At 49.4% G+C, this 45933-nt stretch carries 39 protein-coding genes; 28 read left to right on the forward strand and 11 right to left on the reverse strand.

Annotation, left to right across the window (positions count from 1 at the left end):
* Positions 1-212: 212 nt before the first annotated feature.
* Both LQZ19_RS10395 and LQZ19_RS10400 read right to left on the reverse strand, forming a co-directional pair.
* Positions 213-3128: an ATP-binding protein gene (locus LQZ19_RS10395; protein WP_411047604.1), complete on the reverse strand. Its 2916-nt coding sequence runs from the start codon at positions 3126-3128 to the stop codon at positions 213-215.
* 42 nt (positions 3129-3170) lie between these two features.
* Complete coding sequence (locus LQZ19_RS10400) at positions 3171-3587, reverse strand: clan AA aspartic protease (RefSeq protein WP_411047605.1); 417 nt, start codon at positions 3585-3587, stop codon at positions 3171-3173.
* Between the two features lie 447 nt (positions 3588-4034).
* Between LQZ19_RS10400 and pyrB the strand changes: the two genes are divergently transcribed.
* Both pyrB and LQZ19_RS10410 read left to right on the forward strand, forming a co-directional pair.
* Positions 4035-4958, forward strand: a complete 924-nt coding sequence (pyrB, locus tag LQZ19_RS10405; protein WP_411047606.1) for an aspartate carbamoyltransferase — start codon at positions 4035-4037, stop codon at positions 4956-4958.
* Between the two features lies 1 nt (position 4959).
* Positions 4960-5394, forward strand: coding sequence for an aspartate carbamoyltransferase regulatory subunit (locus LQZ19_RS10410; RefSeq protein WP_411047607.1), 435 nt, complete (start codon positions 4960-4962; stop codon positions 5392-5394).
* Between the two features lie 113 nt (positions 5395-5507).
* On the opposite strand, the gene LQZ19_RS10415 is transcribed toward LQZ19_RS10410, so the two are convergent.
* The 3 genes from LQZ19_RS10415 to LQZ19_RS10425 all read right to left on the reverse strand — a co-directional run bounded on the left by LQZ19_RS10415 (position 5508) and on the right by LQZ19_RS10425 (position 7851).
* Positions 5508-6362 carry a DUF4421 family protein gene (locus LQZ19_RS10415; RefSeq protein ID WP_411047608.1) on the reverse strand — a complete coding sequence of 285 codons (855 nt, stop codon included), beginning with the start codon at positions 6360-6362 and terminating at the stop codon, positions 5508-5510.
* Between the two features lie 27 nt (positions 6363-6389).
* Positions 6390-7505 (reverse strand): BamA/TamA family outer membrane protein, encoded by a 1116-nt coding sequence (locus LQZ19_RS10420; RefSeq protein ID WP_411047609.1) that lies wholly within the window; start codon positions 7503-7505, stop codon positions 6390-6392.
* Positions 7506-7662: 157 nt separating this feature from the next.
* Entirely contained in the window at positions 7663-7851 is a 189-nt protein-coding gene (locus LQZ19_RS10425) for a hypothetical protein (protein ID WP_411047610.1), read from the reverse strand.
* Positions 7852-8088: 237 nt separating this feature from the next.
* Here LQZ19_RS10425 and LQZ19_RS10430 point away from each other — a divergent pair, with 237 nt between their 5' ends.
* Positions 8089-8697: a TetR/AcrR family transcriptional regulator gene (locus LQZ19_RS10430; protein WP_411047611.1), complete on the forward strand. Its 609-nt coding sequence runs from the start codon at positions 8089-8091 to the stop codon at positions 8695-8697.
* Between the two features lie 142 nt (positions 8698-8839).
* Positions 8840-9016 carry a hypothetical protein gene (locus LQZ19_RS10435; protein WP_411047612.1) on the forward strand — a complete coding sequence of 59 codons (177 nt, stop codon included), beginning with the start codon at positions 8840-8842 and terminating at the stop codon, positions 9014-9016.
* 65 nt (positions 9017-9081) lie between these two features.
* On the opposite strand, the gene LQZ19_RS10440 is transcribed toward LQZ19_RS10435, so the two are convergent.
* On the reverse strand, positions 9082-9636 hold the full coding sequence (locus LQZ19_RS10440) for a TetR/AcrR family transcriptional regulator (RefSeq protein ID WP_411047613.1): 555 nt from the start codon (positions 9634-9636) through the stop codon (positions 9082-9084).
* A 176-nt stretch (positions 9637-9812) separates the two neighbouring features.
* Between LQZ19_RS10440 and LQZ19_RS10445 the strand changes: the two genes are divergently transcribed.
* The 7 genes from LQZ19_RS10445 to LQZ19_RS10475 all read left to right on the forward strand — a co-directional run bounded on the left by LQZ19_RS10445 (position 9813) and on the right by LQZ19_RS10475 (position 19153).
* Positions 9813-12500 (forward strand): efflux RND transporter permease subunit, encoded by a 2688-nt coding sequence (locus LQZ19_RS10445; protein WP_411047614.1) that lies wholly within the window; start codon positions 9813-9815, stop codon positions 12498-12500.
* A complete protein-coding gene (locus LQZ19_RS10450) occupies positions 12497-13273 on the forward strand; it encodes an outer membrane lipoprotein-sorting protein (protein WP_411047615.1) in 777 nt (258 codons plus the stop codon). Before LQZ19_RS10445 ends, LQZ19_RS10450 begins: the two co-directional genes overlap by 4 nt.
* Positions 13270-14595 (forward strand): hypothetical protein, encoded by a 1326-nt coding sequence (locus tag LQZ19_RS10455; RefSeq protein ID WP_411047616.1) that lies wholly within the window; start codon positions 13270-13272, stop codon positions 14593-14595. The genes LQZ19_RS10450 and LQZ19_RS10455 overlap by 4 nt, the downstream gene beginning before the upstream one ends.
* Before the next feature lie 83 nt (positions 14596-14678).
* Positions 14679-15287: a 6-carboxytetrahydropterin synthase gene (locus LQZ19_RS10460; RefSeq protein WP_411047617.1), complete on the forward strand. Its 609-nt coding sequence runs from the start codon at positions 14679-14681 to the stop codon at positions 15285-15287.
* A gap of 232 nt (positions 15288-15519) precedes the next feature.
* On the forward strand, positions 15520-17367 hold the full coding sequence (rpoD, locus tag LQZ19_RS10465) for an RNA polymerase sigma factor RpoD (protein WP_411047641.1): 1848 nt from the start codon (positions 15520-15522) through the stop codon (positions 17365-17367).
* 44 nt (positions 17368-17411) lie between these two features.
* Complete coding sequence (locus LQZ19_RS10470; RefSeq protein WP_411047618.1) at positions 17412-17909, forward strand: 3'-5' exonuclease; 498 nt, start codon at positions 17412-17414, stop codon at positions 17907-17909.
* Positions 17910-17986: 77 nt separating this feature from the next.
* Positions 17987-19153: a pyridoxal phosphate-dependent aminotransferase gene (locus tag LQZ19_RS10475; RefSeq protein ID WP_411047619.1), complete on the forward strand. Its 1167-nt coding sequence runs from the start codon at positions 17987-17989 to the stop codon at positions 19151-19153.
* Positions 19154-19197: 44 nt separating this feature from the next.
* Here the strand turns inward: LQZ19_RS10475 and LQZ19_RS10480 are convergent, their stop codons facing one another.
* Both LQZ19_RS10480 and LQZ19_RS10485 read right to left on the reverse strand, forming a co-directional pair.
* On the reverse strand, positions 19198-19785 hold the full coding sequence (locus LQZ19_RS10480) for a hypothetical protein (protein WP_411047620.1): 588 nt from the start codon (positions 19783-19785) through the stop codon (positions 19198-19200).
* Between the two features lie 31 nt (positions 19786-19816).
* A complete protein-coding gene (locus LQZ19_RS10485) occupies positions 19817-20389 on the reverse strand; it encodes a hypothetical protein (protein WP_411047621.1) in 573 nt (190 codons plus the stop codon).
* 205 nt (positions 20390-20594) lie between these two features.
* Here LQZ19_RS10485 and LQZ19_RS10490 point away from each other — a divergent pair, with 205 nt between their 5' ends.
* Positions 20595-20912 carry a helix-turn-helix domain-containing protein gene (locus tag LQZ19_RS10490; RefSeq protein WP_411047622.1) on the forward strand — a complete coding sequence of 106 codons (318 nt, stop codon included), beginning with the start codon at positions 20595-20597 and terminating at the stop codon, positions 20910-20912.
* An 84-nt stretch (positions 20913-20996) separates the two neighbouring features.
* Here LQZ19_RS10490 and LQZ19_RS10495 read toward each other — a convergent pair whose 3' ends face one another.
* Positions 20997-22325 (reverse strand): LVIVD repeat-containing protein, encoded by a 1329-nt coding sequence (locus LQZ19_RS10495; RefSeq protein WP_411047623.1) that lies wholly within the window; start codon positions 22323-22325, stop codon positions 20997-20999.
* A gap of 275 nt (positions 22326-22600) precedes the next feature.
* On the opposite strand from LQZ19_RS10495, the gene LQZ19_RS10500 reads away from it, so the two are divergent.
* The 11 genes from LQZ19_RS10500 (at position 22601) to LQZ19_RS10550 (ending at position 36342) form a co-directional block, all read left to right on the forward strand.
* Positions 22601-25258 carry a hypothetical protein gene (locus tag LQZ19_RS10500; protein ID WP_411047624.1) on the forward strand — a complete coding sequence of 886 codons (2658 nt, stop codon included), beginning with the start codon at positions 22601-22603 and terminating at the stop codon, positions 25256-25258.
* Positions 25259-25335: 77 nt separating this feature from the next.
* Positions 25336-26361: a hypothetical protein gene (locus LQZ19_RS10505; protein ID WP_411047625.1), complete on the forward strand. Its 1026-nt coding sequence runs from the start codon at positions 25336-25338 to the stop codon at positions 26359-26361.
* 51 nt (positions 26362-26412) lie between these two features.
* On the forward strand, positions 26413-27693 hold the full coding sequence (locus tag LQZ19_RS10510) for a dihydroorotase (protein ID WP_411047626.1): 1281 nt from the start codon (positions 26413-26415) through the stop codon (positions 27691-27693).
* Between the two features lie 2 nt (positions 27694-27695).
* Positions 27696-28478, forward strand: a complete 783-nt coding sequence (locus LQZ19_RS10515; RefSeq protein WP_411047627.1) for a dihydroorotate dehydrogenase electron transfer subunit — start codon at positions 27696-27698, stop codon at positions 28476-28478.
* A complete protein-coding gene (locus LQZ19_RS10520; RefSeq protein WP_411047628.1) occupies positions 28475-29395 on the forward strand; it encodes a dihydroorotate dehydrogenase in 921 nt (306 codons plus the stop codon). Before LQZ19_RS10515 ends, LQZ19_RS10520 begins: the two co-directional genes overlap by 4 nt.
* Entirely contained in the window at positions 29392-30297 is a 906-nt protein-coding gene (gene pyrF / locus LQZ19_RS10525) for an orotidine-5'-phosphate decarboxylase (RefSeq protein WP_411047629.1), read from the forward strand. The genes LQZ19_RS10520 and pyrF overlap by 4 nt, the downstream gene beginning before the upstream one ends.
* A 73-nt stretch (positions 30298-30370) precedes the next feature.
* Positions 30371-31375 carry a diguanylate cyclase domain-containing protein gene (locus LQZ19_RS10530; RefSeq protein ID WP_411047630.1) on the forward strand — a complete coding sequence of 335 codons (1005 nt, stop codon included), beginning with the start codon at positions 30371-30373 and terminating at the stop codon, positions 31373-31375.
* Positions 31372-32400, forward strand: coding sequence for a GGDEF domain-containing protein (locus LQZ19_RS10535; protein WP_411047631.1), 1029 nt, complete (start codon positions 31372-31374; stop codon positions 32398-32400). Before LQZ19_RS10530 ends, LQZ19_RS10535 begins: the two co-directional genes overlap by 4 nt.
* A gap of 63 nt (positions 32401-32463) precedes the next feature.
* Positions 32464-33207: a nicotinamidase gene (locus LQZ19_RS10540; RefSeq protein ID WP_411047632.1), complete on the forward strand. Its 744-nt coding sequence runs from the start codon at positions 32464-32466 to the stop codon at positions 33205-33207.
* Positions 33207-34667 carry a nicotinate phosphoribosyltransferase gene (locus LQZ19_RS10545; protein ID WP_411047642.1) on the forward strand — a complete coding sequence of 487 codons (1461 nt, stop codon included), beginning with the start codon at positions 33207-33209 and terminating at the stop codon, positions 34665-34667. Before LQZ19_RS10540 ends, LQZ19_RS10545 begins: the two co-directional genes overlap by 1 nt.
* Positions 34660-36342, forward strand: coding sequence for a nucleoside kinase (locus tag LQZ19_RS10550; RefSeq protein WP_411047633.1), 1683 nt, complete (start codon positions 34660-34662; stop codon positions 36340-36342). Before LQZ19_RS10545 ends, LQZ19_RS10550 begins: the two co-directional genes overlap by 8 nt.
* A gap of 15 nt (positions 36343-36357) precedes the next feature.
* Here LQZ19_RS10550 and LQZ19_RS10555 read toward each other — a convergent pair whose 3' ends face one another.
* Entirely contained in the window at positions 36358-38103 is a 1746-nt protein-coding gene (locus LQZ19_RS10555) for an SUMF1/EgtB/PvdO family nonheme iron enzyme (protein ID WP_411047634.1), read from the reverse strand.
* Positions 38104-38272: 169 nt separating this feature from the next.
* Between LQZ19_RS10555 and LQZ19_RS10560 the strand changes: the two genes are divergently transcribed.
* From LQZ19_RS10560 to dinB, 3 genes are all read left to right on the forward strand, one after another.
* On the forward strand, positions 38273-39415 hold the full coding sequence (locus LQZ19_RS10560) for a DNA adenine methylase (RefSeq protein WP_411047635.1): 1143 nt from the start codon (positions 38273-38275) through the stop codon (positions 39413-39415).
* Positions 39416-39499: 84 nt separating this feature from the next.
* A complete protein-coding gene (locus LQZ19_RS10565) occupies positions 39500-41323 on the forward strand; it encodes a methyl-accepting chemotaxis protein (RefSeq protein ID WP_411047636.1) in 1824 nt (607 codons plus the stop codon).
* Between the two features lie 18 nt (positions 41324-41341).
* Positions 41342-42523: a DNA polymerase IV gene (gene dinB / locus LQZ19_RS10570; protein WP_411047637.1), complete on the forward strand. Its 1182-nt coding sequence runs from the start codon at positions 41342-41344 to the stop codon at positions 42521-42523.
* A gap of 10 nt (positions 42524-42533) precedes the next feature.
* Here dinB and LQZ19_RS10575 read toward each other — a convergent pair whose 3' ends face one another.
* Positions 42534-43931 (reverse strand): bifunctional folylpolyglutamate synthase/dihydrofolate synthase, encoded by a 1398-nt coding sequence (locus tag LQZ19_RS10575; protein WP_411047638.1) that lies wholly within the window; start codon positions 43929-43931, stop codon positions 42534-42536.
* 114 nt (positions 43932-44045) lie between these two features.
* Between LQZ19_RS10575 and LQZ19_RS10580 the strand changes: the two genes are divergently transcribed.
* Together LQZ19_RS10580 and LQZ19_RS10585 are read left to right on the forward strand one after the other, a co-directional pair.
* A complete protein-coding gene (locus tag LQZ19_RS10580) occupies positions 44046-44816 on the forward strand; it encodes a carbon monoxide dehydrogenase accessory protein CooC (RefSeq protein ID WP_411047639.1) in 771 nt (256 codons plus the stop codon).
* Between the two features lie 59 nt (positions 44817-44875).
* A complete protein-coding gene (locus LQZ19_RS10585) occupies positions 44876-45820 on the forward strand; it encodes a methylenetetrahydrofolate reductase (protein WP_411047640.1) in 945 nt (314 codons plus the stop codon).
* Positions 45821-45933 lie beyond the last annotated feature (113 nt).

Here is a 45933-nt window from a genome sequence, read left to right on the forward strand (position 1 = left end):
ATGTATAATGCACACCAGAGGGGCCTGGAAGAAGGAGCGGAGAAAGCCCGGCTGGCGATCGAGGAAAACGTCCGAGTGATTGAGGAAAAAGACCGGGTGATAGCGGAGCTCAATCGCAAGCTGCGGGAAGCCGGTAAAGATACGTAGTAACAAGCTGTTTGCGTAAGCGGTCTCCTTTGTGGGTCAAGTTTAGATAGGGGACGGTCTGAATACTAAGTTTCCAGGCGTTTACAGATACGATCAAACTCCGATAAATCTATCTGCTCCCGAATCCAGGCGACAAGGTCCTGCTGAGATTCATAGGTATAGCGTTCCAGCTCCTCCATGGCGATGTCCAGATCGGCGATGTTATAGTTTTCCGCGGCAACCCGTATCCGTGACAGGAGTTCCTTGTCCGGCGCGGGTTTTTTGGGTTTTGAATTTTCCCCATCCAGGGTTTTAAGCAGGGCATTGATACCTTCGAGGAGTTTTTGTGTTTCCGCAATAAAGCGGGGGGTATTGGATTCCACAAATGTTTGGTCTCCCGACTTAGCGGCCAGTTCCAGCTGTTCCGCCAGTTTCCCTACCGCGTCAGCGCAGATCCCGTAACTGGAACCCTTAATACCGTGGACCGTAATGGCGTAGTCTGCCAAGGTCCCCTCGCCTTGGAGTTTTTCCAGCAGTGGCGGGGTATGGTTTACGTAGGAGCGGAGGGTTTCCAGGTATGCCTCGTCTCCGCCGAACCGTTCCAGGGCTTTGACAAAATCGAGACCGCTTATTTTTTTGTCCGCCAGGATCCCACTCTTCGAAGCCTGCTCCGGCAGTTCCTGTTCCTTAGGCAGATCTTTTTCAAGCTCCTTGTTCCGGACCCAACGGTTTATAACCTCATTCATCCGCATAATATCAATGGGCTTGGAGAGGAATGCCTGGAACCCGTTGTTCAGAAAGAATTCCTCATTACCCAGGATGGCATTTGCGGTAAGGGCGATAATGGGCACGGTTTTGGCGTATTCGGTACCTATTTCGCTGCGGATCTTTTTAACCGCTTCAACCCCGTCCATCCCGGGCATCATGTGATCCATGAAGATGGCGTTGTACCTTACCGTAGCGGCACGGACCAGATCGATGGCCTTCTGACCGCTGGTAACACAGTCCACGGTCATGCCGTAGGGCTTGAGCATACCCCGGGCTACATCCAGGTTGGTAACCACATCGTCCACCACCAGGACTTTTGCGTAGGGGATGTAAGCCCGCACAATATTTCTGTTCCGGTCCCGGCGGCCCATGGAATACTTAAATTGCCGCAGGTTTTCTGCCATCGCTGGGCCTATGGTAGTATCGTTTACAAAGCCCTGGAGTATGTCAAAGGAAAAAACACTCCCCTTACCGTATTCACTTTCCGCGGAGATCTTTCCGCCCATCATCTCCACCATCCGTTTGGTGATGGAAAGCCCCAGGCCGGTTCCTTCTATTTTGCGGTTAGCTCCGGTGTCTACCTGCTGATAGTCATGGAAGAGCAGCTCCCTATCCTCAGGCTTTATGCCGATCCCGGTGTCGCTGATCCGGATCCTGAGCCGGACCGCATTCCCTTCCTTATTACCGGAGATGCCCAGGCGTACCGAACCTTCCCGGGTATACTTAAAGGCGTTGCTCAGGAGGTTGTTGAGGATCTGTTTTACCCGCAGTTCATCGCCGATGAGCCTTGCGGGCAGATCGTCCTCAATATCCAGGGTAAAGACAATAGGTTTACTGCCTATGCGTACGATATTCAGGGTAATAGTATCGTTAATCAAACTGGGGATATCGTATTCCGCCGGGATAAGTTCGAAGCGGCCCGATTCGATCTTGGAAATATCCAGAATATCGTTGATGATCCCCAGGAGGGTCATTCCGGAGCTGTAGACCTTTTCGATATTTTCCCGGGTTTCCGGATTTATCTCCTCATCTTCCCTTCCCAATTCCAGTTCCGAAAGGCCGATGACGGCGTTCAGGGGGGTGCGCATCTCGTGGCTCATATTGGCAAGGAAGCTGCTCTTGGCGGCGTTGGCGGATTCGGCGGTTTCCTTGAGGATCTCAAGCTGTTCCTTCTGCTGGTTTATCTCCCGGATCATGCCGCGGTAGGCGCTGACATCCGTAAAGATCATGGTGTAGCCGGTAAAGCGCTTCCCAACGTACAGTTCCTGCCGGGTGGTGGTAAAAGTCCGGTCCCCATGGGGGGTGCGGATACTTATTTCTCCGCCCGGAAAGGGTTTGGAAAAATCCGCCAGTTCCTCAAAGAAATTGGCCGGCTCCGTATGGGCCGTTAGGGGGTATATCTGGGAGATCATGCCGAACACCGTGAGCTTTCCCGGAACCATGTTTAAGCTTATGTCCAGCCGGTCTGCGGTCATGTTGGTATCGATAATAATATTGTTGGTGTCCACCACAAGATAAAAGTCCGTAAAGGCCGTAAGGATACTGCTGTAGGCAATGGTCTGGAGATTGAACTGTTCCGCCGGATTTAAGAGTATGGCGAAGGTGATAAACATGATGAAGCAGCCGAAGGGAACGATATCGTGTTCCAGGTTGAAGAGGAAAATTCCCCGGGTGAACAACATATTGAGGACCATGGGAAGTATGGATGCCAGGGTCAGGAGGAGCGTGTGGACCCGGTTTGGCGTCTTTTTAACCACATGGTGGAGCAGGAGGATGACACCCAGACCCCAGATTACTATGAGAAACACGTAGTGGACCGGGAATGCCTGGGCATATTCCGGCCGGGGATAGGTATAGGCCCGGTAGTACAGGTGATGCAGGGGGTTAGTCAGGATGATAAGGATATCCAGAACCAGTAAAATCCAACTTATTGCATTGATCGTTTTGGATTTAAAGAACTTGATATCCGTAAGAGACCGGGCAAAGGCAAAGACGCCGTAGGGGAATGCCGACAGGGTGATGGATCGCAGGGTAAAGACGAAGGGGAACAGTTCCGTCCTGATAACCATGTCGATGGCGTTTAAAAAGATCCCAAAGGCAATGGCGGAGCCTAAGGCAAAGAAGCCCGTCAGCCGGCGGTTGCGCGTATCGGTAAACCAGAGCAGGGCTAACATATAGAAAACAATAACAAAGATAATGATGGAGAGGAAAAACAGAATTATCGAGCTGTACATTCCATTACCCCCGCATTTTCAGTATAACAAATTATGGGAAGATTAGTAGATCATCCCCACCGGTTGGTCCCCGTGGACGCCAACCAGTTTTCGTTCCATGGGGTCCACCATGAGGTCCATGTTTTCCAGGGGGATTGCGCCCAGGAGCACCTCCGGCGCCTCGGGAAGCACCCAAGGCTCACAGGTCATGGAACGGTCCTTCCATTGAATTTCTACCGTTTCGGCTATCTTGCAGGCCGTCTTTTCCCCATTTGCCAGGGTAGACTCACGCACACGCTTCGTCCGCAGGCCCAGCTCGTTCTGCACCGCTTCGCTGATTACCAGAGTCCCCGCGCCGGTATCAACCACGCACCGGAGCGTCATCTGCCGAATTCCTGATTCCTTGATAAGCCCTTCTTCAACTCTCGTTAAATCAGCCACGTTTTTCAGGGTGATCTCTTCATACACGGTTCCCATCATTTTGCCTCTCTCCATTAAGATTTAGTATACCATGCCGGGGGCTTTGAGGCAAACTGCCTCAGACCAACGGTCCTGCCCCTGCACCCTTCTATAGGGGCGCAGCCCTGCAAAATGCTTTAGTCCTTGGGGAAAAATGTTTCAGAAATAACCACGGAAGAAGAAGAATAACCGCTTCTTCCTCTTCGTCCGTGAGGTCCGTGTGGTCCGTGGTTAAATTCTTCCCTTCTGGTCCGTCGCCGTCCGCCCGTCTTGTCCTTTTCCATCCCGCTTGCTATAATATGATTGTTATGCGCGTTGAGGAAACACCTGGTATAGAAAAACAAATTTCAGTGGTTCGTTATGGCGGCCGGCGTTTAGTTCCGTGCAGCCTGGTTTCTATTTTTGTATGAATATCCGCCTTTTGGGGCGGTTTTTTTTTGCACAATGCGATAATCGTGAGGAGGGGACATGCTTAAAGGACGTCATCTGGTGGAACCCGGCAATTTCAGCATAGAGGAAATGGCCGGACTCTTTACTTTGGCGGAAAAAATCGAGGCGGATCCGCTGTATCTGCGGGAAAGCTGCCGGGGAAAGCTGCTGGCAACCCTGTTTTTTGAACCCAGTACCCGTACCCGGCTGAGTTTCGAGGCGGCCATGCTGCGTTTGGGAGGGGCCTGTCTGGGCTTTGCCGAGCCCGGTTCCAGTTCCGCCTCTAAGGGGGAGAGCCTGGCGGATACCATCCGTACCGTATCCTGCTATGCCGACGCCATTGTCATGCGGAACCCCAAGGAAGGGGCTGCCATGGTGGCTTCCCGCTATGCCGAGGTGCCGGTGGTGAACGGCGGTGACGGAGGGCATCATCACCCCACCCAGACCCTGACGGACCTGCTCACCATCCGCCGCTTGCGGGGGCATTTTGACGGGCTTACCGTTGGATTCTGCGGGGACCTCAAGTTTGGCCGTACCGTCCATTCCCTGGCCAAGGCCCTGTCCCGGTACACGGGGATACGGCTAATCTTCATTTCCCCACCGGAGCTCAAAGTTCCGGACTATATAACCCAGGGGATTTTGAAAAAGGCCGGGACCGAGTACCTTGAGACCGACCATCTGGAAAAGGTGATGGGGGACCTGGACGTGCTCTACATGACCCGGGTTCAGCGGGAACGGTTCTTTAACGAGGAAGACTATATCCGTCTCAAGGACAGTTATATTCTCACCACGGAAAAGATGAAGGCCGCCAGGGATGATATGATCATCCTCCACCCCCTGCCAAGGGTTAACGAGATTGCACTGGAGGTTGACGGGGACCCCCGGGCGGCCTATTTTAAACAGACAAAGTACGGCATGTACGTGCGTATGGCCCTGTTATCCTCACTTTTAGGGGTGGTGTAAAATGCTTAACATAGCGAAGATAAAGAACGGCATTGTTATTGATCATATTAAGGCCGGCCAGGGTATACGGATCTTCAACTGGCTCGGTCTCGGCAAGGCGCCCTATACGGTGGCCTTTGTGGTTAACGCCAGCTCCCGGCACATGGGCAAAAAGGATATCATCAAGATTGATAACACTATTTCTATCAACTATGAACTTCTTGGGCTCATCGATCCGGATATCACCGTTAATATCATTGAGAACGAGGTGATCACCGAAAAAATAAAGCTCCAGCTCCCCGATCGGGTAGAGGATATCCTGATCTGCAAGAACCCACGGTGCGTTACTTCTACTGAAGCCTATGTACCGCATATCTTCCATCTGGAGGATCCTGTGCTGGGGACCTATCGCTGCGAGTACTGCGATGAGATACGGTCTACGGCGGACTTCCGGTGAATAAAACGGCTGTCCGGGGAACGTATCCGCCGTACCATTTTCAGGCCCGGTGAAACCGAAAGGTAAAAGCCCAAATGTTTTATACATTTTTCTAAAAACTCCATTCCATAGTATTAAAAACGATTTGAAAATGTTACGCCCATGGTAGCCGGGATTAATATATCAAGATTGTCTTTGCTCCATAACAGTACTGATGTATTACAACCCATTACCGCATTGATTGACCATGAATTATTGTGATGCCCAAAGGTAATTTTAGGGTTTATTTGGGGGATAAACAACATTTTCGTATCATTTATATTTATTCCAAAATTTGCCCCCATATTGATACCTACATTCAAAAACATACTGTGCGGAAGTGTCCATGTGTGCGAATACCCCGCCGTTGGTCCAAAATATGCAATATGCTGCCGCCCGTTATAACGTGACATGGTCTCGTTTTGTGAATATACCGACGTGTAAAACACCCCAAAACCGTAAAGGAAACTCCCGCTTGGGGTTGTTTGTTTTTCAGACATGGTAAATACTGAACGTAGGGAATGATTTTTGTAATTATGTATCCGGCCTGCCATTATTCCGCCGCTCATCATATCTAGTCCGGCGTTTTCATATCCCATAGATTCGTCATCTTCCTTTAAATAGAAATTTCTATATCGTTTAATGTATGTTTCATAATACATTTTTTCAAAATAGAAATTTACCGCCGCATCAAATGAGTTATCATTCAAGGATGTAGGAATAAATAGTTGCGCGGCAAGATTTTTATATCGAATACCCAGCCCAACATCCCACGGTTTGTTTGTTCTATAACTTGTTGATTGCTGTTGAAAAATTCCCATATTATATTTCCCCGAAATATTCAGGGCTATTTTTTCGTCAAATGGAACAATGGCATCTTCAGCAAAGGATAAACTTGAATTAAGAACACAGAATAATAAAACAATGGATTTATAGGATATTTTGTTCATCACAAATAGTTTAAATTTCATTTTTCGCTAAAACGCCATACCAACATTAAAAGCATATTGCCATGTATTTTTATCTACGTTATATGCGCCGCCTAAGCCCATACCGGGGAAAGCAACTTTACTGAAATACATTTGCATCATTGCTGCCGGTCCGTGATCGAATTGATGGTGCAGCAATTCCCCGTGTGAATAAACCGCCTGATATACGGCGGATACTGAAACAGTGCCAAATGAAAATTTAAATAGAAACCGTTCCAGTCCCAAAGAAATACCCGCAAAATCAACTGCGGAATATTTTTGCGGAAGAATATTTACCCCGGAGTTTATTGACGACGACTCAAAAAACGGCGAAGAGGAAGCGGTGGCAAATACTATTCCGGTTTTCGCCGTAAACCTTAACCTGGGAATTATCGACCGGTTTAATGCTGCGTTTAAAGATATCGAATGAACATCATCATTGTCTATAATAAGCTGGTAGTTATACTTGAGCGAGGCGTCTATCCCATTAAGAAAATAACCGTCCCAGGTATCGTTATGAATGCCGATACCCGGTGAAATGCTAATCGCCTGCACACCCTCTCCGGGTGCATTAATCGGTTTTTCAGTGTCGCGTAACATGACGCCCTTGTATCCGATACTGACACTAGGCACTATCAAATCGGTAAGCTTGTAGGATAATCCAATAGACGGATTTAGAGTCATTGAATTAAAACGCCTGATCACCCGTTCATCTTTTTGGTCTATGTTCTCTTTGTCCTGTGACAAAAACATGCCCATAAGATTCCATCCAAAGCCGCCTATAGCGTTAGGTGAATGGATATACATAACATTTGCCATCCAGCTGCTGGTACCGCCGCTTCCCACCAACATCATGGTGTCCTTTACGCCGAAGGCGTTTGTGTCCATAAAAGCGCCGCCTGCGGCCCAACCGTTTGAATTAATACTAAAAAACGGAACAGGGAAAATCGACCATTTTTCGCGTACCGTTATAGCAAGCAAGCGTCCCGGAAGGACGTTACCGTTTCCGCCCTGATTGTCCTTAATCTCAACGGTCAGCGGTTCGATAACATTGGTACTTTTTAGAATCGCAATCACTTCATTGAGATCTATGCTTTCAGCGTTACGCCCTATAAATTTTTGCAATGGCTGTTCTATTACATACAGTTTTGTTCTTTTTAATCCGGAAACGGAAATAGCGGCAATAAGATTTTCGTCCCGGCCGCTATCCGGTGTTTCTTGAGAAAATGATCCTGATATAATTACTAAAAATAATACAAAAACCGAACATATTCGTCTCATCTCAATACCTCATATTTTTTGTTTCTTTAGATGACATACCATTTTCTTTATCAATAGACTGCGGCTGGGAATTTTTCTGTGTTTTTCCAAACAATCCACAAAAATCTATTGTGGCTAAAGACAACCAAAAATACGGATCGTCAAAAGGATTGTCGCTGCCTTGTCTTATAGAATCCTTTGCCTTACCCATCCGTCGTTTCCGATGGACAGATTTCCCTTTGCCCTTTTTATACATTCATTAATTCCCAAACACCGCAAAAACGTAAATATTCATTTCATTTTGAAACTCTTTACATGAAACACGGATGATGATACACTTGTATTGTTATCCATGCAATTATATAAGGTCTTTTCAATATGAATTGTTAACGGTTTTCTGTAAAAAATGACATTTTTTGATTTTTGTAACAGGCACGGTGGGGTTATCATGGCAGGCAAAACAAAGGTACACGATAAGCAAGTGGAAAATTCACGCGCTTGTATTGTTGAGGCCCTTCTGCGTCTTATGGAAAGTATTCCGTATACAAAAATATCCGTTTCTGATATTATCGAAAAGGCAGGAGTTTCCCGGCAGACATTTTATCGGCATTATGAAGGCAAAGACGATGTTATCAGAAAAATTTTGGAAAACTGTTTTGCTCCCTTCGATTTGAGAATAAGAATTCCAATAGCATCAGCCGAAGATGCACACAAGGATCATGTCTATGCGATGTCGCAGCTTTTGGAAAAATTGGCCCGCCACGGAAAAACTCTGAAAATAATGCTTAACAGCGAAGCGGAACCTTTGGTTTACCAGTATGGAAAGAAATGGGAAACCAATCTGATAAATTTATCCAAGGGCAAAATGACCCCGCAGGAGAAGATTTTTTTTAGATATATGATACTCTTTTCAAGTTCAGGAGTTACACAGGTAATTTGTGACTGGATAAAAAATGATATGCCCATACCCGTGGAAAAACTCATAGAATGGCTTATTGAAACACACCGAGCTTTATTCATTGATCCCGGAAAAGACATTCCAAAAGATAAGACATGAAATTAAGGAGATTTTTCATTACGGAAAGGCCTGATTGATGGTTTTCAGGCGGCTTTCCTGTGGCGCTCATATCTATAAAAAAATCATCATTCTGTAGAATATTTTCCCCCTTCACTTGTCTGCATAAGTAAGGAGGAATAAAATGAATAAACTCTTTCTTAAAATCGGTGATTTCTTATTATGTTTTATGGGTACGGTCCTTATATTGGCCGGAATCGTTGCCTTTGGCCGTCCTTCCGATAAACACTCACCGCAGCCGATCTCTCATTACACACAGCCGTATTCCGTGATGGAAAGAATTCAGGGGAAAAATAAATGATTAAAATGGACTTGTGAATCATCGGATATTTGTCGTTGCAAGTTATACCGGACAATTCCTGCATTTCAATCCTGCCGGTTCAGCTTGAGGAGCATACGGGCAAGTTTCTCCTTGGGGATGTTCATGCCGTTTTTTATCCAATGCTGAATCAGGGCGACACTGCCGTTTAGCCCAAAAGTGAGATAGTATTCCTTGGTAATATCGTCAATTTGTTCATCGTTTTTGAACCTCGTCATTTCGTTTTTCAGGATAAGGCTGAACAGTTTCCGCTGAAAATGAATATCCCCCTGCTCGCTTAATAAAACCCTCGTCCAATTAACGTTGCCGGCGGTGAGGTCAAGCGACTCTTTGATAATTTGTAACAAAGCGATTTTGGAGGGCTGTAGCGTATATTTGCCAATTATCTGTTCAGTAGTTTCAATGGCCACATCCTCTAATTCCTGCAGAATGCCGTATTGGTCTTTGTAGTGTGCATAGAAGGTTGACCTGTTTACGTCGGCTGCGGCGCATAGTTCCTTGATCGATATGTCCGCAACAGACCGCTCCTGCATCAAGTTTACAAGCGCTTCCGTCAACACCCTTTTGGTATACTGCACCTTCCGGTTTTGTTTGGTTTCCATATTTTCTCCTTTTTTTCCCAACAAAACAACAAATTGTATCGCGAAACCAACACAACAACGTATCGTGTGGACGTCTCGACATTTTCAAAACAACTATATGTTGCTTATTAAGCATTATGTCCATTATATTCACCTATGTCAACAATGGCAAGCGAACATAAAGGAGATATGGAACAATGGAAAAATTTTTTAAGTATCCAAAAGTGATTGTGGGAGTGATTGCACTTATCACCGTGTTTTTTGTGCTGCAACTGCCGCGTACGGAATTAGACAACAACAATTACCGGTTTTTGCCCCAGAACCACCAGTCGCGGATCATTGCGGATCATTTTGAAGAAACCTTCGGCAATTCCACGGCGATTATGGTCGGGCTTGAACGTCCGGTGGGATCGGTTTTTGATCCGGTTTTTTTAACCCGTATTCGGGATTATATCTCCACAATACAGGGCTTTGAATTTGTCGATGATGTATCTTCAATTATGACCACCGATTATATTACCGCTGAGGGCGACACCATAGTTGTTACCGATTTAGTTGGAGAAGATTTTTCCGGAACAGCCGAAGAGATCGCCCTCTTACAACAACGGATTGCCTCGTGGGATTTGTATCAGGGGTCGCTTGTCTCTGACGATCTTAGTTCAACGCAAATCTTGATACCCATTGATGTGCCCCAGGCGGATGCCGGTGAGCCTGAAGTTATCGCAACCCTCTTTAAAGTCCGCGATACGGCGCTGGAAATGTTTGAAGGCCTTGCCACCGTGTATGTCACCGGTGATCCGGTGATAAGCGCCACCATTTCCGAAGCAACGGTGGACGATATTGTGTTACTCATCCCCCTGGTGGTTATTGTATTGCTGGCGGTGTTGTTTTTTGCGTTCCGTCGCGCGTCCGGTATTATTCTTCCAACCTTAACGGTACTGATTGCAACCATTTGGTCTGTTGGCAGTATGCCCTTATTGGGAATTAAACTTTCTATCCTTTCAATGGTAGTTCCGGTACTTCTCGTAGCTGTGGGGAGCGCTTACGGGATTCACATTGTAACCCATTATTATGAGGAAACGGGTAAAAAGCAATTAACCAATGAAGAACACCGGCGGATAGTATTCTGTTTGGTTCGGCGTTTGTTTAAACCGGTTTTTCTTGCCGCCCTGACCACCCTGGCGGGTTTTATTTCCTTCTGCTTTACACCGATTGTTCCGATGTTTGAATTCGGCGTCGTTACCTCTTTGGGGGTATTAGCCGCGTTTATTGTTGCAGTAACCCTCATCCCCGCATGTTTTTTAATCCGGGGGCCAAAAGAAATACAAGCGAAACGTAAAAATAAAAAGCCGGGAAGGGATTGGGACGCAGTAATCGGTCAGGGTTTTTTCTACCTGGTAATGCGGCGTCGTCTCGTACTGGTATGCACGGCAATACTAACCGTAATCGCCATTTACGGAAGCTCAAAACTCATCATCGATAATGTGCTGGTTGAATTTTTTGATAAAAATACGGACATAGTAAAGTCAGACCGGTTCATTCGTGAAAAATTCGGCGGTTCAAAAAGCATAAGTATGGCGCTTGAGGCGGACAGTACGGAAGCCCTGCTGGACCCCAGGGTACTCGGCGCAATGGATGACCTTTCGGCAATACTTATGGAGCGGGAACCCCTTGTCGGAAAAGCGGCCGGTTTCAGCGATATGGTTAAACGAATCAACCAGGTGTTTAATGCCGATGAAAGCCCGGACAGAATTTCGGTTAATGCTTCGGCCGTAACCCAGGGTGAAGAAGGGGGCGCTTTTGGTTTTGGCAGTTTTGGTTTTGACGAAAATGAAGTAGTGAGCAGCCCAGCGGAATTTAGCGCTAATATAGCTGACAGCGTTTCCTCCGAAGGAAACGCCGATCTTCTTGCAGCCCAAATTTCCGCCGCGGATTTAATCGCCCTGCTTGATTCGGCGGCGGGAACAAAGGCGGGCATGAACGCAAATGATCTGGTACGGGAGCTTAAAAGGCGGACAAATTACGAAGGCATGGCGTATTACGAAATTCCCCGGGAGCCGGAAAAATACGGTAAAACAACGGACGCGGAACTGGAAGGGCTTATTGCCAATTATTTGGTATTACTTTCAGGAGACAATACCGATTATTCCAACGACCCTATCGAGCCGACGGCAATAAGATCCAGTATCCAGATGCGCACCACCGGTTGTAATGACACCGTGCAGGTGATTGATACTATTAAAGGATATGCCGAAAAATTATTCCCCGATACGGTTCGCTTCACCGTAGGGGGCGGATCGGCCCTGGAAGTAGCGGTTACTGAACTGGTAGTTGATTCCCAAATGATTACGATTGCCGTTTCCATTTTGATGGTATTTATTATCATCGCCCTTTCAAACAAGTCCTTGGCAGCGGGCCTGATCGGCAGCATATCAATTATAATAGCTGTTCTGTGTAATTTTGCGATTATGGGTTTCCTGGGCATTAAGCTTAATATCGGGACCGCAATTATTGCCAGCCTCATCGTAGGCATCGGCATTGATTACACGATTCATTTTATGGACAGTTTTAAGCGGGAATACCTTGCCGGAAACGGGGACGCCGATGAAAACGCCTTTTTACATCGCACCTTTAAAAGTTCCGGCAAGGCTATTATTGTCAACGCTCTTTCCGTTGGCGGCGGTTTTGCCGTGCTTGCCTTTTCAAAATTTCAAATCATCGCCGATTTAGGTCTATTAGTCGCCCTTGCGATGATTATTACCGCCTTTTTAAGCCTTACCGTAATACCGGCGTTTTTGGTGACACTAAAACCCAAGTTTATTTATGGAACCAAATCATTACCCCGTATGGGGGATGAAATTAATATACAAGGAGTAAAGATATGAAACGAATCACATTGATTGTTGTATCGCTGATTATGGGCGCGGGAATTCTGTTTGCCCAGGATGCAGAAGCAATCGTCCGGGCGGCGCGGAATCGCATAAGCGCCGACACTCAATCGTCCCGTTCCCGTATGGTTATTACCGCAAAAAATGGCGCAACCACCGAGCGTAACATTGACCAGTATTCCAAGGACGATGCAGAGGGAAACGAGCGTACGGTGGTTGTCTTTCAAAGCCCCGCATCGGTACGGGGCACACGTTTTCTTACCATCGATAAATCCGCAGGGGGCAGCGACCGGTGGATTTTCCTTCCCAACCTTGGGAAGGTACGCCGCATCGCCGCATCGGAAAGCGGGGGCAGTTTTATGGGAACGGATTTTTCCTATGATGATATGTCTTTGATGAACCGGGACGCCGAAAAAGATACCAGCACAATAGTACGGGAAGAAAACCTGAATGGCGCTGCCTGTTACGTTATTCAGTCGGTTCCCAAGGACAATGATTTTCCGTATTCAAAAACTATTTCCTGGATCGATAAAAGTAACAGTGTTGTTTACAAAAGCGAAATGTATGACAAACGGGGCGCCCTGTTAAAAACAATGGAAAGCGGGGCCCTCAAAGAAATTCAGGGGCGCTTAACCCCTACCCAAACCACCGTAAGTACGGTGAGCGCAGGAACTTCAACCACCATCTACACGGACATCATCAAATACGACGACCCCATCCCCGAAGGAGTCTTTACCACCGCATATCTTGAAACCGGGAGAGCAAGATGAAAGGGCGGTTTTTTTCATGGGCGCTTGTTTTACTGACTATCGCATCGTTCCCTCTTGCGGCGCAGGAAGATTTCGGCTTTGGCGGCATTGCCGATGACGGGGACGCCGGATTCACCGGCCTGGGCGGCGGCGCTCCGTTTGCCGTCTCGGTATCAGGCGAGGTCGGCATGGAATTACTGGGCTATGTCAGGGAATTTGACGAACCTGCGGATACCGCCCTGGACGGCAATTTGCAGGGTAAACTTAATTTCGAGGCCCAGGGCGCCAATGTGAAAGGGGTCATCAACCTGAATGTAAACCCGCCGGACGAAACATTCACCTTCGGCTCTGTTACCCTGGATGAAGCGTATCTGCAAGCTTGGTTTGGCGGTTTTGAAATAGAAGGCGGTTTGCGTAAACTGACCTGGGGTAAGGCGGACAGCATGGGCCCCCTGGATGTGATAAATCCCTACGATTACCGCAGTTTTACCGACATCACCGATAGTATGGAGATTAAACTCGCCCAGCCGGTGATTCACGCATCGTACCATGCAGGTCCGTTTTCAAAAATTGAGGCGGTCCTCTTACCGTGGTTTTCGCCGCACCGTTTTGCCGAATCAGGGCGCTGGGCGCCATCCTCCGCTTCACCGTTGCCCCTTGTCCGTCCGTCAAACGACGAGCTTAACACGTTGAAGTATGCCCAGGCAGGCGCCCGCTTTACCACGACCATTGGGCCTGCGGATATTGGGGCGCAGTATTTCTACGGGCGGATGTACCAGCCGGCCGCCGCCCTTACCCTCGCCGGAACCAATCCTACCGGTATCGCCCTTGACTACAACCGCTACCATCAGATAGGCGTTGATTATGCACAGGTAATCGCCGGCTTTAATATCCGCGCGGAAGCCGCCGCAAACCTTACCGACGACCTCGACGGAGACGATGGCGCACTATACAATCCTGCAATTGTCTGGTCCCTCGGTTTTGACCGCGATCTATTCTGGGGGATCAACCTGAACCTGCAATGCAACGAATCCATCCGTCTTAAGAACGATGAAGTTTCCGATGACCCCCTGCTTGACATCGAAGCCGGCAGCGAACTGACCAGTACCCGCATAACCGCCGTAGTATCAAAGAAATTCCTCCGGGATGAACTTGAAGTCCGCGCTACCGGTATTTGCGGCATTGAGGACAAGGACTTTCTCATCGTTCCGGGCATTTATTGGACAATTCAGGATGTACAGCTTGAATTCTCCGTCGGTATTTTCGGAGGAGATGAAAACGGTCAACTTGGACAATACTATGGCAACAGTTTTGTGAAGCTTGGTTTAATATATACGTTTTGAAAGACAACCAATGGGGTTATGAAATATTAGTTGACAAATCAACCAATATCCAGTATACTCTTTAAGTGTGAGGAGATTATAAGATGAAAAACTGGGTTTGTAAAAAATGCGGGTATGTTTATGTAGGCGAAAACGCACCGACCCAATGTCCGGTATGCCATGTTCCGGCTTTGCAGTTCAAAGAAAAAACAGCCGGTGAAGAAAAAAGAGTATTGACGTCAATTACAAAACTCAACATCCAATACGCACATAGGTTTTTGGGTTATATTGGGGAAGCGCAGTATCTTCACGGACACACCGGAACCTTAACACTTGAAGTAGAAGGCGAGGTAAACAGTTCAAATGGTTTTGTTGTGGCTTGCAATAGTATCAAAAATCATGCGTGGGAATATTTAGTAAATTTTGATCACGCGATTATTTTACAAAAAGAAGACCCTATTCTTCCTGAACTTCTAAAGGTATACGAAGCTCAAGGAATTAAGGGCGGCTCATCATGGAATACGAGCGTCGGCATAGCTTTTGATACTGAGCTTGCAAAGGCTTATCCGGAATGCCGCCTTGTAGTTGTTAAAAAGGTTGCAACCGTTGAGAACTTGATTGAGGTTTTCTACTCTTTATTGAAAGATACTCTTAATATCAAGAAACTGACATTTACATCCGGCGACAATGCCGCTTCCTTTAGTGTCAAATAACGATAAAAAGAGAGCTGTTGTCTAACAAAAATTTTGGTTTTACAACGGCTCCCTTTTTTAGGTAAAATGCCCGGGTTACAAAGCGCTTTTTTGCTATTATGCAGTCCGGAACGTCTATGCCTATAGGGATAAATAAGCCCGTACCCCCTCTTTGACAAAAATTTCAAATTCCTCTATACTGGCATGGTCAGTCTATTGCCTCCCCTAAGGGGAAAGAGCCTTTCTTTATGGTATCATCGACAAAAAAGGAGCGTGGTTTTCAGTGGGTGAAGAAAGGATCGGGCAGGGCCGGGATAATATCAGAGCCTATCTGGAAGCTCACGGCGAAGATGCCGTGTCAGTAATAACGCCGCCAGATATAGCGAATGATACTGCGGTGATGAAGTTGCTTGCATATGCTCAGGAAACGAAAACCCTTTCCTATGACGACCTTTCTGATTTTTTACCGGAAGGGTATATCGCAAACCCGGATAAAATGGAACAGCTTCTCGTCCTGTTAGCCGCGCATACGATACAACTCATTGATGATGATACGGCGGATACAGAGCCGGAGCTTCGGAAAAAAGACGCGGTTGAAAAAAAAAGGCTGGCGTATAGCGGGAAAGAATCTTCAGACGACCCTATTCGGGTGTACCTGCGGGAAATCGGGAAGGAACATCTCCTTACTGCTGAGCAGGAGGTGGATGTTTCCAAGCAAATGGAAAACGGGGAGAAAATCATCACCGGGGTTATCAAGCAGTCGGGGATGCTTATTGGGGAATTGTGGCATATCCGTCACCGGGTTTTTTCCAAACATGATCCCCGGAAATTAGGACTAGCCAAAAAGGAAGCCATCGAATACTTCACCGAATACCGCCGGCTGAGCCAGTACTACAGGGAAACTCTTACCACCATCGGGGTGGATCTGAAAAATTATATTGAAAGCAAGCAGCGGATCATCGGCCTGGGAGGAGATATTGCGGAGGATCAAAATCTCCGCAGCCTGCGGGTCCGTATCCTTACGGTGATTGAAGACGCCGGGATCCACCCGGATGAAATTGCGGCCTTCTCGGAAAAGTTTGTCCAAGCCGCAAAAAAAATAAAGCGCTATACCCAGGAGCAGGAACGGATTGAAAAGCGGCTCCGCCTTAGTTCCCTCAAAGAACTGAGCGTCCTGGGCCGGGGCCTGACCATCAAGGAAGAGCGGGAACGGTTAGAATCCGACCTAAATCTTAGCGCAGATGAGATAAAGGAACTTATCCGGCATATTCAGGTTACGGAGAAAAAACTCCGGCAGATAGAGACGGAATTTGAAGCGTCAATAGAAAATATCAAGCTCCAGGCTCAGGAGATACACCGGGGCCAGGTAATGATGAAGAAAGCGAAGGACCGGCTTACCACGGCAAATCTTCGGCTGGTGGTGTCCATTGCCAAACGGTACAATAACCGGGGGCTCCATTTTTTCGATCTCATACAGGAAGGGAATATCGGCCTTATCAAGGCGGTGGAAAAGTTCGACTACCATAGGGGCTTCAAATTCTCCACCTACGCCACCTGGTGGATACGGCAAGCCATCACCCGGTCCCTCTCGGATCAGGCGCGGACCATCCGTGTGCCGGTTCACATGATCGAGCAGATCAACAAGGTGTCGCGGGAATCCAAGTCACTCTTGCAGGAGCTGGGTCATGAACCTTCGGACGAGGAAATCGCGGAACGCCTGGGCTGGACCAGTCTGCGGGTAAAGTTGGTGAAGAACGTGGCGCGGGAACCGATCAGCCTGGAAACCCCTATTGGAGAAGAAGAGGATTCCCTGCTGGGAGACTTCATTGAGGACAAGGACGTGGAAAACCCGGCGAACCAGACCGCCTACGCCCAACTCCAGGAAGATATTTCGGATGTGCTAAAAACCCTGCCGCCCCGTGAACAGGAGGTTCTCAAGATGCGTTTCGGCTTGGACGATGGCTATTCCCTCACCCTGGAAGAGGTGGGGCTCTACTTCAACATCACCCGTGAACGGATCAGGCAGATTGAAGCTAAAGCTCTGCGCCGTCTGCGGCACCCTAAGCGGAGCCGGAAACTAAAGGACTATTTGGACCACTGAGAAATTTTGCAATAGTTATATTGTATAAATCAAGGGAGATTAGTATGACCGATTTTGCGGCAATTGATTTTGAAACTGCTAACCAGAGTCCTTCCAGTGTTTGTGCAGTAGGTATTATTATTGTCAAGGATGGTAAAATAACAGACACCTATTATAGTCTCATTCGGCCTGTGCCAAATTATTATCTTGGCTGGTTTACAGAGGAAATACATGGAATATCTTATGCGGATACTATAGAAGCAAGACCTTTCCCGGAAGTCTGGGCGGAAATAACGCCGAAAATTGCAGGACTTACCCTTGTAGCCCATAATAGTCAATTTGATGAAGGATGTTTAAGGGCTGTACATAAAGCATATGAGATTCCTTATCCGGAATACGCTTTTCAATGTACTTGCAAAGCTTCACGCCGGATATTCGGGGAAAAGCTGCCCGATCATAAACTGCCTACTGTAGCAAAAAAATGCGGGTTTGACCTTTTGAATCATCATAATGCATTATCTGATGCCGAAGCGTGTGCAGTTATAGCCAAAGAAATCTTATAAAATGATAGCCCGCCCGTTATCGGACCAAGGGTCCGGTAATGTAGCTTTTCTTTTGTATTTCATGTTAAGATTTTTCCATGAAACCTCTAAGCGAAAGAACCGCCGATTTTACCGATTCGGTCATCCGTCGTATGACCCGGATTTCCATGCAGTACAACGCCCTGAACCTTTCTCAGGGCTTCCCCGACTTTGATCCGCCGAAGGAAATTACGGATCGTCTGGCGGCAATTGCCGCTGAAGGCCCCCACCAGTATTCAGTCACCTGGGGCGCCCAGAATTTCCGGGAAGCCCTGGCGGAAAAACAATCCCGGTATATGGGCCGTCCTGTCGATCCCAATACAGAAATTGTGACCACCTGCGGCAGTACCGAGGCGATGATGGCCGCCATGATGACCGTGACGAACCCCGGGGATAGGGTGATCATTTTTTCCCCCTTTTACGAAAACTACGGCGCCGACGCTATCCTTTCCGGGGCCGAACCCATCTATGTGCCCCTTCGTCCGCCGGAATTCCGTTTTGATCCCAATGAGCTTGAGTCCGCCTTTAAGCAAAATCCCAAGGCCCTGATCCTCTGCAATCCCTCCAACCCCACAGGCCGGGTGTTCACCAGGGAGGAACTGGGGGTCATCGCGGATCTGGCGAAAAAGTACGATACCTATGTGATCACCGACGAGGTCTATGAGCATATCGTCTACGCTCCCCATGAGCATGTTTATATTTCTTCCTTCCCGGGTATGGAGGAGCGGACCCTTTCCTGCAGTTCCCTTTCCAAGACCTACTCCATTACCGGCTGGCGTTTGGGGTATATCATTGCCCCGCCGGAAATTATTGATACGGCGAAGAAGGTCCACGATTTCCTCACCGTAGGCGCCGCGGCGCCTCTGCAGGAGGCGGTTATCCCGGCGCTCCGCTTTGGAGAGGATTACTACCGCCGCTTACAGGAGGAGTACACCGAGCGGCGGGATCTTTTTGTTAAAGGGCTGGAAGATCTTAAGCTCCCCCACACCAATCCTGAAGGGGCCTATTACATTCTGCTGGACATTTCCGAATACGGCTATGGGGATGATCTCCTCTTTTGCGAGGATCTGGCCCGTAAGGTGGGCCTTGGTACAGTACCGGGTTCCAGCTTTTTCCGGGAGCCCGTAAACCACCTGATACGGCTCCACTTCGCCAAGAAGAAAGAGACCCTCTTTGAAGCCCTGAACCGGCTTGAGACTATGCGGGAAAAGATGAAAAGCCCGTAGCGGAGGCAAATTACTGTTGTACAGGCGCCCTTTTGGCGCGGTCTTTAAAAGAAGGCATAGCCAAAACCGAGGGATACAACACCGGAAGGTAATATACCGCTATGGGCAATCCCCGCACCTGGATCATCAGTTATGGTAATAGGAACCTTTATGCTCGGGGATATAAAAAAGCCGCCGGCTCTTCCGACATCAATCGTCCAGCCAAACCCGGGAACAACACTAAAACTCGACCATGACTTCGAGTCCGGATGCTCAGGGTCCGTATAATTATAATATTGTCCGTTACTATACCCGGAATGGTTTTCCGCCTCCTGGATGCGAAAGTTTGTATAATAACCATACCCTAAACCAAGTTCTATAAAAAACCTCCGGCCAGCCGGGTACAATCGCGTGGCTATACCTGCGTTGACAACACTATGATATTCGCTCTCATATTTATCGACAAAAGGCGTAAAAGGCAAATAGTTATAGTACGCATACGCGCCAATGGTAACGTAGGGGGTAATTACATATTCATACCTGAGACCGCCGCCAAGAAGGCTTACGTCGGCGGAAACAAAATGGGTCTGCGCAAAAACCCCGCCGCCGATAAGCGCCGCAAGCGCCAATAATAGAACAATACGCTTTTTCATATTGCACTCCCCATCACAAACCGAAAGCGGTTCATTGCCTTATGCCTTTGGTTGACGCCGGAGCGGACGGTGCGCTTGATACTGCTTGCCCTGCGGCCGATGGTTCCGCCGCTGTACTGCCGGTATTTGCAGCGCCGCCATCGTTAAAATATACCGACGTTGTTACGGTAGTAGTGGTGGCGCCATCGGCTGTTACCGTTACGCTTCCGGTTTCCGTTAATGTGGCCGTATATTTAATGGCAAGAGCCGAGCCATACCATGTTATAACCCGGCTATCGGGCACGGCAATGGGGGTGCCGGGAAACCTGGTAATTTGAACCCTTTTGTCAATTGCCACATTGATAATAGCGTCCGCCCCAAGCTCTTGCGCTTTTTTCAACAACCCCTGGTAGGTGAATATCTGGCCTTCATTATTAAGTATGCTGTCGGTAGTCAGAAGCCGGGTTTCGGTAAATACAAGCCCCACGGGTTGAAAATCTTTTACTGGGGTGCGGATATGCTCGCCAAAATTCCCATCATTCGTACCCTTGGTGGTGATACATCCGGTAAAAACTGCAAAGACAGCCAGGATAAACAATGCCTTGGCAAACAATTCCTTTTTCATAGAAAACCCCTTACTTTATTTTTATGGAATATATATTCCATAATTTCCCGAAAAATAGGCTTCAAAAACTTACTAAAATACAATCTATTTGCGTAGTATTCACCATATCATATCTAATACCATGGTGTCAAGAATTATTTTATAGGCTAATAACATAGAAAGGGCGGAAAACAGGCAGGTTAAAAATTAGGGAGATACAGCATTTTTGACGATTCAAGACCTTTTCATAGCAAATTTAAAAGGGTATCGGAAGCTGCGGAAGATTTCCCAGATGCAGATGGCCGCGTTATGCGATTCTTCTACCGGGTATATTGGGGAGATTGAGTCCGGTAAGCGTTTTCCTTCTGTGAACATGATTGAGCGGATAGCCAAGGCGCTTCAGATTGAGTCCTATTTCTTATTCAAAAATGAGCCGATAAGTCCTCCGGTTTCAAATTCCACCATTAAACTTGCCCCTTCCCAAAAAAAAGAACTTCTGAATAAGGTGAATTCCGCATTCTCAAAGATTTTAGATGGTTTTTAAAGACCGAAGGTCAACGCAAGGGTGACTAAAACGGATAGAACAAGAACCCCCGAAAAGCCCTTCCGCCCTTCGGGGGGTTCTGCCTTAATAGCTAATCGATCTAAGCGTCAGCTTTCCGCTTGCAGTTCCGCCGCTATCCTTGGCGGCAAAGTAAAGATTCCCGTGGGAATCCTTCAGGGTGCGCAGCATACGTACCCTGCTGGGCTGGTTGTCCTGTACAATGAACGGGACCGCAGCGCTGCCATCGGAGGGCGGATTTTTGAATACCAGGGTTATGCCCGGATCGGCCCTGTCAGGCTCATTAGGACTGTGGCCTCCGGTAAGGATAAAATATACATCACCCTTATTGGTTTCTTTTTCGATCATCCATGCGCTCAGATACGTTGTGGTAGTCCCGGTATGCGCAGGGTAGCTGAACAGGAGGGTTCGGGCGGCATCTCCTTGACCCGCATTGGCAAGGTTTACCGTATACACTCCGCCGCCGGTCCAACTGGCAAAGTAGGCGGTATCGGGATTTTCAGGGGCAAACTGAAGGGCGCGTACGGTTCCCGAAACGCCGGTAGCCGGGTTTGGTACGGAGATGGAGCCTTCGGCTGTTGGCTCGGCCGTACCGGCGCCCCATTTCCAGACTTTGACCACCCCGGTATTTTTAGACTCAATAACATAGCTGTCGTTGTACTTTATCCAGTGGGTGGAAACCCCGTCAAGAGCGCCGGACCTGGTAATCTCCAGGGTTCCGGGATTGATCTGATAAACGCCGGTCCCTGCCGACCCGAGGCCGACAATAAGGTAATTACCCCTGGCGGCGATTGATATGGTACCATCAGCGGGGGCGCCATCGGCGCTGACATTGGTCTTACCCACCGGTTTACTGCCCCGTATGTCATAAACGTTGACGTAGACTGTCGTGTCCTCCACACTTCCGATAACCAGATAATCATCGGTCAGGGCAACTGAAGCTAAACCATCGTGGGTAAAAGCGGCGCCTTCAAAATCAAAAGTCTTTACCGCTTGCCCCAGATTTTGGTTATAAATATGAATTTTTCTGTTTCCCACGGCATCTCCAATAGGGGTAATAACCGCAACGGTTCCTTTATGTGAGGTAACAAATTGGGCATTAGCAGGAAGCTCCGCCGTATTAGGCGTCCCGTCGGGATTGTCAACGCTCAGTGCATTCAGCTTGACCCCGTTTGCATAGACAAGGCTATCCGAGCTTATCCTGGAAATGCTGGCGCCGGAAAGGGCGTCCAGGGTCTTAACCAGACTTGTGGAAGGGGGCGTATAAGCCGGAGCTTTCGGGCTTTCCGTAGTTTCCGGGCTTTTCGGAGTTTCCGTTACTTTGCCCGTAAGGCATCCCGCAAGTATCATCATGCAGAGGATCGCCGGGCCCCATTTTAGCTGTTTTAATATCATAAAAACCTCCTGGAAATTTATGTTATAGGTCTAACAAAGTTAGAAATGTATAACTTATATCTACTCTACACCGCAATGGAGTTTTAGTCAACTAACAATCATTGTATGCCGGTAGTTTTCTCCCTAGGTGTATGAAATAGTAGACACCTCATCAATGTTTTTTGGGAATGATCGGAAAAAAATGTTAAAATATTGCAAAAAAACCATAAATACACCAAACTTAAAAAAAGTAATCAGTTAATCAATATTTAACTAAATTGTGCAAGGGTGACATCATGCATAGATTAAGGGTCTTTTTCTTATATTTTGCAGTTTTATTGGCATGTACCCGATGTGGAAACCCTCTTAACGCAGTGATTGAACGAGTTCCATTAACCCCGTCTATAGGTGATCCGGAAACTCCATTAATACCGGATATTCCAAAAATTATAGATGGAAACTATAGCGCCAGAATACTTGTAACGAATCTCATTAAAGATCAAAATATAACCGGCATTAGTACAGAGAAAACTACGTATCCGGACCCCATCCTTGAAGATGACCAAATTATTAAACCTGGCCATGAAAAGTCCGCATGGGTTGAATTCGATTCCAAGGATGTTTCATTTACCTTTTATTTTGCAAAAATAGATGATCCATTCACTAAAACGTCTGAAACTTTTGAGAAGGCTTTACACCTTTATAAAGATGGATTTACAAGGATTTATCTCTACCGTACTACGGGCGGAGCAATATCTATAAGCCCGGATCCCAGTCCTGATGATAAGGAACCCGGTACACCCCTTCCAATACATGATAGTTATATTGATGTCTATAATCTCACAAAATTGATCACGATCAATGAAGTAACTTTCGATCCGACCGCTGATCCGGAATCATTAGGCCCGATAGAACCGGGAACTGAAGGGATAACTTCTGTAGAGAATGGCATAATACAGCTTACTATTGACTACGGTGATCCGGCTGAACAACTGATTAAACCAATTGCTGTACTCCCCGGAATTGTTACGAATGTCTACTTTTATAAAGCCAAAGACGGAACGTTTAAAGCTGAAGATGTTAGACCGGCTGATGATAAATTATATAATGAGACTCCGGCGGTTCCGGCCTCATCTATTCCCGGACCAGATGAGGGAAACAGCCCGGGAACAATTAATAGCAGTAATAGTGATTCTTTAGGCCTTCTTGTTGTAAGAAACCTGTCTAAAAGCATTGACGTTGATTCAGCTACGTTTACTGCAAATTTCCTGTCTGATCCTCCTGCTTATACTATGGTTCCCGGTCCAAAGGCACGGAGTGAAAGGTCGATACTATTAGGCCCAGGGGAATGGTCTATAGTTGCTGTTTTTAATACAACTGAAACAACGCCGGCTGCTATTACGAAAACAATTAAAACATATACAGCAGCACCTGGCCCTCAATATGTATATTTTTATAAGGATAATACAGGACAGTATGCTATAGGAACAGATGATACTATGCCTACAAACCTATATCCCGATGAAAATATTGAGGACCCTGACGACCTTGTTACCGTTGGAATGGGCAAATTAAATATCATAAATAGCTCAGTTACCAACGATAGCATAATTAAAGTCGAAATAAACGATACATTACTTGGTTGGACTGAAATTGACTTTCTTGGCAGTCAAATTTATGCCGGAAGCCAGCTTTTTCCGGATAATTTAAGCGTTCCAACCGGCACTCAAGAATTCAGATTTACCCTTTCTTCAAAACCTTATTCACATAGTAATACCGTATCGAAGTCTATACCCCAATATAACCCGGCGAAACCGGATACAATAGCAGCCATTACATATATAGATCAAATGAGTCAAAACGTAGAGGGAATGGGAACATTAATAATAGCAAATAGTACTACCGGAACCAATATAACTAAAGTAGTAGCTTTTACTCCGAGCATTAATTTAAGTGATCCTGCTGCACTGGTTAATTCTGAATATTATGTTGATCCGGATACGCCAATGATGATCTCCTCCGGAAACAGTGGTTCTATGATGTTAAGTAGTGGCGGGGCTTCACAGTCATATATAGTTAGACTTTATATTAATGCAAATGTTCATATTGATAAATTTATTAAAATAAAAAGCCAGGAAATAACTCGGATAACGTTATATGACACTGACTTGACTGAGTCATCTGCGGAAGGGTCCGATCCTTCTTTTGGAACAGGCGGAAAAGGAAGTTTAGTTGTAAAAAATGCTTATTCCGGCAAGATTCCGATGAAGATCTTTAAAATTCAAATATATGAGTTGACCAGTGCTGATGATCCAGGTGGCAGCCCTAGTGCCTATTCTTATGATGAAACTCCGGATTATCTTGGGATAGGAGATCAATGGGCTACTGCTGAATTACCCTCCGGAAAATACTATAGAATAAAAGTAATTGCCGGAGCATATACTTGGGATCATTATGTTGGTGATGGCGGAGCCGGAATTATTTATGATTGGGATGTAGTATTTATACAACCACATACTAGGAGAATTGTTGAGTTTAATCCAGTTGGCAAAGAAATACCAGCTGGTGACCCGGTTAAAGTAGTTTTTCATAATAGTGACATTAGTAATTTATCTAATGTTATTCGAATTCAAGTAACGAGTGAGAATTTTGGCGGTATTTCATTAATTCCGCTTCTTACCGTCTCACCGCAACGGAATAATATTGTATATGAATATAATGGATCAATTTTAGCATCTGCTCCAAATAATACTTTTACATTCTATCTTCTTCCTGGAAAGTATAAAATTAGAGTACAAACAGATGTTAGTATAAGAACTAACACATGGTATGGAAAAATATCTATGGACATAATACTGCCAACATATAATTATTTAGTGGTTAATCTAAATAGTACTACGGGAACAGGAGCAACATTGATATATAGCGGCCTAGAAGTTTTTAGTGACTATTGATCTTCCGTTCCGGATTGCTTGGATACGATTAAAGGAAAACGGCTATGAAAAGATTTATATACATACTGCTATTCTTCATGACAGCAAACATATACTCCCAACACTTCAAGGACGTAGACGAAATCTATATCGCCCCGCCAAGCGGCGGCACTGCCGAAGAAAATGATTTCTTCGCAAAGGCCCTCGAAATGGAAATGAGTTCAAACAACCACTATACCGTAGTCCCCAGCAGGGATGAAGGGCCATGGTGGGTTAATGTTGAACTAACCCTGGAAGAATATGATGACGAAAAAATTCATGTGGTCTCCATAACCCTTATGGACAAAACCGATGGGCATCCAATGATCACCCAGGAATTGGTATACGAAGTAACGCCGGAAGAAACCTACGAAATGATGCCCCAGGTAGTTTTCAGTATTCTCTCAAACATTCCGGTAACTGAAGTTGAGCCTTTAGTAGTATACCGGGACGGAATAAGCGGCGTTATGACAGAATCAGAAATAAAAGAATTAGTAACGACAGAATCGGTACTGACCGATACGGAACGGTTAGAATACGAAAGACTTAAAAGCGCTGAATGGAAAAACAAGTGGCTGTACCTTGGCGGACATCTTTCAATATCTCCGGCTGTATATATCGCAGACGGAACCCTCTTGGGCCTTAATTGGTTTATACCGTCCATGAGTATATTTGCGGAAGGGCAAGTCTTAAATTGGTTATCCATTGAGATGGGATTCACCCTATGGTATGAACAGGACGAAATAGTAAATATCAAATATACCGGAACTTCAATACCCCTCCTGCTTAAGTTTTTAATAAAGCCGGGCAATAGTATTATGCTTGAACCATTTGCCGGAACCAATTTTTACTTTGGCGATCACGCTACTTCGCTGAAAAATTTAGTCGCCGGATTACAGTTTGGCGGAAATGTTGGAAACGGCGTATTGTTCTTCGATATGCGAGCGGCCTACGATTTTGAAGATACTCCGATACCTGTAGACACACAAACCAGGTATAATGTTGGTTCCGGCTTTACCCGGTTTCAATTCTCTATCGGCCTTGGGTACAAACTTGGGTTCTTTACCCGGCCGGGAAAACATTAATCCCTTCCCCCGCCCCCTTGCTACGATTCACTCCGGAGGGTATAAAACATCATGACCTTGATCTCAGGCGGCCGCCTGATTAACCCCCAGTCCTCGGACCTGGATATAGCCTTTGAAGGCAGTCGGATCGTCCGTATCGGGAAGATTGATCCCCGGGACGGAGTTTATGAGCGGGTTATCGATGCCCGGGGGAAGACGGTTGTTCCCGGTCTGGTTGACGTACATGTCCACTTCCGCGATCCCGGCTTAACCTATAAAGAAGATATTATATCCGGCGCGGCGGCTGCGGCCCGGGGCGGTTTTACCAGCGTGGTCTGCATGGCCAACACCAAGCCGCCGGTGGATAACGCCGAAACCCTGGCGGAGGTCCTGGCTAAGGCGGCAGAGGCTGCTATCCGGGTCTATACGGTGGCGGCGCTAAGCCGGGGCATGGGCGGTAGGGAACTTACCGACATGGCAGGGTTAAAAAAGCTCGGCGCCCTGGGCTTTAGTGATGACGGTATCCCTATCCGGGATTCGGCCTTTTTACAGAAAGCCCTGTTAGCGGCCCGGGAACTGGATGTTCCTATCAGCCTCCACGAGGAGGATCCCTCCCTGATCGGCGTACCCGGTATAAACGAAGGAAAGGTGTCCGCCGCAATGGGAATGACCGGAGCTCCGGCGGTGTCGGAAAGCTCCCTTGTGGCCCGGGACTGTATGCTTGCCCTGGCCACGGGCGCCCGGGTCCATATTCAGCACCTTAGCTGCGCCGAATCCCTGGAGCTTGTGCGGCTGGCCAAGCGGCTCGGCGCCGGTAGTACTGCCCGGCTTACCGCCGAAGTAACCCCCCAGCATTTTTCCCTCACCGAGGATGCGATCCTTAGCCAAGGAACCCTGGCGAAGCTCAACCCGCCCCTGCGTACCGAGCGGGACCGCCGGGCCCTTATCGAGGGGCTTAAGGACGGGACCATCGACATGATTGCTACGGACCACGCCCCCCATGGCGCTGAAGAAAAAGCCCGGCCCTTTGCCGAAGCCCCCAGCGGACTCATAGGACTGGAGACCGCCCTGGCCCTGGGGATCACCAACCTGGTCCTACCGGGGTACCTTAGCCTGGACGAGCTTATCGGGAAAATGACCGCGGCTCCGGCGGCGCTCTACGGGCTTGAAGCGGGGTTTCTGGCGGAAGGCGGCCCTGCGGACATCACCATCATTGATGATAGGGAGCGCTGGACTGTTTCCGGCTTTGTTTCCAAATCCTCAAACTCCCCCTTTGTCGGACAAACCCTGACGGGGAAGGTGAAGTACACCATCTGCGCCGGGAAAATCGTTTACCGGGACGGGGAGGCGTAGCAATGGCCGTGGTTATTTCCAACCGGCAGGTTTCACCGGATTTTTATTTGCTGGAAACGGAATGTACCGCCCGGGACCGCGCTGCCTGGGACGGGACCGGGGGCGCCGCTCCGGGCAGCATTCCTGCGATCCGCGCCGGGCAGTTCTGTATGCTCCGTTCCTGGGACCGTATCCCCGTACTATCCCGGCCCATCAGTATATTTGACGCCGATGGAGACAGGATTTCTTTCTTATATAAAACCGTAGGCCGGGGAACGGCGATCTTTTCCCAACTCAAACCAGGTGACAGTATCACTGTTCAGGGGCCTCTTGGGAGAGGCTTCCCCGATGTAAGCAGAAGGGTTGCCATGGTTGGCGGCGGCGCCGGAATCGCCCCGTTTTACCTGGGGGCGAAACAGTACCGCGCCGCCGGCAGCAAGGTTGACCTGTACCTGGGCTTCAGCGGTGCAGCATTCCTGACGGAGGAATACCGGGGCCTTTCGCGGGAAATTCCGTTGCAAAATGCGGATAAGCTTACCGTGAATGTTGGCGGTTTTATCACCGACGATCTTGATCCTGCGGGGTACGACGCGATTTTTACCTGCGGTCCGGAGATTATGATGAAGGTCCTCTGGGAAAAATGCAAAGCCGCCGGGGTAGGGGATAGGCTCTTTGTATCCCTGGAGAGCCGCATGGCCTGTGGAGTGGGGGCCTGTTACGGGTGCAGCAGAAAAACTACGATGGGAAACAAAAAGGTCTGCAAAGACGGCCCGGTTTTTCCCGCAGCGGAGGTGTTTGACCTATGAAGCCCAGCCTTGCGCTTGATTTTGCCGGGGTCCTCCTCAAAAATCCCCTGGTCCTGGCCTCGGGGACCTGCGGTTTTGGCCGGGAGTTCAGTGAAATTTTTGAGCTCCGCCGCCTGGGGGGGATCTGTTCCAAGGGCCTTACCCTGGGAGCGAAAACGGGTAATAGCGGCATACGGATCTGGGAAACCTCCGCCGGGGTGATGAACAGCGTGGGCCTGGAAAACCCCGGAGTTCCGGCCTTTATCGAAAAGGAACTTCCCTTTATGCAAACCCTGGGTCCGGAAGCCGGAGGTCCGGCACTGATCGTCAACCTGGGTGGCCACAGCATTGATGATTATCTTGCGGGGGCGGAGCTCCTCAACAGCGCCGGTTTTGATATCCTGGAACTGAACATTTCCTGCCCCAATGTAAAGGCCGGGGGTATGGCCTTCGGTGTTAAGACCGAAGTTGCCCGGGGTGTGGTGCGCGCTGTCCGCAGTATTTGTAAACACCGCCTTATGGTAAAGCTCTCCCCCAATGCGGAGGATATCGTAGCCCTGGCTCTGGCCTGCGAGGAAGAGGGGGCCGACGCAGTATCACTGGTGAACACCTTCCTTGCCATGGCCATCGATATCCAGAAACGAAGGCCCGTGTTTGAAAATACCTACGCGGGACTTTCCGGCCCCGCCATCAAGCCCATAGCCCTGCGCATGGTCCATCAGCTTGCCGGGGTCCTGAACATCCCCGTGATGGGCGCAGGGGGAATAACGAGCTGGCAGGATGCGGTGGAATTTATCATGGCAGGAGCCGCGGCGGTACAGATAGGGACCGCTAATTTTATCAATCCGGGAATATCTCTGGACATACTGGCGGGCTTGGAAACATGGATGGAATCCCAGGGCATTGCGGACATCCAAGAAATACGGGGGAGTGTATGACAAGTTGTATTACATACAATATGGACCGCTTATTCGAAGCGGTGGCGGCTAAGGGTCATGTATGTGTTGGCCTGGATACTTCCACGGAGTATATACCCCCGGCGGAATTGAAGCGGGCTTCCTCGGCGGCGGCGGCGGTACTGGCCTACAACAGGGCGCTCATCGATGCCTCCCTGGACGTTACGGCCTGTTATAAGGTGCAGATCGCCTACTACGAAGAATTGGGTCTGGCGGGGCTTGAGACCTACGCTAAAACCCTGGCCTATATTCGGGAGCGGGGAGGGCTGATCATCGCGGATATTAAGCGGGGGGATATTGCGGATACCGCCTCCCGCTATGCCAAGGCCCACTTTGACGGCGACTTCGAAGCGGATTTTGTCACCCTCTCCCCCTATATGGGAATGGATTCCATAGAACCCTGGCTCTCCTGGGCGAAAACCAAGGGTAAGGGCGCTTTTGTACTCATGCGGACCAGTAATAAGGGTATGAGGGATTTTGAATACCAGGAATTGAAAACAGGCGGCCGGCTCTACGATGCCGTTGGGGATCGCCTTTCGGAACTGGCCGCTGCCCATCTTGGCAGTCATGGCTACGGAGCTTTCGGCGCCGTTGTTGGAGCGGACCCAAAGTCCGGCGCCGAGCGGGAAGAGGCCGCGGCCATCCGGGAGAAGCGGTCCAACCTGTTTTTCCTCATCCCCGGTTACGGCGCACAAGGAGGGGGCGCGGATGACGCCGCACTGCTGCTGCGGAACGGCAATGGCGGGGTGGTAAACGCCTCCCGATCCATACTCAGGGCATGGTCTTCCACCGGGGCGGCTAATAGCTTCGCGGAGGCGGCCCGGAATGCGGCTGTGGTAATGCGGGACGCCATTAAGGCGGCACTGAACCCCGGAAAAAAATAAATTCTCCGGTGATTATCGTGTCTTTTTTTTGCCTTCATGATATATTAAATAAAATCACACAAAGGATGGTATAATGAGTAAATCCACGGCCTTATCAGGATTGGATCCCGCCCCCATATTACAGGCAGAAATATTTTCCGCCCTTCTCGAAATGGAGCGGGAAATTACCGCCAACCATTCAAGTATATTGCAGTTGCGCAGGGGATCCAGGCTTTTTTCCGCCGGCGAAAAGGCGAAACATTTTTACCTGCTTTTAGAGGGTGAAATCAGTATCTTCCGGTCCCAGGAGGAAGGCGGTATCGATGAAATGGCCCGGTTTACCTCCGGGGACATCATTGGAGACTTTGACTTTGCCCGGCGGGGGGATTTCGATGCCAATGCCGAAGCGGTAAAGGATTCAGTGGTGATCCTATTTCCCGCCTATGGTATCACCCTGGAAGATTTTGCCCGGGAAGATCCCGCTGCGGTATCCCGGGTACTTCTGGGATCGATTTTGATGCTCACCAGCCGTATCAAACGGATTCAAAAGGTTATTGTGGAGAACATATCCTGGGTCCAGGAACTGAACCGCAGGGCCTATGAAGACCCCGTAACCGGGCTCTGGAGGCAATCCTATCTGACCGACGAGCTGAACCGGCTCCTGGAGGTCCCGACTGCCCTGATCATCCTGAAGCCGGACCGGTTCCAGCAGCTGCTGGATACCTACGGCAATGCCACAGGGGACGAAACCATGGTTCGGATTGCCTTGGTTTTAAAGAACATAGTCCGCCGGCTTGGCCGGGGTTACGCCCTGCGTTTTAAGAGCAATGAGGTGGGTCTTTTGATGAATAAGACCAGCCACGGCCAGGCGGAGGAGATAGCTAAAGAAATGGCTGCGGCCATCACCGCCTTTAAGCCCCTTCCCCCCAAGGGAACGGAAGAGGCCTATACCTTTTCCGCTACCCTGTCCTACGGAGTCTGGCCTGAAGATGAGCCCCTTTGGGAATCCTTTTTCACGGGTAATTTTTCCCTTCTGCGTGAAGCCAGGCAGAATGGGGGAAACCGTATAGTTCATTATCAGCGGGGGGCGGTGAAATGAGCGATCAAATCAGTGAGAATAACGGTGAATTAGTTCCATTTTTTACAGACCCGGTGTTGATCAATTCCCCCCTTTTTTCAGGGCTCAGTGAACTGGAATCTAATGCGGTAACTGCTTTTCTGGAACGCCGGCCTATAAAACGGGGCGCCGTTATTTTTAATGAGGGGGATGCGGGGGAGGAGATGTTCGTCCTTCTTTCGGGGGATCTGAGCGCCTTTGTTGCCCAGTCCGATGGAACTCCCCGCTATATGTTCAGCATACCTCCGGGGGATTTTTTTGGGGAGATGTCTATCATCGCCAACGAACCCCGGTCGGCCACTATCAGCGCCAAGGAAGATTCGGAGGTGGTGGTACTCCAAGCCCTTGATTTCTACCGTATCATCTATGTACATCCCATGATCGGTGTAAAGATGCTCTTTGCCATTGCCGGGGTCCAGAATATCTGGCTGGACAGAACCGCCCAGCATCTGCGGGACCTGATGAGCTGGGGGGAAACCGCCCGCCGCCGGGCCATTACCGACGATCTTACCGGGCTCTATAACCGCCGTTTCCTGGATAATTCCATCAAGGAGCGGATTAGAAACGGCTCCCTGGAGCTGAGGAAAATGTCCCTCATGGTGATGGATCTGGACAATATCCATGAAATAAACGATCGCTACGGTTCCCAGGCCGTGGACAGGATACTGGTTACCGTAGCGGACGTAATCCGCGGCATGATGCGTACCGGAGATATCTGCGCCCGGCTTGATGGGGATGAATTCGCCGTACTTCTCCCCGATGCGGATGCGGAAGCGGCAAGAACTATTGCCGAACGAGTTCGGGAGATGGTTTCTATCCAGAAAATTATCGTGGCAAGCTCCGAAGGAAACCGGGAGCCCATAACCCTTTCTATACATACCAGTATTGGTATTGCCGAAGCTCCCTCTCAGGTGGAGGCGGAGGAGGAAATTAAGGTGATCGACCGGGCTTTAGCAGCCCTACGGAAGGCCAAAGAGGGGGGGAAGAACAGGGTAGAGGTGGACTAAGTTTTGGAGTTTCTCCCTTTTACACTTTGAGTCATTGTTGTATTATAAGAGGTAGGAGAATTTATGGCTATCGACATTGGGGAAGCCGCCCTGATAATGGTTGATGTGCAGAACGATTTTTGTCCTGCCTATACCGGGAAGAATGGGAAGCAAAGACCCGACGGAGCCTTGGCGGTAAGCCGGGGTTATGAAGTAATTGAACCCCTCAACCGGGCGGCAGAAAAATTTGCCCATGACGGCAAGAAGGTTATTGCCTCTCAGGATTGGCACCCGGCTCATCACAATTCTTTTGCATCCTCCCACCCGGGTAAAAAGGTGAATGAGATAATTCTCCTTCCTGTTCCGGAATCGGTTCAAAGCCCCGGGATCCACAGACGGGACCCGATAAAAGAATATGCTCTCCCGGCGATACAGCAGGTCATGTGGCCGGATCACTGTATCCAGGGCAGTGAGGGCGCCCAGTTTCATGATGAGCTCAATTTGAACTATGTGAATTTAGTTATCCGTAAGGGCTCCCGGGAGAATCTGGATTCCTATTCGGTGTTTTTTGAAAATGACCGGTACACACCAACGGGACTGGATGGATTTTTGAAAGGCCTGGATATTAAACAGATCTTTATCGGCGGGCTCGCCACGGATTACTGCGTCCTCTACAGCGCCATGGACGCCGTGCGTCTGGGGTATAAGGTGGTGGTCCTTTCCGATGCGGTCTCTGGGGTAAATGTGCCGGAAGGTTCGGTGAACCAGGCCACCAGCCTTATGCGGGGCGCAGGTATTTCCTTCATAACAACCCAGGAAATTTTGTGATGATAAGTTCGGCCCTGCTTACGGATTTTTATTCCCTCACCATGGCCCAGGGCTATTGGAAAAATAAAATGGACAAGCGGGCGGTCTTCGAGATGTTCTTCCGCCGTCATCCTTTTGGCGGTGGGTTTTCCGTATTTGCCGGCCTGGGCCCTCTTTTAGAAACGCTGCAGAATTTTTCCTTTTCCGCCGGAGATATCGACTATTTGGAAAGCCTCAAATTTTTTGAGAAGCCCTTTTTGGACTATCTCCGGGATTTCCGGTTTACCGGGTCTCTCTGGGCTATGGACGAAGGTACGGTTATCTTTCCCCAGGAACCGCTAATTCGCATTTCCGGCGGGCTCATCGAATGTCAGATCATCGAGGGTATGCTCCTCAATATCATCAACTTCCAGAGCCTTATCGCCACCAAGACCGCCCGGGTATGGCTTGCCGCGGGTAAGGGCTCGGTGATGGAGTTTGGTCTCCGCCGCGCCCAGGGTCCGGACGGCGCCATGTCCGCTTCCCGGGCGGCATTTATCGGCGGCGCCGCCGGTACCTCCAATGTGCTTGCGGGCAAGGAATTTGGTATTCCCGTCCTGGGAACCATGGCCCATTCCTGGATCATGGCTTTTCCCAGCGAGGAAGAGGCATTCCAGGCCTATGCGGATATCTACCCCGAATTCCCGGTGTTTCTTATCGACACCTACGATACCCTGCGAAGCGGGACGCCTAACGCAATTAAGGTGGGCAAACGGGTGGTGGCGAAGGGGAAGAATTTCGGGGTCCGCCTGGATTCCGGGGATATTCACTACCTTTCAGTTCAGGTACGGAGGCTCCTGGATGAGGCGGGTTTTACCAACGCGAGGATTTCTGTTTCCAACGATCTGGACGAAAGCATCATCCAGACCCTCACCGATGCGGGGGCGCCCATCAATTCCTGGGGAGTGGGGACCCGGATGGTTACCGGCGGCGATGAAGCGGCATTTACGGGGGTCTATAAACTGACCGTCCGGGAAGACGCTTCCGGAAAGCCGATACCTACTATTAAATTTTCAGACAACCCCGAGAAGACCACCAACCCCGGACTCAAACAGGTTTGGCGGCTCAGGGATAGCCAGGGCATGTCCGTGGCGGATGTATTGAGCCTGGAGAACGATAGCTTAACGAAATCCCCGAAGCGGGGGAACCGCTATGTTTTTTGGCATCCCTCGGCGGACTATCGCCATTTCTATCATACCCTGGATGGGGTTGCGGAACCCTTGCTCAAACTCCGGTTGGAAAATGGCGGGCTAACATCGCCCCAGCCTTCCCTGGAGGAGATCCGCCGGCATACCAAGGCGGAACTGGAAACCTTTGACAACAGCTACAAGCGGCTCCTTAACCCCCACATCTACAAAGTTTCTATCACCGAAGAGCTGCGGCAGTTGAAGCTGGATTTGATACAAGAATACCTGGGGGATTTACGGCCGGAACATGAATGAAGTAGAACTGCGCTTTATTAACCCCAATGAAGAGGCCGGTACAGCCGTTACTCCCCGCCGCATTCCTTCAGGAACTTCGGTGGCGGATTTGCTTTCGGAACTTCTTCCGGGGGCGGCGATACTGGCGGTTAAGATTAACAACCAGATACTTCCTCTGTCGGTACGGATAGAGATTAACGCCGTCCTTGAACCAATTTTTCCAAACAGTACCGAAGGCGCCATGATCTACCGCCGCTCCCTGGCCTTTCTCCTGGCTTTGGCAGGACAGGAACTCTTTCCCGGCCGGAGTCTCCGGATAGGCCATTCTCTGGGAAACGGTTACTACTATACCTTTGCGGACGAAAAAAAATCTTCGGCCGGGGAAATTAAAGCTCTGACAGAAAAAATGAATGTGCTGATCCGGGAGGATATTCCCATTAGCTGCCGGTACATGGCCTATACGGATGCCCTGGAGCAGTTTGAGAAGAACAAACAGACCGATACCAGGATGCTCCTGGAACAGCGCAGTGAACCCAGGATACGGGTTAATCAGTGTAATGGTTTTTCGGATCTCTACATTGAACCCCTGGTTTCCCATACGGGTATACTTTCTGTTTTTGAGCTTCTGCCCTACCAGGAAGGGTTTCTTCTCCGCTTCCCCGGAGTTGGCCGTTTTCCTCAAATCGATCCCTTTAAGGACGAGCCCGGGCTTTTTTCGGTGTACCATGAATACAAACGGTGGGGGCGCATCATCGGGGTCCATGCGGTGGGACATCTTAACGGTCTTGTTGCCAACCGGACTATCCGGGAATATATCCGCATTGCCGAAACCTTCCAGGAAAAAAAGCTCGCCGCAATCGCCGACAGTATCTATACGCGTAGGGATTCTGTTAAGGCCGTGTTAATCGCCGGGCCTTCCAGCTCCGGGAAAACCACTACCGCCAAGCGGCTTTCCATTGAGCTTAAGGTCCTGGGCATAGATCCCATTGCCATCAGCCTGGACGATTATTATGTGGGTACCGATAAGACCCCCCTGGATGAAAATGGCCGGCCGGATTTTGAATGTCTGGAAGCCCTGGATGTTCCCCTGCTGAATGAACAGCTTTTAACCCTCTTTAACGGCGGGGAAGTGGAACTCCCCGGTTTTGATTTTGTTGCGGGCCGGCCCCGGGCAAAGGGAAATGGTAAACGGATCAGCATGGGCAGAAGATCCGTGCTGATCATTGAGGGCATCCACGGCCTTAACGACGCCCTGACATCCCGGATAGATCAGGACAATAAGTTTAAGGTCTATGTTTCCGCCCTTACCCAGCTTAACCTGGACGATCATAACCGTATCCCCACCAGCGACAACCGTCTCCTGCGGCGCATAGTCCGGGACTATCAGTTCCGGGGCAAGGATGCCGCGGCAACCATCAGGATGTGGCCCAGCGTTCAGTCCGGGGAACGGAAACACATCTTCCCCTTCCAGGGAGAGGCCGACATGGTTTTTAACTCCGCCCTGGACTATGAGCTTGCGGTGCTTAAGTTTATCGCCGAACCCCTTCTCCGCAGGGTTAAACCCAATATGCCGGAATACACAGAAACGGTGCGGCTCCTGGCTTTTCTGGAAAACTTCGCCCCCATCCCGCCCCAGTATGTGCCCGGACAGAGCATACTCCGGGAGTTTATCGGCGACAGTGAATTTGAGTACTGAAAATTATTCTATTGTTTATTCCGCTGAGCGGGCTATCCGGAAGCCCAGGTTATTACCGTTCGTAACCGGGGTATTGAAGGACCGGTAGGCGGAACGCAGGGACCTTGCGGAGGATGACCAGGCGCCGCCCCGGTTTATACGCTCCGTACCCAGCTCGGGGCCGGCGGGGTCCTGCGCCAATGGGCCGACGGGATAATCGCCGTTCCAGTCCCAGCACCATTCCCACACATTCCCGTGCATATCGTAGAGTCCCCAGGCATTGGGGGCAAAGCTTCCCACCGGGGTCGTCCTTTCGCGGTAGAGTCCATTAGGGTTATTGCTGTTGAGTTTCCCGTTATAGTTTGCCTGTTCCGCACTAAGGGCGCCGCCCGTAGTATAGGCTGCGCTGTTCCCTGCCCGGCAGGCATATTCCCATTCCGCTTCCGTAGGCAGCCGGTACCCCGCTGTTCCGGATTGAGCGTTCCGGTTCCGGCTTACCCTTGTCCCGTTAATGACATAGGCCGGGCTAAGGCCTTCCCGGGCGCTCAGCCAGTTACAGTAGTTAACCGCATCAAACCAACTTACCATTACTACGGGGTGATTATCCCGTTGTTCGATCCGGGGGTTTTTCCAGTTTGCATCCGCCCGTATTTCCCAGGTATTGGTCCGGAAGTTCAAGACCTCCCCGCCACCCGATGTTTCTGCGGTGGTAGCGTACCCCGATGCGCTTACAAATTCCCTGAATTCCCCCACCGTTACTTCCCGTGCCTTTAGATAAAAATCACCGATATTGACCCGGTGTTGGATTTCGTTGTCATCATCCCTGCCCGGCTCCGATCCGGGGCTGCCCATCATAAAGGTCCCCCCGGCTATGCGGACAAAGTTTTCCGGAACCGGCGCGGGCCTTTCAGGGACCTGGGCGGAAAGGGTGTTGAGCCGCAGCGTTTCTGCCGGCTGGCTGGGCGCCGGGGCGGGAATGGAGGTGGTTCGGGAAGGGGTTTGCGGATTCAGTGAATAGTAAATATCACTAACGATGCTCCCGTTCTGGAAGGGCCGCTGTTTTCCGCCGGTAAGCTGAAGGGTTTCCCGGGCAACCAGGGACGCCATAACCGGCAGGATCTCTGTGCTGTCCATGTATTTTAAAAAGGCCTCCGCAAAGGGGCTGTTCCGTTTGCCCTGCTCCCCGTCGGCGGCCACCGTCCCCGGGGCGGTGGAAAACATGATAAAAAGATCCTGCGGGGGATGTTCCACCGTTCCCAGCCCCCGGGATATGCCCCGCCTTCCGCCGCTTAAATTGCGGAAGGGATTATCCCGGCAGGCATCCAGGACCACCACATTCAATTTATTCCGGGCGTTCTGTTCCAGGGACAGGAGCAGCCTGTTTAATGGGTAGGAATTGTACATCACCGCCACATCGTCCTGGGCGTCGATATCAACCGGCAGGAGATAATTTTCACCGTTAATCTGAAGACCGTGTCCGGCATACCAGAAAAACCCTTCGTTATTATTGTTTACCGAAAGCTGCCGGGTATAATCCGCAATAGCCCTGCCCATATCGGCGTTAAGCGCGTTCAGCCGCAGGTCTACCTGGAAGCCCAGGCTGCGCAGCTTCGCCGCAATATCCGCCGCATCGTTGGCGGGGTTAACCAGCTGATCCACATGCTGATATGCACTGTTACCGATAACCAGGGCATAACGCCGGTTTGTTTCCTGGGCGGGGAGAAAGGAGATTGACCACAACAGCATCCACGGAACAAGCCGGGGAAAGACTGAACCTTTCATAAAATGAAGTATACCCGTATGGCCGGGGGGATACAATAGGAAAGCGGACCGGGGTTGCTGCCGGGCATTCCCAAGAATACCCCACCGGTGATGTTTTGTAAGAAGGAATGGCCGCAATACCACCTAAAAAGGACTTTATTAAATCGTGAAATAGGATATAGTTAAAAATATGTATGGTCAGTTACGGTTAATAGATAACGGAATTCAGGAAGCCCTATGCGAAAATGAGGCTTTTTTGACCCAACAATTAATAACCTACATAGGGAACAAACGTTCTTTGCTGGATTTTATCGGGGAAGGAGTTAAACGAGTTCAAAACAAATTACATAAAGAAAAATTAACCATGTTTGACGTTTTTAGCGGTTCAGGCATTGTATCCCGGTATTTCAAGAAATATTCCGATCTGCTTATTGTCAATGACCTGGAGAAATATTCAACCCTTATTAACCAATGTTATCTATCAAATGGGGATGATTTAAATATTGCAGAATTACGAAAACTGTATACGGAAATTACCCATTGTTTAAATAATGAAAAATTGATAAAAGGCTTAATTTCCGGCCTGTATGCTCCAAGGGATGAAAAAAATATTCAGCCGGAAGACAGGGTTTTTTATACCGTTAGAAACGCTATGTATATAGATACTGCACGGCAATTAATTGATAGTATTCCTGCGCAATACAAAAAATATTTTATTGCCCCATTATTGTCAGAGGCTTCAATACACGCGAATACCTCCGGGGTATTCAAGGGATTTTATAAAAATAAAGAAAACGGGATTGGTCAATTTGGCGGTAAAAACCGGGATGCCCTCTTTCGCATAACGGGAAATATTGTCCTACCCTTTCCGGTGTTTAGTAATTATTATTCCGATGCGCTTATTTGTAATGGCGATTCCAATATAATTATAAACACCGTGCCGGAAGCAGACATTGCCTATTTGGACCCGCCCTACAATCAACACCCCTATGGCTCAAATTATTTTATGCTAAATTTAATACTTGATTATAAATACCCGGAAAGTACCAGTAAGATATCCGGCATTCCCGAAAATTGGAATAGATCGAATTATAATAAAGAAAACCATGCGTTAGCATCCTTAACCGAATTGGTTACCAATATCAAGGCCAAGTTTGTTTTAATTTCGTTCAACTCCGAGGGGTTTATTGGTTTGGATGAAATGAAAACCATGCTAAACAAAATAGGAAAGGTTGAAGTCCTGGAAACAAAATATAATACCTTCAGGGGAAGCCGGAATTTAGACAATAGGGACATCCACGTTAAAGAGTATTTATATTTATTGGAGAAATAAATGGCCGGCAAAGATAATTATAGAGCATTTCCCACTTCCAAAAACCGTGAAAAAATGGTAAAATTTCATAATCAAGGAGCTTGTATGAAAAAGATCATATCCCTAAAAACCCAATTTGTCGTATTTTTTGCAATTTTTATTGTAGCCCTAAGCGCAATTATCACGATTATGGCCCTGCGGGAAAGCATGTCTGTGGCGTCCTCCGTCTTTATTGGCCAGGGGACCACCATTACCGACAAGGCTGCCGCTCTGATCGATGGGGATTCCTTTGAGCGCCTGACCAAAACCCTGGATGCGCATGATCCCTTTTATGAGGAAGTCCGGCTCAAGCTGCTTGCGATAAAGGAAGACACGGTGGCCGAGTTTCTGTATACCATGGCGCCCGCAGAGGGCAGCATTTACCGGTACATAATTGACGGGAGCGCTCCCCCGACTGATACGGAAAAATTTACCCCCCTTGGCTTTGAGGAGGACACCACCAGCTACGATCCTGCCTTTGAGAAGACTTGGCAGACCAAACTTGCCCAGAGCAGCGGTATGACCCAGCAGGCCGAGTGGGGCTGGATGATATCGACCTACGCCCCCATCCTCAATTCCCGGGGGGATATGGTTGGGATCGTCGGCTGTGACTTTGAAGCGGAAAGCCTCATTGAAATGATAGAAGGACAGACCCTGCGGCAGATAATCCTGGCGGTAGTTTTATCCGCCATCGGCGTTGGGATTACCTTCGTATTTATGGGAAGGATCTTCCGGCGTCTGGCAGTGGTGAGCGCCATCCTTAAGGAAATATCCGAAGGTGAGGGGGATTTAACCAGGCGCATCACCATTAAACGGATGGACGAGATTGGAACCCTGGCATCATTTTTTAACCAAACCCTGGACAAGATACGGAACATGATCGTTGCCATAAAGGAACATTCTATAAAACTTTCGGATATCGGGAGTGAACTTGCCGCCAACATGACCGAAACCGCTGCGGCGATAAACCAGATCACCGCCAACATCCAAAGTATCAAGGGCCAGGCGATAAACCAATCCGCCTCGGTAACCGAGACCGGTTCCACCATGGAGCAGGTAACTATCAACATTGAAAAGCTCAGCAGCCAGGTGGAAAAACAGACCGGCAGTGTGGCCCAATCCTCATCGGCCATTGAGGAGATGCTTGCCAATATTCAGAGCGTTACGGCGACTTTAAAGCGGAATGCTGAAAACGTAGAAGAACTAACCGCAGCTTCCGAGGTAGGCCGTACGGGGCTCCAGGGTGTTTCTGCGGATATTCAGGAAATAGCCAGGGAGTCCGAGGGCCTCCTGGAGATCAACTCGGTGATGCAGAACATCGCCAGCCAGACCAACCTGCTCTCAATGAACGCCGCCATTGAAGCGGCCCACGCCGGCGAGGCGGGGCGGGGCTTTGCGGTGGTGGCCGACGAGATCCGTAAACTTGCGGAAAACTCAGGCCGGCAGTCCAAGATCATCTCGGACACCCTTAAAAAGATAAAAGACGCCATAGACAAGATAACAAAATCGACAAACACCGTTCTTGACCGTTTTGGCGCCATAGACGCGGCGGTTAGGACCGTATCGGATCAGGAGTCGCAGATCCGTAATGCCATGGAGGAGCAGGGACAGGGGAGCAAGCAGATCCTGGACGCCATCGCCAAGCTCAACGACATCACCCAGCAGGTAAAGCAGGGTGCCCAGGAGATGTTTACGGGCAGCAAGGAAGTGATCAACGAAAGCCGGAACCTGGAAACGGTAACCCAGGAAATAACCAACGGCGTAAATGAAATGGCCACCGGAGCGGATCAGATCAATATTGCGATAAACCGGGTAAATACCATCAGCGGGGACAACAAGGAACACATCAACACCCTGACTGCGGAGCTTGCCCGGTTCAAGGTGGAGTAGGGGAACTTATTTCGCCCTATGTCCTACTTCATCCACGCGGACCTTGACGCCTTTTACGCCTCGGTAGAACAGCTGGACCATCCTGAATACTGCGGACAGCCCGTCATCGTGGGGGGCCTTCCCGGGGACCGGCGCAGCGTGGTGTCCACCGCATCCTACGAGGCGCGGAAATTCGGGGTCCACTCCGCCATGCCCGTGGCCCAGGCGTATAAGCTCTGCCCACAGGGAATATACCTGCGGGGGAACATGAACCGCTACCGGGAAAAATCGGCGGAGGTCATGGCGGTTTTTGCGGATTTTGCCCCCGATGTCAGGCAGATTTCTGTGGATGAGGCTTTCCTGGATATTACCGGCACCGAAAAACTATTGGGCCCTCCGGCGCATGTTGGGGCGAGACTTAAGGAGGCGGTTCGGGAAAAGACCGGGCTTACGGTTTCCCTGGGGCTTGCTTCCAACAGGTATGTCGCCAAAATTGCCTCGGGCATGTCTAAGCCGGATGGTATGTCCGTTATTGCTCCCGGGGAGGAAGATAGGTTTATGCGCGCCCTTCCGGTTGGTAAGATTTGGGGCGCCGGAAACAAAACCCAGGAACAGTTCAGGCAGTATGGGTTTAAAACCTGCGAAGACATTCATCGTCTGTCTTTAGAAAACCTGAGGTCCATCTTCGGGTCAGCCTTCGGTCTTTTTCTGTACCGCGCGGTCCGTGGAGAGGCGGCAGAAGCCTTTGAGGATGAGCGGGGAACCCATTCTATGAGCGCCGAACGTACCTTCCCCTATGATCTCTACGATGCATTTACCATAGAAACCACCCTGTTTGAAATTTGTGAAACCCTTATGTTCCGCCTTTTGAATCAAAGCTGGCAGAGCAGGACAGTCTCCATAAAGATCCGCTACGAAGACTTTTCCACCGAAAGCGCCAGGGAAACTTTTCCGCGCCCGGTTGGGACCATAGACGAACTATTTGACCATCTTTCCGTTTTATTTCACCGAAAGTACAAAAGCGGCAGGGGTGTGCGGCTCATTGGCGCGGGGCTCCTGAATCTGGAAACCGAAAACGCCCCCCGGCAGGGAGAACTGTTTGATACGGTCAATGAAAAGGAACGGAACCTGGAAAAATATATCCTGGAAATCAACAAGAAGTTCCCCAACGCAGCGTTACGAAGGGGACGCTCCATGATGGCCGACGATGGGGAGGAATGAATCTATCCTTCTAGTCTGCATTGAACCGTGCCCGTATCTCCGCCGCCAGGTAAAACGACCCCGTCCCTAAAACAGGCAGGTCTTTCTTCCGGCTTTCTTCCAAAACGTAGTCTATGGCCTTTGCTGTTTCCGGTATAAACAGCAATTCCGGTGCGGAAGCGGCCGTCCTGCCCTGTCTTTGCAGTTCCTTCGCAAATACTTCGTGGACGCCCTTTGGGTCGCTTATCTTGAAGGTCCCCGGGGTGGTGATGATAATTCTGGAGAATCGGGGCGTCAGTATCGCTGCCATAGCTTCGGCATTTTTCCCGGCGGCGCACCCGAAGATGAGTATGCCCCCTTCGCCGTAAAGCGCAGTAAAGGTGTTCACGCAGAGTTCCACGCTTTTTTCCGTATGCGCCCCGTCAATAATTACCGGCGGGTTTCCGGCGCCCAGTCTTTCAAACCGGGCAGGCAGGGTAAAGTTGCTAAGCCCCCGGCGTATGGTTTCCGCGTCCAGGAAAGGGTAGGCGGTTTTAAGGGCGATAACCGCAAGCCCCGCGTTCAGGGCCTGCACGGCGCCGGGTATGCCCACGCTTAGTTTAAGGGGCTCGGAGAAAAATCCCCCGGTCTTAAAGGACAGGGTAAAATCCGTACCGCCGTCCCGGATCGTAAGATCCCTGATTTCCGCAATGTCGGGAAAATATAATAGGGGGGAATTTTTTTCCGCCGCGGTCTTCCGGAAAATCGCCAGGGCTTCCTCGCACTGTTCCGCCAGGATAAGCGGTTTCCCGCGCTTGATGATCCCCGCCTTCGCCCAGGCCACCTCAGTAATGGTATTGCCCAGAAATTCCGTATGCTCCAGCTCTATGATGGTGATTATCGAGACAAGGGGATCGACAATGTTGGTGGGGTCCAGCCTGCCCCCCATGCCGGTCTCCACGGTCATGGCGTCGCAGCGGACAATCCGGGCGCAGAGGAAAAAGTACAGGGTTAAAAGTTCAAAGTAAGTGGGGGGGGCATCGTCCGGGGCATTTCCGGTAAAGATACGGTACTCGTCCTTCGATGTATCCGCCAGGGTATTCGTCAGGTTCCGCAGCTCATTCCCCGCCTCAATGTAGACCTTTTCGTCAAGAAAAGCGCGGGTAAGGCTTATCCGTTCCCGAAAATCCGCTACATGGGGCGATACGTATTGGGCGGCCCGCTGCCCCGCTGCTTCCAGGATCGAGCTGAGCATCCCCGTAACCGAGCCTTTGCCCTTGGAACCCGCTACGTGGAAAGAGGGGGCGCACAATTCGGGGTGTCCCGCTACTGCGGCGATAAGTTCCATCCGCTCGGGACGGAAGCTGCTGGGTTTTTGGCCTGCCTCAAGGTTTACAAACCGGTTTAGCCAGTCGAATACCTCTTTGGAGGACTTAAATGAAAGACTCATATTTATAGAATAAAACCTAAAAAGGCCGTACCGTCAAGGCTGATCGGAAATATATATATAAAAAAAGCTCGATAAGCGGTTGACAGATAAACCGGGCGGCAGTATAGTAGGGACATGACTTATAGCATTGCCATGGCTGGGAAAGGCGGTGTGGGAAAGACCACGCTCTGTGGTTTGTTCTTGAATTACCTCGCCCAGGCGGGGAAGGGCCCCATCCTAGCGGTGGACGCCGACCCAAATTCTAATCTGAATGAAGTCCTGGGGGTAGAAACAACCATAACCCTTGGGGATATACGCGAAGAAATTGCCAAATCGGAATTTGCCGAAAAAAACCCCATACCACCGGGGATGTCAAAGCTGGAATACGCTAATTTCCGCTTCAGCGCCGCCTTGGTGGAGTTGGATAACTACGATTTGCTGGTCATGGGCCGGACCCAGGGTAAGGGCTGTTATTGTTTTGTCAACGATCTCCTCCGGGATCAGCTTCAGAAGTACTATCAGAATTACAACTATCTAATAGTAGATAACGAAGCGGGGCTGGAGCACATCAGCCGGGGAATTTTACCCCCGGTGGATCTGATACTCCTGGTAAGCGACTGTTCCCGGCGGGGCATACAGGCTGCGGGCCGCATTGCCGAGATGATAGAACAGTTGGATTTTAAGGCCAACAAGGTCTGCCTCATCGTGAACCGCGCCCCGGGGGGGAAGTTGGAGCAGGGGCTTCTGGACGAAATTGCGGAACAGAAACTTTCCCTTATCGGGGTGATCCCCATGGACGATTCGGTGTACAAGTACGATGCCGACGGCAAAGCCCTGGTTACTCTGCCGGAGGATTCCCCTATCAAAAAGGCGCTGGGGGAGATCATACAGAAGCTGGGAATATAAAATTTTGTAAACAACGGGATTTTTTCCTGTTTTTAAAGTTTAAAAGAGAGGAGCGGGAGATGAAAGTAGCGGAGATTCTGAAAAACAAGAAGACCCTATCATTTGAGGTGTTTCCACCCAAAGAAAAAGATGGTATTCCTAAGCTGCAAAAGGAGTTGGACCAATTATTCCAATTAAAGCCGGATTTTATTAGCTGTACCTATGGCGCCATGGGCACCAATGTGGGCGAGTCAAAGGAAATTTGCAAATACATCGTTGACCACAAGGTCAACTGTGTAACCCACTTTACGTGTATTGGGAAAACAGCCGCCGAATTAAAGACAATTTTTGCGGAATATGTGGCCATGGGGCTTGAAAATGGTCTTGCCATGCGCGGCGATTTTCAGAAAGATCCGGTCACCGGGGACATCATGTCCTCCACCGGCGGCGAATTTGAGCACGCAAACCAGCTTATCAGTTTTTTGCACAAGGAATTCCCTCAAATATGTTTTGCCGCCGCAGGTTATCTCGAAAGGCATCTCCTTGCTCCCAGCTTTGAGAGCGACATCAATTACCTCAAGGCGAAACAGGATGCGGGCGCCGAACTTGTTATGTGCCAGACCTGTCATGATATCCCCGCCTATGAAAAGTGGGTCGCCCAGTGCCGCAAGGCCGGTATCAAACTCCCCTTTGTTATTGGCATTATGCCGATTCTTTCCCGCAGAAACGCTATCGACATGACCATTCCCGGCGCCATACCGGTAGAGCTTTCACGGATCGTCGGCCAATACAGTCCGCCCCCGCCCCCGCCCAAGAGTTCTTCCGAAGAAACCCTCAAACAGTACAACGATCTCACCAAAAAATACGCGGCGGATTTTGAAAAATACGGCATGGAATACACAATCAACGAAGTAAAGAGCTATTTGAAGACCGATCTTCAGGGCGTTCACTTCTATGCGCTCAACAAAGCGGAAAAGGTTGCCAAAATCGTTAACGATGGTAATCTCGTCTCGTTGTGTAAGTAAGATGTGTGGTTGCGCCGTTGGCGTATCGTCCTGATCAGGGCTAATAGTACTAAAGTTGAGGAGTAACAGAATGGCAAAAGGTGCAGATGCGGTGAAGAAGTTTATCGGTTCGG

The organism is Treponema primitia (genome assembly GCF_046533075.1).
In the GTDB taxonomy this organism is placed as follows: Bacteria; Spirochaetota; Spirochaetia; order Treponematales; family Breznakiellaceae; genus Termitinema; species Termitinema primitia_B.

Coding starts and splice junctions, on each gene's coding strand:
- LQZ19_RS10500 (WP_411047624.1), top strand. CDS start 22,601: ATGCATAGATTAAGGGTCTTTTTCTTATATTTTGCAGTTTTATTGGCA.
- LQZ19_RS10545 (WP_411047642.1), top strand. CDS start 33,207: ATGATAAGTTCGGCCCTGCTTACGGATTTTTATTCCCTCACCATGGCC.
- LQZ19_RS10460 (WP_411047617.1), top strand. CDS start 14,679: ATGAAAAACTGGGTTTGTAAAAAATGCGGGTATGTTTATGTAGGCGAA.
- LQZ19_RS10575 (WP_411047638.1), bottom strand. CDS start 43,931: ATGAGTCTTTCATTTAAGTCCTCCAAAGAGGTATTCGACTGGCTAAAC.
- LQZ19_RS10415 (WP_411047608.1), bottom strand. CDS start 6,362: ATGAACAAAATATCCTATAAATCCATTGTTTTATTATTCTGTGTTCTT.
- dinB (WP_411047637.1), top strand. CDS start 41,342: ATGTCCTACTTCATCCACGCGGACCTTGACGCCTTTTACGCCTCGGTA.
- LQZ19_RS10555 (WP_411047634.1), bottom strand. CDS start 38,103: ATGAAAGGTTCAGTCTTTCCCCGGCTTGTTCCGTGGATGCTGTTGTGG.
- LQZ19_RS10475 (WP_411047619.1), top strand. CDS start 17,987: ATGAAACCTCTAAGCGAAAGAACCGCCGATTTTACCGATTCGGTCATC.
- LQZ19_RS10495 (WP_411047623.1), bottom strand. CDS start 22,325: ATGATATTAAAACAGCTAAAATGGGGCCCGGCGATCCTCTGCATGATG.
- LQZ19_RS10400 (WP_411047605.1), bottom strand. CDS start 3,587: ATGATGGGAACCGTGTATGAAGAGATCACCCTGAAAAACGTGGCTGAT.
- LQZ19_RS10580 (WP_411047639.1), top strand. CDS start 44,046: ATGACTTATAGCATTGCCATGGCTGGGAAAGGCGGTGTGGGAAAGACC.
- LQZ19_RS10510 (WP_411047626.1), top strand. CDS start 26,413: ATGACCTTGATCTCAGGCGGCCGCCTGATTAACCCCCAGTCCTCGGAC.
- LQZ19_RS10565 (WP_411047636.1), top strand. CDS start 39,500: ATGAAAAAGATCATATCCCTAAAAACCCAATTTGTCGTATTTTTTGCA.
- LQZ19_RS10435 (WP_411047612.1), top strand. CDS start 8,840: ATGAATAAACTCTTTCTTAAAATCGGTGATTTCTTATTATGTTTTATG.
- LQZ19_RS10445 (WP_411047614.1), top strand. CDS start 9,813: ATGGAAAAATTTTTTAAGTATCCAAAAGTGATTGTGGGAGTGATTGCA.
- LQZ19_RS10535 (WP_411047631.1), top strand. CDS start 31,372: ATGAGCGATCAAATCAGTGAGAATAACGGTGAATTAGTTCCATTTTTT.
- LQZ19_RS10470 (WP_411047618.1), top strand. CDS start 17,412: ATGACCGATTTTGCGGCAATTGATTTTGAAACTGCTAACCAGAGTCCT.
- LQZ19_RS10505 (WP_411047625.1), top strand. CDS start 25,336: ATGACAGCAAACATATACTCCCAACACTTCAAGGACGTAGACGAAATC.
- LQZ19_RS10485 (WP_411047621.1), bottom strand. CDS start 20,389: ATGAAAAAGGAATTGTTTGCCAAGGCATTGTTTATCCTGGCTGTCTTT.
- pyrF (WP_411047629.1), top strand. CDS start 29,392: ATGACAAGTTGTATTACATACAATATGGACCGCTTATTCGAAGCGGTG.
- LQZ19_RS10430 (WP_411047611.1), top strand. CDS start 8,089: ATGGCAGGCAAAACAAAGGTACACGATAAGCAAGTGGAAAATTCACGC.
- LQZ19_RS10540 (WP_411047632.1), top strand. CDS start 32,464: ATGGCTATCGACATTGGGGAAGCCGCCCTGATAATGGTTGATGTGCAG.
- LQZ19_RS10395 (WP_411047604.1), bottom strand. CDS start 3,128: ATGTACAGCTCGATAATTCTGTTTTTCCTCTCCATCATTATCTTTGTT.
- LQZ19_RS10440 (WP_411047613.1), bottom strand. CDS start 9,636: ATGGAAACCAAACAAAACCGGAAGGTGCAGTATACCAAAAGGGTGTTG.
- LQZ19_RS10450 (WP_411047615.1), top strand. CDS start 12,497: ATGAAACGAATCACATTGATTGTTGTATCGCTGATTATGGGCGCGGGA.
- pyrB (WP_411047606.1), top strand. CDS start 4,035: ATGCTTAAAGGACGTCATCTGGTGGAACCCGGCAATTTCAGCATAGAG.
- LQZ19_RS10585 (WP_411047640.1), top strand. CDS start 44,876: ATGAAAGTAGCGGAGATTCTGAAAAACAAGAAGACCCTATCATTTGAG.
- LQZ19_RS10560 (WP_411047635.1), top strand. CDS start 38,273: ATGTATGGTCAGTTACGGTTAATAGATAACGGAATTCAGGAAGCCCTA.
- LQZ19_RS10515 (WP_411047627.1), top strand. CDS start 27,696: ATGGCCGTGGTTATTTCCAACCGGCAGGTTTCACCGGATTTTTATTTG.
- LQZ19_RS10455 (WP_411047616.1), top strand. CDS start 13,270: ATGAAAGGGCGGTTTTTTTCATGGGCGCTTGTTTTACTGACTATCGCA.
- LQZ19_RS10410 (WP_411047607.1), top strand. CDS start 4,960: ATGCTTAACATAGCGAAGATAAAGAACGGCATTGTTATTGATCATATT.
- LQZ19_RS10425 (WP_411047610.1), bottom strand. CDS start 7,851: ATGGGTAAGGCAAAGGATTCTATAAGACAAGGCAGCGACAATCCTTTT.
- LQZ19_RS10520 (WP_411047628.1), top strand. CDS start 28,475: ATGAAGCCCAGCCTTGCGCTTGATTTTGCCGGGGTCCTCCTCAAAAAT.
- LQZ19_RS10530 (WP_411047630.1), top strand. CDS start 30,371: ATGAGTAAATCCACGGCCTTATCAGGATTGGATCCCGCCCCCATATTA.
- LQZ19_RS10550 (WP_411047633.1), top strand. CDS start 34,660: ATGAATGAAGTAGAACTGCGCTTTATTAACCCCAATGAAGAGGCCGGT.
- LQZ19_RS10480 (WP_411047620.1), bottom strand. CDS start 19,785: ATGAAAAAGCGTATTGTTCTATTATTGGCGCTTGCGGCGCTTATCGGC.